49 protein-coding genes, 8 pseudogenes and 1 riboswitch (1 of these 58 cut by a window edge) are annotated in these 56422 nt (G+C 70.0%); of the genes and pseudogenes, 34 read left to right on the top strand and 23 right to left on the bottom strand.

Translation table 11 applies throughout. The features are described from left to right. Window positions 1-1044: the 3' portion of a DNA helicase RecQ gene (gene recQ, locus AB0472_RS32425; protein WP_366361823.1), read on the top strand. Its footprint begins 984 nt before the window's first position; only the last 1044 of its 2028 coding nucleotides appear in the window; the start codon falls outside the window, past its left edge; the stop codon is at window positions 1042-1044. A 30-nt stretch (window positions 1045-1074) separates the two neighbouring features. Here recQ and AB0472_RS32420 read toward each other — a convergent pair whose 3' ends face one another. From AB0472_RS32420 to fahA, 5 genes and pseudogenes are all read right to left on the bottom strand, one after another. Beyond that, window positions 1075-1311, bottom strand: coding sequence for a hypothetical protein (locus AB0472_RS32420; RefSeq protein ID WP_366361701.1), 237 nt, complete (start codon window positions 1309-1311; stop codon window positions 1075-1077). An 89-nt stretch (window positions 1312-1400) separates the two neighbouring features. Continuing rightward, a pseudogene (locus tag AB0472_RS32415) lies at window positions 1401-1553 on the bottom strand (ATP-binding cassette domain-containing protein); the annotation flags it as partial. A 231-nt stretch (window positions 1554-1784) separates the two neighbouring features. Further along, on the bottom strand, window positions 1785-2432 hold the full coding sequence (locus AB0472_RS32410) for a tetratricopeptide repeat protein (protein ID WP_366361700.1): 648 nt from the start codon (window positions 2430-2432) through the stop codon (window positions 1785-1787). Window positions 2433-2567: 135 nt separating this feature from the next. Then, a complete protein-coding gene (locus tag AB0472_RS32405) occupies window positions 2568-3506 on the bottom strand; it encodes a M56 family metallopeptidase (protein WP_366361699.1) in 939 nt (312 codons plus the stop codon). A 242-nt stretch (window positions 3507-3748) separates the two neighbouring features. Further along, window positions 3749-4960 carry a fumarylacetoacetase gene (gene fahA, locus AB0472_RS32400; RefSeq protein ID WP_366361821.1) on the bottom strand — a complete coding sequence of 404 codons (1212 nt, stop codon included), beginning with the start codon at window positions 4958-4960 and terminating at the stop codon, window positions 3749-3751. A 256-nt stretch (window positions 4961-5216) separates the two neighbouring features. On the opposite strand from fahA, the gene AB0472_RS32395 reads away from it, so the two are divergent. Together AB0472_RS32395 and AB0472_RS32390 are read left to right on the top strand one after the other, a co-directional pair. After that, a complete protein-coding gene (locus tag AB0472_RS32395; protein ID WP_366361698.1) occupies window positions 5217-6500 on the top strand; it encodes an ATP-grasp domain-containing protein in 1284 nt (427 codons plus the stop codon). Between the two features lie 479 nt (window positions 6501-6979). Beyond that, a complete protein-coding gene (locus tag AB0472_RS32390; protein WP_366361696.1) occupies window positions 6980-7786 on the top strand; it encodes an HAD family hydrolase in 807 nt (268 codons plus the stop codon). Between the two features lie 13 nt (window positions 7787-7799). Here the strand turns inward: AB0472_RS32390 and AB0472_RS32385 are convergent, their stop codons facing one another. Further along, a complete protein-coding gene (locus AB0472_RS32385; protein ID WP_366361695.1) occupies window positions 7800-8288 on the bottom strand; it encodes a transglycosylase SLT domain-containing protein in 489 nt (162 codons plus the stop codon). Between the two features lie 5 nt (window positions 8289-8293). Continuing rightward, window positions 8294-8490: riboswitch (cyclic di-AMP (ydaO/yuaA leader) on the bottom strand. A 1238-nt stretch (window positions 8491-9728) separates the two neighbouring features. On the opposite strand from AB0472_RS32385, the gene AB0472_RS32380 reads away from it, so the two are divergent. From AB0472_RS32380 to AB0472_RS32360, 5 genes are all read left to right on the top strand, one after another. Continuing rightward, a complete protein-coding gene (locus AB0472_RS32380; protein ID WP_366361693.1) occupies window positions 9729-10739 on the top strand; it encodes a polyprenyl synthetase family protein in 1011 nt (336 codons plus the stop codon). Window positions 10740-11225: 486 nt separating this feature from the next. Then, window positions 11226-12476 (top strand): DUF2092 domain-containing protein, encoded by a 1251-nt coding sequence (locus AB0472_RS32375; RefSeq protein ID WP_366361692.1) that lies wholly within the window; start codon window positions 11226-11228, stop codon window positions 12474-12476. A 57-nt stretch (window positions 12477-12533) separates the two neighbouring features. Next, complete coding sequence (locus AB0472_RS32370) at window positions 12534-13607, top strand: ABC transporter ATP-binding protein (RefSeq protein ID WP_366361690.1); 1074 nt, start codon at window positions 12534-12536, stop codon at window positions 13605-13607. Next, window positions 13594-14481 carry an ABC transporter permease gene (locus AB0472_RS32365; protein ID WP_366361688.1) on the top strand — a complete coding sequence of 296 codons (888 nt, stop codon included), beginning with the start codon at window positions 13594-13596 and terminating at the stop codon, window positions 14479-14481. The genes AB0472_RS32370 and AB0472_RS32365 overlap by 14 nt, the downstream gene beginning before the upstream one ends. Before the next feature lie 201 nt (window positions 14482-14682). After that, window positions 14683-15972, top strand: a complete 1290-nt coding sequence (locus AB0472_RS32360) for a tetratricopeptide repeat protein (RefSeq protein WP_366361687.1) — start codon at window positions 14683-14685, stop codon at window positions 15970-15972. 46 nt (window positions 15973-16018) lie between these two features. On the opposite strand, the gene AB0472_RS32355 is transcribed toward AB0472_RS32360, so the two are convergent. From AB0472_RS32355 to AB0472_RS32345, 3 genes are all read right to left on the bottom strand, one after another. Beyond that, window positions 16019-16483, bottom strand: coding sequence for a VOC family protein (locus tag AB0472_RS32355; RefSeq protein ID WP_366361685.1), 465 nt, complete (start codon window positions 16481-16483; stop codon window positions 16019-16021). Between the two features lie 31 nt (window positions 16484-16514). Then, window positions 16515-17480: an EamA family transporter RarD gene (rarD, locus tag AB0472_RS32350; RefSeq protein ID WP_366361684.1), complete on the bottom strand. Its 966-nt coding sequence runs from the start codon at window positions 17478-17480 to the stop codon at window positions 16515-16517. Window positions 17481-17600: 120 nt separating this feature from the next. Further along, window positions 17601-18452 (bottom strand): SDR family oxidoreductase, encoded by an 852-nt coding sequence (locus AB0472_RS32345; protein ID WP_366361682.1) that lies wholly within the window; start codon window positions 18450-18452, stop codon window positions 17601-17603. Window positions 18453-18544: 92 nt separating this feature from the next. On the opposite strand from AB0472_RS32345, the gene AB0472_RS32340 reads away from it, so the two are divergent. After that, window positions 18545-18946 carry a helix-turn-helix domain-containing protein gene (locus tag AB0472_RS32340; protein WP_366361681.1) on the top strand — a complete coding sequence of 134 codons (402 nt, stop codon included), beginning with the start codon at window positions 18545-18547 and terminating at the stop codon, window positions 18944-18946. A 100-nt stretch (window positions 18947-19046) separates the two neighbouring features. On the opposite strand, the gene AB0472_RS32335 is transcribed toward AB0472_RS32340, so the two are convergent. The 5 genes from AB0472_RS32335 to AB0472_RS32315 all read right to left on the bottom strand — a co-directional run bounded on the left by AB0472_RS32335 (window position 19047) and on the right by AB0472_RS32315 (window position 26163). After that, window positions 19047-20084 (bottom strand): 2-oxoacid:ferredoxin oxidoreductase subunit beta, encoded by a 1038-nt coding sequence (locus tag AB0472_RS32335; protein WP_366361819.1) that lies wholly within the window; start codon window positions 20082-20084, stop codon window positions 19047-19049. 112 nt (window positions 20085-20196) lie between these two features. After that, window positions 20197-22125, bottom strand: coding sequence for a 2-oxoacid:acceptor oxidoreductase subunit alpha (locus AB0472_RS32330; protein ID WP_366361679.1), 1929 nt, complete (start codon window positions 22123-22125; stop codon window positions 20197-20199). 202 nt (window positions 22126-22327) lie between these two features. Then, a complete protein-coding gene (locus AB0472_RS32325; protein ID WP_305729047.1) occupies window positions 22328-23035 on the bottom strand; it encodes a response regulator transcription factor in 708 nt (235 codons plus the stop codon). Between the two features lie 442 nt (window positions 23036-23477). Then, window positions 23478-24839 carry a sensor domain-containing protein gene (locus AB0472_RS32320; protein WP_366361677.1) on the bottom strand — a complete coding sequence of 454 codons (1362 nt, stop codon included), beginning with the start codon at window positions 24837-24839 and terminating at the stop codon, window positions 23478-23480. Window positions 24840-24972: 133 nt separating this feature from the next. Then, window positions 24973-26163: a sensor domain-containing protein gene (locus tag AB0472_RS32315; RefSeq protein WP_366361675.1), complete on the bottom strand. Its 1191-nt coding sequence runs from the start codon at window positions 26161-26163 to the stop codon at window positions 24973-24975. Between the two features lie 249 nt (window positions 26164-26412). Here AB0472_RS32315 and AB0472_RS32310 point away from each other — a divergent pair, with 249 nt between their 5' ends. The 12 genes and pseudogenes from AB0472_RS32310 to AB0472_RS32255 all read left to right on the top strand — a co-directional run. Further along, window positions 26413-26823 carry an NADH-quinone oxidoreductase subunit A gene (locus tag AB0472_RS32310; RefSeq protein ID WP_366361673.1) on the top strand — a complete coding sequence of 137 codons (411 nt, stop codon included), beginning with the start codon at window positions 26413-26415 and terminating at the stop codon, window positions 26821-26823. Continuing rightward, window positions 26814-27437: an NADH-quinone oxidoreductase subunit B family protein gene (locus AB0472_RS32305; protein WP_366361671.1), complete on the top strand. Its 624-nt coding sequence runs from the start codon at window positions 26814-26816 to the stop codon at window positions 27435-27437. The genes AB0472_RS32310 and AB0472_RS32305 overlap by 10 nt, the downstream gene beginning before the upstream one ends. Then, entirely contained in the window at window positions 27434-28831 is a 1398-nt protein-coding gene (locus AB0472_RS32300; protein WP_366361669.1) for an NADH-quinone oxidoreductase subunit C, read from the top strand. The genes AB0472_RS32305 and AB0472_RS32300 overlap by 4 nt, the downstream gene beginning before the upstream one ends. Next, window positions 28828-29796, top strand: coding sequence for a complex I subunit 1 family protein (locus tag AB0472_RS32295; RefSeq protein ID WP_217549043.1), 969 nt, complete (start codon window positions 28828-28830; stop codon window positions 29794-29796). The genes AB0472_RS32300 and AB0472_RS32295 overlap by 4 nt, the downstream gene beginning before the upstream one ends. After that, window positions 29796-30386 carry an NADH-quinone oxidoreductase subunit I gene (locus AB0472_RS32290; RefSeq protein WP_366361667.1) on the top strand — a complete coding sequence of 197 codons (591 nt, stop codon included), beginning with the start codon at window positions 29796-29798 and terminating at the stop codon, window positions 30384-30386. Before AB0472_RS32295 ends, AB0472_RS32290 begins: the two co-directional genes overlap by 1 nt. Further along, window positions 30383-31048 carry an NADH-quinone oxidoreductase subunit J gene (locus AB0472_RS32285; protein WP_366361665.1) on the top strand — a complete coding sequence of 222 codons (666 nt, stop codon included), beginning with the start codon at window positions 30383-30385 and terminating at the stop codon, window positions 31046-31048. The genes AB0472_RS32290 and AB0472_RS32285 overlap by 4 nt, the downstream gene beginning before the upstream one ends. Further along, the gene (nuoK, locus tag AB0472_RS32280) at window positions 31048-31425 is read left to right on the top strand and encodes an NADH-quinone oxidoreductase subunit NuoK (protein ID WP_366361663.1); all 378 of its coding nucleotides are present in this window, start codon (window positions 31048-31050) and stop codon (window positions 31423-31425) included. The genes AB0472_RS32285 and nuoK overlap by 1 nt, the downstream gene beginning before the upstream one ends. Beyond that, a complete protein-coding gene (locus AB0472_RS32275; protein WP_366361661.1) occupies window positions 31422-33416 on the top strand; it encodes an NADH-quinone oxidoreductase subunit L in 1995 nt (664 codons plus the stop codon). Before nuoK ends, AB0472_RS32275 begins: the two co-directional genes overlap by 4 nt. 6 nt (window positions 33417-33422) lie before the next feature. Next, complete coding sequence (locus AB0472_RS32270) at window positions 33423-34997, top strand: NADH-quinone oxidoreductase subunit M (RefSeq protein WP_366361659.1); 1575 nt, start codon at window positions 33423-33425, stop codon at window positions 34995-34997. Further along, window positions 34994-36517, top strand: a complete 1524-nt coding sequence (locus AB0472_RS32265; RefSeq protein WP_366361658.1) for an NADH-quinone oxidoreductase subunit N — start codon at window positions 34994-34996, stop codon at window positions 36515-36517. The genes AB0472_RS32270 and AB0472_RS32265 overlap by 4 nt, the downstream gene beginning before the upstream one ends. Window positions 36518-36752: 235 nt before the next feature. Then, on the top strand, window positions 36753-37616 hold the full coding sequence (gene htpX, locus AB0472_RS32260; protein ID WP_366361656.1) for a zinc metalloprotease HtpX: 864 nt from the start codon (window positions 36753-36755) through the stop codon (window positions 37614-37616). Beyond that, window positions 37613-37729: pseudogene (locus AB0472_RS32255) on the top strand (YccF domain-containing protein); the annotation flags it as partial. The gene htpX and the pseudogene AB0472_RS32255, both read left to right, overlap by 4 nt. Here the strand turns inward: AB0472_RS32255 and AB0472_RS32250 are convergent. Together AB0472_RS32250 and AB0472_RS32245 are read right to left on the bottom strand one after the other, a co-directional pair. Continuing rightward, window positions 37707-38159: a transposase gene (locus AB0472_RS32250; protein ID WP_366361817.1), complete on the bottom strand. Its 453-nt coding sequence runs from the start codon at window positions 38157-38159 to the stop codon at window positions 37707-37709. The pseudogene AB0472_RS32255 and the gene AB0472_RS32250 sit on opposite strands and share 23 nt — an antisense overlap. A 337-nt stretch (window positions 38160-38496) precedes the next feature. Beyond that, a pseudogene (locus tag AB0472_RS32245) lies at window positions 38497-39132 on the bottom strand (FtsK/SpoIIIE domain-containing protein); the annotation flags it as partial. Between the two features lie 381 nt (window positions 39133-39513). Between AB0472_RS32245 and AB0472_RS32240 the strand changes: the two are divergent. The 5 genes and pseudogenes from AB0472_RS32240 to AB0472_RS32220 form a co-directional block, all read left to right on the top strand. Then, window positions 39514-40327: pseudogene (locus AB0472_RS32240) on the top strand (IS5 family transposase). A gap of 307 nt (window positions 40328-40634) precedes the next feature. After that, window positions 40635-42128, top strand: coding sequence for an APC family permease (locus tag AB0472_RS32235; protein WP_366361654.1), 1494 nt, complete (start codon window positions 40635-40637; stop codon window positions 42126-42128). After that, complete coding sequence (locus AB0472_RS32230) at window positions 42128-43723, top strand: serine hydrolase domain-containing protein (RefSeq protein ID WP_366361652.1); 1596 nt, start codon at window positions 42128-42130, stop codon at window positions 43721-43723. The genes AB0472_RS32235 and AB0472_RS32230 overlap by 1 nt, the downstream gene beginning before the upstream one ends. A 390-nt stretch (window positions 43724-44113) precedes the next feature. Beyond that, window positions 44114-44191 (top strand): annotated as a pseudogene (locus AB0472_RS32225) (hypothetical protein); the annotation flags it as partial. An 85-nt stretch (window positions 44192-44276) separates the two neighbouring features. After that, window positions 44277-44402 (top strand): annotated as a pseudogene (locus AB0472_RS32220) (IS630 family transposase); the annotation flags it as partial. Between the two features lie 172 nt (window positions 44403-44574). On the opposite strand, the gene AB0472_RS32215 reads toward AB0472_RS32220, so the two are convergent. Continuing rightward, a complete protein-coding gene (locus AB0472_RS32215; protein WP_366361650.1) occupies window positions 44575-46149 on the bottom strand; it encodes a helix-turn-helix domain-containing protein in 1575 nt (524 codons plus the stop codon). 190 nt (window positions 46150-46339) lie between these two features. On the opposite strand from AB0472_RS32215, the gene lysA reads away from it, so the two are divergent. Genes lysA through AB0472_RS32200 form a run of 3 tightly spaced genes read left to right on the top strand, consistent with a single transcriptional unit; the run spans window position 46340 to window position 48498 of the window. Continuing rightward, the gene (gene lysA, locus AB0472_RS32210) at window positions 46340-47620 is read left to right on the top strand and encodes a diaminopimelate decarboxylase (protein ID WP_366361649.1); all 1281 of its coding nucleotides are present in this window, start codon (window positions 46340-46342) and stop codon (window positions 47618-47620) included. 39 nt (window positions 47621-47659) lie between these two features. Then, a complete protein-coding gene (locus AB0472_RS32205; protein ID WP_366361647.1) occupies window positions 47660-47899 on the top strand; it encodes a hypothetical protein in 240 nt (79 codons plus the stop codon). Beyond that, the gene (locus AB0472_RS32200) at window positions 47896-48498 is read left to right on the top strand and encodes a hypothetical protein (RefSeq protein WP_366361645.1); all 603 of its coding nucleotides are present in this window, start codon (window positions 47896-47898) and stop codon (window positions 48496-48498) included. The genes AB0472_RS32205 and AB0472_RS32200 overlap by 4 nt, the downstream gene beginning before the upstream one ends. A 583-nt stretch (window positions 48499-49081) precedes the next feature. On the opposite strand, the gene AB0472_RS32195 is transcribed toward AB0472_RS32200, so the two are convergent. The 4 genes and pseudogenes from AB0472_RS32195 to AB0472_RS32180 all read right to left on the bottom strand — a co-directional run bounded on the left by AB0472_RS32195 (window position 49082) and on the right by AB0472_RS32180 (window position 50994). Next, complete coding sequence (locus AB0472_RS32195; protein WP_366361644.1) at window positions 49082-49216, bottom strand: hypothetical protein; 135 nt, start codon at window positions 49214-49216, stop codon at window positions 49082-49084. A 21-nt stretch (window positions 49217-49237) separates the two neighbouring features. Then, window positions 49238-49444: pseudogene (locus AB0472_RS32190) on the bottom strand (cytochrome P450); the annotation flags it as partial. A gap of 186 nt (window positions 49445-49630) precedes the next feature. Next, window positions 49631-49867: a hypothetical protein gene (locus tag AB0472_RS32185; RefSeq protein WP_366361642.1), complete on the bottom strand. Its 237-nt coding sequence runs from the start codon at window positions 49865-49867 to the stop codon at window positions 49631-49633. Between the two features lie 260 nt (window positions 49868-50127). Continuing rightward, entirely contained in the window at window positions 50128-50994 is an 867-nt protein-coding gene (locus tag AB0472_RS32180; protein WP_366361640.1) for an SDR family NAD(P)-dependent oxidoreductase, read from the bottom strand. Between the two features lie 56 nt (window positions 50995-51050). Here AB0472_RS32180 and AB0472_RS32175 point away from each other — a divergent pair, with 56 nt between their 5' ends. Together AB0472_RS32175 and AB0472_RS32170 are read left to right on the top strand one after the other, a co-directional pair. Further along, the gene (locus AB0472_RS32175) at window positions 51051-51515 is read left to right on the top strand and encodes a MarR family winged helix-turn-helix transcriptional regulator (RefSeq protein ID WP_366361638.1); all 465 of its coding nucleotides are present in this window, start codon (window positions 51051-51053) and stop codon (window positions 51513-51515) included. A 517-nt stretch (window positions 51516-52032) separates the two neighbouring features. Further along, window positions 52033-52884, top strand: coding sequence for an enoyl-CoA hydratase/isomerase family protein (locus AB0472_RS32170; RefSeq protein ID WP_366361636.1), 852 nt, complete (start codon window positions 52033-52035; stop codon window positions 52882-52884). Window positions 52885-52952: 68 nt separating this feature from the next. Here the strand turns inward: AB0472_RS32170 and AB0472_RS32165 are convergent, their stop codons facing one another. Then, complete coding sequence (locus tag AB0472_RS32165; RefSeq protein WP_366361634.1) at window positions 52953-53354, bottom strand: YccF domain-containing protein; 402 nt, start codon at window positions 53352-53354, stop codon at window positions 52953-52955. 118 nt (window positions 53355-53472) lie between these two features. Between AB0472_RS32165 and AB0472_RS32160 the strand changes: the two are divergent. Together AB0472_RS32160 and AB0472_RS32155 are read left to right on the top strand one after the other, a co-directional pair. Then, window positions 53473-53763: pseudogene (locus AB0472_RS32160) on the top strand (YccF domain-containing protein); the annotation flags it as partial. A gap of 130 nt (window positions 53764-53893) precedes the next feature. Further along, window positions 53894-54460: an SMI1/KNR4 family protein gene (locus tag AB0472_RS32155; RefSeq protein ID WP_366361632.1), complete on the top strand. Its 567-nt coding sequence runs from the start codon at window positions 53894-53896 to the stop codon at window positions 54458-54460. A 103-nt stretch (window positions 54461-54563) separates the two neighbouring features. On the opposite strand, the gene AB0472_RS32150 is transcribed toward AB0472_RS32155, so the two are convergent. Beyond that, window positions 54564-55820 carry an amino acid permease gene (locus AB0472_RS32150; protein WP_366361630.1) on the bottom strand — a complete coding sequence of 419 codons (1257 nt, stop codon included), beginning with the start codon at window positions 55818-55820 and terminating at the stop codon, window positions 54564-54566. A gap of 193 nt (window positions 55821-56013) precedes the next feature. On the opposite strand from AB0472_RS32150, the gene AB0472_RS32145 reads away from it, so the two are divergent. Further along, on the top strand, window positions 56014-56280 hold the full coding sequence (locus tag AB0472_RS32145) for a GlsB/YeaQ/YmgE family stress response membrane protein (RefSeq protein WP_294006326.1): 267 nt from the start codon (window positions 56014-56016) through the stop codon (window positions 56278-56280). Window positions 56281-56422: the final 142 nt, after the last annotated feature.

Here is a 56422-nt window from a genome sequence, read left to right as displayed (position 1 = left end):
TACTACCAGGAGACCGGCCGCGCCGGCCGCGACAGCCTGCCCTCCACCGCCTGGATGGCCTACGGCCTCAACGACGTCATACAGCAGCGCAAACTCATCCAGTCCGGCGAGGGCGACGAGGCCTTCCGCCGCCGCGCCCAGGCCCACCTCGACTCCATGCTCGCCCTGTGCGAGACCGCCCAGTGCCGCCGCGGGCAACTCCTCAACTACTTCGGCCAGGACCCCGACACCGCCGGCTGCGGCAACTGCGACACCTGCCTCACCCCGCCCGAGACCTGGGACGGCACCGTCGCCGCGCAGAAGGTCCTCTCCACCGTCGTACGGCTCCAGCGCGAACGCGGGCAGAAGTTCGGCGCCGTCCAGATCGTCGACATCCTGCTCGGCAAGCGCACCGCCAAGGTCATCCAGTTCGACCACGACCAGCTGTCCGTCTTCGGCATCGGCACCGACCTCGACGAAGGCGAATGGCGGGGCGTCGTCCGGCAACTGCTCGCCCAGGGGCTGCTCGCCGTCGAGGGCGAGTACGGCACTTTGGTGCTCACCGAGGCCAGCGGGACGGTACTACGGCGGGAACGCGAGGTCCCGCTGCGCAAGGAGCCGAAGAAGCCGGCGGTCTCACGGGCGGCCGGAAGCTCCGGGTCCGCCGGATCCTCCGGCAGGAGCAAGGCGAAGGCAGCCGTGGCGGAGCTGCCCGAGGAACTGCTCCCTGCCTTCGAGGCTCTGCGCGCCTGGCGCGCCGAGCAGGCCCGCGAACAGGGCGTACCCGCATACGTGATCTTCCACGACGCCACCCTGCGGGAGATCGTCAGCAGGTGGCCCGAGTCCGTCGCCGAGCTCGCCACCGTCGGCGGCGTCGGCGAGAAGAAGCTCATGACCTACGGAGAGGGCGTCCTCGGGGCACTGGCCGCCCTGAAGACACCGGACGCCGGCCCGGCTCCCGCCGCCCCGGCCCCCGCTGCCCCGGCCCAGGCGTCGCCGGAAACGGCATACGACGACCACTGGCCCGAGATGGACGCGGAGCCGGAACCGGAGGACTGGACATAAGGGCGGCGGCCCACGGCGGCGTGGGACCGTTCACAGCCCCCTCGCCGCATACGCCCTGACATCCGCGTCCGGGTCGGCGGTCGCCGTGGCCAGAGCCGCACGGGCCCCCTCGACACCGGCACCACCCAGGGGCAACGCCCGCAGCACGTCGAGCACGGCCGCCCGGACCAGAGGATCGGTCACACCGAGCGCGCCGACCAGGGCGTCGCCCAGCGCCGGATCCGACGGAAGCGTCTCGACCAGCTCACGCAGCGAGGCCGCGGCCACCGAACGCACCCCGGTCCGAGGCGACCTCGGCGGCGAACTCCGCCATCATCTGCCCCGACCAGTAGTCGGAGTCGACGAACCACTCACCGTGAACGGGTCTGGGCGTCCAGCGCCCCGAACAGCTCGTCCATCAGCACCGCGCGCGGCGAACCGGCCAGCGCACGAGCCAACTGCGCCCGCTGGCGCTGCCCACCGGACACCCGGTGCGGCAACTGCCCCGACTGCGCGGCCAGCCCGACCCGGCCCAGCCGGGTGTTGCGGAAAGGTTGCGCCACTTGAGGCTCCGTCCGCACACCGCTGAGCTGGGCATTTTCCACAGCGTGGGGAAGATCTGCCACCAGGGCGCGGGTCTGTCCACCTGGGCACCCACCCCATGTCGGCAAGCAGGTCTCAGCCGTCGGGCGTCCTTGGGTGATCACGTGCGCGAGGAACGGCGATCCTCCGGCTGCGACCGGAACCCCGACCGCTGACGGCTACGCCGACATGGACGCGCGGGCCTGTTCGACCCACCCCGAAACCGCCTCCGCGCCGCAGCTCTGGGCAACCGACTGGGCCTCGTCGAGGCGCTGGAGTGCCGTCGGTCGGTCGCCGGTCTCCTCTGCGAGATAGGCCAGGGCCACCAGCCCGGCCGCTTCCCCGGGTTTGAAGCCGATCTCCCGGCGTAGCGCCACCGACTCGGTCAGCCGCTCCAGGGCCAGGTCCAGGCGTCCCTGGTCCTTGTCGGCGAAGCCGAGATGACGTACCGCGTACGACATCGTCAACCGGTCGCCGACGGACTTCGCCAGCGCATACGACTGCTCGAAGTACGGCCTGCCGGTGGCGCCCTCGCCCTTCACCACCTGGTGCCAGCAGCCGATCCAGAACAACGCGCCCGCCTCACCCGACGCGTCCTCCAGTCGCCGGTACAGCTCCGCCGCGCGCTCGAAGAGCATCACTTCCCGGCTGTTCTCCTCGCGGTCGTTGAGGAAGCGCACGTGCAGGACCTTGCCCCGTGCCATGGAAAGCCGTGCCTCGACCGCGTCCAGGACGTCGTCGGACCGGTCCAGCGCGGACGTGTCCCCGCCGAACATCGCCGCCTCGAAGAGCTCTTCCGCCTGCACGACCCAGTCCTGCTCCGGCATTCGCAGCCCCCTGCCTCTTCCTGACGGACGATGACGGGGCCGAGGCTATCCCGCGCTCACTGCGAGGAACCGAACAATTTTGAGGACGGCTCCACGGCTCGTGCCGCCCGCGGTCCGCGGCCCGGTGGTGCTCGGCTAGCCGAGTGCCGTCAGCCCGGGCGCGAACGCGATCAGGAGCGGCAGCAGGGGGACCAGGGCCGCCACCGTCGTCGTCAGGGCCCGCTGGCGGCGCAGCAGCCGTGGTGGTGGTTCCAGCAGGCGGTCGACGCGCTCGCCGAGCAACCGGCGGCTCGACGCGCAGGACAGGACCCCGCGGTGCTGGTTCAGTTCGATCAGGGCCAGTGCGGTGGTGAGATGACCGCAGCGGCGGGACGCCGTGTCGTCCGCGGCGAGTTCGACGAGCCGGTGGGTCTGGTCGCAGAAGTGCGAGAAGAGCGGCACGCGCGGGAAGCCCGTGGCCAGGGCGCTGGACAGGTGGAGGAGCCAGTCGTGATGGGCGCGGGCGTGGCCTCGTTCGTGGGTGAGGACGGCGTCGAGCTGGTGGTCGGTGAGGCGGTGCAGTGCCCCCGTCGTCACGACCAGCTGCGGGGGATGGCCCGGCATCCACCAGGCGTCCGGGTACTCGTCCTCCAACACCAGCATCGGTCCGCGTGACGCGGGCAGCCCTGCCGGCAGTTCCGGTGCCCGCTCGCGCAGGTGTGCGCGGGTCCGGTCGCGGCGGCGCCGGGCCTCGACCAGTTCGCGGGCGAGCATCGCCGTCGTCCATGCGGCCCCGGACGCCAGCAGCACGGTGAGGACGACCGCCCAGGGGGGCGCGACGGAGAGGTCGTACGCGGCGGTGACCGCCGGTGGCGCCGGCGCGAACACCCGGTCGCGCACGGTGTGGAAGACCGCTGCCGCGCCCAGGGTGAGCGCGGCCAGGCAGCACATCAGCACGGTGGCGACCAGGCACTGCCACACCCACAGCGCGACCACCGGTTCCCGCTCCGGCCACAAGGACCGCACCAGGGCTCGCGGCGCGGGCACCGCGGCCGTCAGGGCGACGACGGTCAGCAGGAGCAGGCAGACGGTCATGCCGGGGCTCCGTTTCCTGATCGGAGATGGGTGCGGGTGGTGGCTGGTGCGGGGCGGTACGCCGTTGCTCGACATGGCGCGCGCCGGCGCGTCCCGTGGTGCGCGCGCCGACGCCTCGCATGGTGCGCGTGCGGGCGCAACGCATGGTGCGTGTCCCGTCAGTATGACGGTGCCGGGTGCCCCGAGTCAGGTGTCGACGACGATCCGGGCACACCCTTGCGTTCACCGGCCCGGCGTTCTCTTCACCCCGCCACGACCCGCCCGCTGACCTCTCCGAGGCCCACCCGGCCGCCGTCCGGCCCCGGAGCCCAGCCCGACATGGTCACCACGTCGCCGTCCTCGAGGTACGTCCGCTTTCCGTCCGCGAGTTCGAGCGGGTCACGCCCGTTCCAGGTCAGCTCCAGCAGTGACCCGCGCTGCCCGGGCTCCGCGCCGCTCACCGTGCCGGAGCCGTAGAGGTCCCCGGTGCGCAGGGAGGCACCGTTGACCGTCAGGTGGGCGAGTTGCTGGGCGGCGGTCCAGTACATGGTGGAGAACGGCGGCTCGGACACGGTCTGCCCGTTGATCGCGATCGAGATCCGCAGGTCGTAGCCGGCAGGCTCCTCCATGGCGTCGTCGAGGTACGGCAGCAGCGGATGCGTCCGCCTCGGCGGGGCGACCCGTGCCTCCTCCAGCGCGTCGAGCGGGGTGATCCACGCCGAGACCGAAGTGGCGAACGACTTGCCGAGGAACGGCCCGAGCGGGACGTACTCCCAGGCCTGGATGTCCCGCGCCGACCAGTCGTTCAGCAGGCAGAGGCCGAACACGTGCTCCCTGAAGTCGGCCAGTGCCACCGGGCTGCCCTGCGGTGACGGCGTGCCGACGACGAAGCCGACCTCGGCCTCGATGTCCAGCCGTACCGAGGGGCCGAACAGCGGTGCCGGGTCCGAGGGCGCCTTCCGCTGTCCCGAGGGCCGTACGACGTCCGTCCCGGACACCACGACCGTGCCCGCGCGCCCGTGGTAACCGATCGGCAGGTGCTTCCAGTTGGGGGTGAGCGGTTCGGCGGCGTCGGGGCGGAAGATGCGGCCGGCGTTCCGGGCGTGGTTCTCGGAGGCGTAGAAGTCGACGTAGTCGGCGACCTCGAAGGGCAGATGCAGGGTCACCTCGGCCAGCGGGTGCAGGAGGGGGGCGAGTGTCTCCTGGTGCGCGGGCACGGTCACCCAGGCGGTCAGGGCGCGTCGTACGTCCGACCAGGCGGTGCGGCCGGCGGCCAGCAGCGGGTTGAGGGTCGGCCGGGCGAGCAGGGAGGCGTAGGGGGAGCCGAGGGCGAGGGCCGCGGCGCCGGCGTCGAGGACGTGGTCACCGAGGCGGACGCCGACCCTCCGTTCCGAGCTGGCGGAGGTCGAGAACACGCCATACGGAAGGTTGTTCGGGCCGAAGGGGTCACCCTCGGGGACCTCGAAGGGGGGCAAGGGGGGCATGGGGTGGCTGCCTCACTCTCATCCGTGCCGCGCGGGGAATGGCCATGTGGCGACGTCACTATGGCGCTGCGCGGCATTCCATGTGGTCGCGCCACACGTTACGGGTGAGTTGGCTGTCGTGACAGTGTCTAAAGAGTTCGCAATGTCCTAATAGGCCTTGTCGGAGCAGGCAATTCCGGCTTAGCGTCCTTTGGGGGACACGGACGGGGTGGGTCCGGTCCGTAGAGGGGGACACGTGGGGGGACCCGTGGCCAGGAATGCCGTCAGCGTGCCGTTCGAGGCGGACCGCGACGTGCCGGGCCTGATCGTCAAGTTCGGCGACTATCCGCTGCACCACGGCGGGGTCGGCGCGATTCGCAGTCTGGGCCGCCTGGGCGTTCCCATGTACGCGATCACGGAGGACGCGTACACACCGGCGGCTTCGTCCCGCTACCTCAAACGGGCGTTCGTGTGGCCGACAACAGGCGCCGAGGAGCCGGACCATCTCGTCGAGGGACTGTTGCGCATCGGTCGCCGCATCGGCCGCCCGACGGTGCTGATCCCCACCGACGAGGAGGCCGCCGTCCTGATCGCCGAGCACCAGGACGCGCTCGGCGACCGGTTCCTCTTCCCGCGCGTGGATCCGGAACTGCCCCGTCGGCTGGCGAGCAAGCGGGGCCTGCACGAACTGTGCGTGGAACACGGCGTCCCGAGCCCGGCGGCCGCCTTTCCCGACTCGTACGACGAGATCGCCGACTTCGCGGAGAAGGCCCGCTTCCCGATCGTCGCCAAGAACCGTGAGGCGTTCGTCCGGCGCAGGCAGCCCGCCGTCAACGGAACGACGCGGATCGCCACCAGGGAGGGACTGCTCGCCCTCGCGCGTGACTGGGGCACCCATCCGGGTGTCATCCTCCAGGAGTACCTCCCGAGGGAGGAGGCCGAGGACTGGATCGTGCACGCCTACTTCGACGCCGACTCCACTCCGCGTGCCCTGTTCACCGGGGTCAAGGTCCGCTCCTGGCCGCCGCACGCCGGCATGACCGCGAACGCGTACGTCGTCGACAACCCGGAACTCGCCGACCTTGCCGCGCGTTTCATCAAGCAGATCGGCTTCACCGGCGTCATCGATCTCGACCTGCGCTTCGACCGGCGCGACGGGCAGTACAAGCTGCTCGACTTCAACCCGCGGATGGGCGCCCAGTTCCGGCTCTTCGAGAGCGAGTCGGGGGTGGACGTCGTACGCGCCATGCACCTGGACCTGACCGGGCGTCGCGTTCCGGAGGGGGAACAGCGGGCCGGCCACCGGTACGTCGTGGAGAACATCGACCTGCCCGCCCTCCTCGCCTACCGTCGCAGCGGCTACACGACACCGCACGCGCCGAAGCGGCCGAGCGGGACCGAGCTGGCCTGGCTGGCGGGTGACGACCCGCTGCCGTTCGTCACCATGCTCGCCCGCTTCGTGCGCCCGGGCGCGAAGCACCTCTACCAGCTGTGGCGCACCAACCGCCGCGGCTCCGGCAACGCCACGCAGCAGGCACCCTCACCGCCCTGACCGGCGCCGCTCTGACCGCCACCACCCTGACCGGCGCCGACACCACCGGCGGCGCCCCGGTCTCCACCGACCGCACCAGTGACGCAGGCACCGACCAGCGCACCGCCGACCACGCCATGGCCGCCACCGGCGACCGCGTGGGCACCGCCGCGACGGACCGCGCCGGCTCCGGGCCGCGCACCCGTACCGCCGTCACGCTCGCGCAGCCCCGAAACGCGGCGCCGCCCTCAACAGCGGGTTTGCGAAACCCGGTTCGACGGCGTCACCGTCCCCGTCGAACCGGAGTCCGAGCCGTCGGACCGCCCCGACCTGCGGTGCATCGCGGGCCGGGTCCGAAGGGTGCTTGCCGCGGGTACCGGAAAACGCGGCGCACGCACTGACACACGCGCCGGCGACGGCCCCATCACGGAGGCGGTGGGCGTCACTTGAGGCCGAAACGCACGTGAGTCCCACGGCCGTGCTGTCCGTATTCTCTGATCATGGTCGCACCCTCCCCGTACTCACTGATCGCCACCGACCTGGACGGCACGTTGCTGCGCGGCGACGACACCCTGTCGGAACGGTCGCTCGCCGCGCTCGGGCGGGCCCGCCGGGCCGGTGCCCAGCACCTCGTGGTGACCGGCCGCCCGGCCCCGAGAGTGCGCCCGCTCCTCGGTGACCTCGGCTGCACGGGACTCGCGGTCTGCGGCCAGGGCGCGCAGGTGTACGACGCCGGGGCGCACCGGCTGCTCTGGTCGGTCACCCTGGACCGGGAACTGGCGGAGACCGCACTCGGCAAGATCGAGGCAGAGGTCGGCCAGGTGTACGCGGCGGTCGACCAGGACGGCGTGGACGGGCTCACGCTCATCGAGCCGGGCTATCTGATGCCCCGTCCCACGCTGCCCGCGCTGCGCGTCGCCCGGCGCGACGACCTGTGGTGCGCGCCGATCAGCAAGGTGCTGCTGCGGCACCACACCCTGTCCGACGACGAACTGGCGACGATCGCCCGCTCGGTCGTCGGATCGCTGGCGACGGTCACGATGTCGGGGCCGGGCACCGTCGAACTGCAGCCGTGCGGCGTGACCAAGGCGACCGGGCTCGCACTGGCCGCCGACCGGCTGGGCCTGAGCCCCGGGCGGGCCATCGCCTTCGGTGACATGCCCAACGACATCCCGATGTTCGAGTGGGCGGCCCACGGGGTGGCGATGGCCAACGCCCACCCCGAACTCCGGGCGGTCGCCGACGAGATCACCACGTCGAACGAGGACGACGGCATCGCCGTCGTCCTCGAAAGACTCTTCGACTGAAGCGGGACGTCGATCAGTACGCGCCGTGCACGTTGTCGATCGAGCCGTACCGCGCGGCGGCGTAGTTGCAGGCGGCGGTGATGTTCGCGACCGGGTCGTAGATGTCGAACGACGTGCCGTCCACGTGGTACGTCTTGAACGTCGGGTCGATCACCTGGAGCAGGCCCTTGGAGGGGATGCCGGCGGCCGCGTTGGAGTCCCAGAGGTTGATGGCCTGCGGGTTGCCGGAGGACTCCCGCATGATGTTGCGGTGGATGCCGTCGTAGGTGCCCGGGATGTTCTTCTCGGCCATGATCGCGAGCGACTCGCGGATCCAGCCGTCGAGGTTGTTCGGGTACCCGGCGAGGGTCGTGGAGGCCGTCGTGGTGGAGGAGCCGGCGGCGGACGCGGTCGTCGCCCCGATGAGGGGGAGAGCGAGGACGGCGGCACCGGTGCCGACGACGGTGAGGGTGCGGACGATGGGGTTACGGCGGGGACGGCGGTGCTGGGCGGCAACAGACATGGCGAGGTTCCTCTCCGTCGCCTGCGAGGTGAGCTGTCGGGTTCGGGCCCGGGGAGTGCCCGGCCGCACCGCCGGAAGGCGATACGACTTCACCCCTAGCCGTTCCGGAACGACGTCTGTTCTGCGGCGTCGGCCGCCCGGTCCGGCGACTTACCTGGGTCCCCCGCTCCTGCCGTGCGAATGAACTCGTCGATGGGTCACTACGGGCGGCGGCAGGATTCGGCGTCCGCCCGGCGAGGCGGAACGTATGCGAGAGCACATGTCCGGAACAAGAGCCTGATGCACACAACGTGCCGATTGGCCTTGATCCGCGGCGTATGAACCGCTTGATCCTTTGCGAGTGCCAACCCTCAACTGGCCCACAGGGGAAGGGAAGGGGGGTCGCTTCAATGCCTTGTGGCATTTGAGGGCACGTGACCTACTTCACGAATCCGCAATAGCGGCAAATCGGACATGAGGGATTCGCGGAATCCATCCTTTCCCCGGTTCGGGCGGAAAGCTTCCCTGCTCGCATTCGCACGGATTGCCGCCCGCGGAGGCGTGTGAGGCGGCCCTTAGTGTAAGTAATTGCTATCAATAGTCCGAATTGCCGGATTGGGCGGATTCTTGGCGGGTGGGGCAGAGGCCAGGGCTTCGTCAACTTCCGAAGCCCTGGCTACGCGCGCGTGCCGGTGGCCCGGCCCAACGGAGAGGTCATGGCGGGCGATTGGCAGGTCGGGTGACGGGGGCTGACGCGCGCCTGGGTGATTCTCGTCACTTCGCAGGGGGAGGGGTCCGGAACTGGTGGCCACCGGTGTGCGTGTCCACCGTGAGGACGGAACCTCCCCTGCGGTGCGCGTCGTTGTCATGACGGCCGCCCGGGCGGGAACCCGAGAGGGTGGCGGCCATGGGAATGCGGACAGGGGGAACACGAGTCGAGGATGCGCAAGCCGAGGGGGCGTAGGTCGACGGAACGTGGAGGTCGCCGTGCGTGGTCCCGTGGAGAGCGGGTGTGCGGGCGGGGGCGGGGTGCCGCCGTTCGCGCATCGGGGGCCCCGCCGGCTCGGGTGGACGGTGCGGAGAGGTACGCCCGGGCAGGTGACGGCGGCCGAGGGGGCTGGGCTCGTTTCCGGGTGGCGGCCGTCCGGAGGCTCTCCGCCGGACGGGCCCGGGTGTCACCCCGGATCCGGACCCGGCGCGGAGACCGGTGCTGCGACGACTGCGGGACACGGCCTGGATCGCGGTTCGGGACAACTGCGCGCACTTCCTGTTAAGTCAGTGGATGTCAGGTCGTATCGGCTGATCAAAAACATAACGGTCGTGATCCGATAGCGCCCGGGGTGTAACCGTGGGCGCTATCGGTGATCGAAACCTGACCGGATACGCTGACTTGAGTGATGGCAGCGACCTATCGACAAACCGCGTAATCGCCAGTAGACACCAGCAGACAGGAGACCCCTCGTGACCGTCGTCGGGCCGTTCGGGCTGAGCGTGCGGGACCAGGCTCTGGAAGCCGATGTCCAGGCCGGATTGACGGCTGTCGAGGAAGGCTTGCTAGACGCCACCAAGAGCGAGGTCCCGTTCATCACGGAGGCCGCGCAGCACCTCGTGCGCGCCGGTGGGAAGCGGTTCCGTCCGCTGCTGGTGATGCTCGCCGCGCAGTTCGGCGACCCGTACGCGCCCGGGGTCGTGCCCTCGGCCGTCGTCGTCGAGCTCACCCACCTGGCCACGCTGTACCACGACGACGTCATGGACGAGGCCGCCGTGCGCCGCGGCGTCGACAGTGCCAACACCCGCTGGGGCAACTCGCTGGCGGTCCTCACCGGCGACTTCCTCTTCGCCCGGGCCTCCCAGATCCTCGCCGACCTCGGCCCCGAGGCGGTCCGGGTCCAGGCCCTCGCGTTCGAACGGCTGGTGACCGGTCAGATCCTGGAGACGGCAGGCCCGTCGGACGGCCGCGACCCGGTCGAGCACTACCTCGACGTGCTCAGCGGCAAGACCGGCTCGCTGGTCGCGGTCTCCTGCCGCTTCGGCGCGATGCTGTCCGGCGCCGACGAGACGGTCGTCGACGTCCTCACCCAGTACGGCGAACGGCTCGGTGTCGCCTTCCAGCTCGCCGACGACGTCCTGGACATCGCCTCCGACTCCCAGGAGTCCGGCAAGACCCCGGGGACGGACCTGCGCGAGGGCGTGCCCACGCTTCCGGTGCTCCGGCTGCGGGAGCGGGCGGCCCGGCTGGGGCTGGCCGAGGACATCGCCCTGTGCGAGCTGCTGGACTCCGACCTCACGGACGACGCGCGCCACGCGGAGGCCCTGACGGCGCTGCGGGCGCATCCGGCACTGGAGCAGGCCCGCCGGGACGCGGTCCGGTACGCGGAGGAGGCGCGGGCCGCGCTGAGTCCGCTGCCGGAATGCGACCCGAAGGCGGCGCTCGTGGAACTGTGCGACGCGGTGGTCCACCGAGCCGGATAGTCCTTCCGACGGCTCCCGCACCCCGGGTGCCCTCGGTGGCGTCCCCTTGGCCGCGCGGACTACGGGCCCGCGCAGCACGGAGCGGAACGGACACGACACGTAACGGCCGGCCACGGACCGTCGGCGGGCCCACCACGGACCGTCGGCGGGCCCACCACGGGCCGTCGGCCCACCGGACACGTACTGTCGGCCCACCTGACACAGACCGTCGCCAGCCGGACACGGCACGTCGGCCGGCCGGACACGGCACGTGACCAAGAGGCGTCTTCTCCGCACGACCCCTACGGGTCGGGAAGGCGCCTCCACCCTTGTGTCATACCGCAGGTGTACGCGGAGTTGGCTCCGTGGTCTGACGCTTACCCGCCCCCGATTTGGTGAGATGGAAGCCACGGAAATCACCACCACTCACCGATTCGGGTGAGAATGGCGGCTCAGGGTGGGACACGTGCGAGAACGGCCGCCGCCGACGACGGAGGTAAGGCACACATGGCACCGTACGAATCCGACGACAGCACGGGGGCCGCGCAGGCCGGCGACGAGTTGCGCGCCGAGCGACGGCGCAAGGCCACACGGTACGTCGTCCCCGTTGCAGTGGTGGGCGTGGCCGCGGCCACCATCGGCCTGGTCCCGGCGCTCGCCGACTCCGGCGACCCCGACCTGCCGAAGATCACCGCCCAGGAACTCATCGACAAGATCGCCAAGTCGGACGTGCAGCAGCTGTCCGGCACCGTGAAGATCAGCACCGACCTCGGCCTGCCCGACCTCGGTGGTCTGGAGAGCGGCCTGATGTCCGGGGCGGTGCAGGGCCGCGGCGACGGCTCGTCCGCCGACCCGACCAGCAAGCTGACCGAGCTGGCCTCGGGCACGCACACCCTGCGGGTGGCCGCCGACGGCCCCGAGAAGCAGAAGGTGTCGGTGCTGGAGAGCGGCGCCGAGTACAGCCTCATCCACAACGGCACCGACGTGTGGGGCTACGACAGCAAGTCCAACGAGGTCTACCACTCCACCGCCGCCGACTCCGGCAAGGCCGAGCAGCACGAAACCCCGGCCACGCCCAAGGACTTCGCCGACGAGGTCCTCAAGTCGGTCGACGACACCACGTCGGTGACGGTCGACGGCACCGCCCAGGTGGCGGGCCGGGACGCCTACCGACTCGTCATCAAGCCCAAGCAGTCCGGTACGACGGTCGGCGCGATCAGTATCGCGGTGGACGCCAAGACCGGTACGCCGCTGAAGTTCACCCTCACCCCGTCGAGCGGCGGCGCGGCCGTCGTCGACGCCGGCTACACGCAGGTCAGCTTCGCGAAGCCGGCCGCCTCCACCTTCGACTTCACCCCGCCCAAGGGCGCGAAGGTCACCGAGGGCGACCAGGCGGGCAAGGCAGGCAGGACGGCTGGGGGCAACCGGACGGAGCGGGGCGGCAAGGCCTCCGAGGCCCCCGGCCACGGTTCCGCCAAGGACCTCGACAAGTCCGGCTTCGACGTCCTCGGCAAGGGCTGGAACTCCATAGCCGTCCTCGACACCGGCAGCAAGGGAGGCCTGCCCACCGGCTCCGCGTCGGGCGGCGGTGACCTGGGCGGTTTCCTCGGCTCGCTCGGCGACCCCGTCTCCGGCAAGTTCGGCAAGGGCACCGTCTTCTCCACCCGGCTGATCAACGCCCTGATGACGGACGACGGCAAGGTGTACGTCGGTGCCGTGGACAAGGCCGCGCTGGTGAAGGCGGCCGACGCGGGCTAGCAGGGGCGGCGCGGGTGCGGTGGGTGCCCTCTGCCGCACGACGAATCGAGGGAGCCGATGGACCGACCGTCCGCCACGGAGCGGGAGCCGGAGGAGCCCGGGGACCCCGGGAACTCCGGGCGCCCCGAGGACGTGGGCAACCCGGGTGACCCGGGTGACCCGGGTGACCCAGGTGACCTGGGGGACGGCGCGCCGGTGGCCGCGGGTGTCATCGACGCCCGTGGCCTCACCAAGCGCTACCGCGGCGGACAGCTCGCCGTGGACGGTCTCGACCTGACCGTCCCCGCGGGCAGCGTCTTCGGCTTCCTCGGCCCGAACGGCTCCGGCAAGACCACCACCATCCGCATGCTGATGGGCCTGATCGCACCCACCTCGGGCACCGTCCGCGTCCTCGGCCACCCGATGCCGCGCGCCTCCCGCGTCGTACTGCCGCACGTCGGCGCCCTCATCGAGGGCCCGGCGCTGTACGGCTTCCTCTCCGGCCGCGACAACCTGCTGCGGTACGACGCCGCCGACCCGGCCGCCGACCCACGCACCCGGCGCGCCCGCGTGGAGGCCGCGCTGGACCGGGTGGGTCTCGGAGCCGCCGCCGCGAAGAAGGCGAAGGCGTACTCCCTCGGCATGAAGCAGCGCCTGGGCCTCGCCGCCGCGCTGCTCCAGCCGCGCAGGCTGCTGGTCCTGGACGAGCCGACCAACGGCCTCGACCCGCAGGGCATGCGGGAGATCCGCACTCTGGTGCGGGAACTGGCCGGGGACGGCACGACCGTGTTCCTCTCCTCCCACCTCCTCGACGAGATCGAGCAGGTCTGCACCCACGCGGCCGTGATGGCGCAGGGCCGGCTGATCGCCCAGGGCGCGATGGCCGACCTGGCGTCCGGGGCGCGCGGCCGGCTCGTGGTGACCACCCCGGACCCCGGGGACGCGGCCCGGGTGCTCAAGGAACAGGGCGTCGCGGACGTCGTCGCCGCCGAGGACCGGGTGACCGGCGAGCCGCCCGAGCGCGACCTTGCCGAGGTCAACGCCGCGCTGGTCACCGCGGGCGTCCGGGTCCGCGGCTTCACCGTGGAACGGGCCTCGCTGGAGGACGCGTTCGTGGCACTGACCGGAGAGGGCTTCGATGTCGCGGGCTGACCTGGCCGTCGTGGACACGGCGGCCGCACGGCCGAACCCGCTGTGGAGTCTCGGCCTGCTGCGCAGCGAACTCGTCACCACGTTCCGCCGCTGGCGCACCCTCGCCCTGCTCGGCGTGCTGGCGGCGGTGCCGATCCTCGTCGGGGTCGCCGTCAGGATCGAGACGCGGGGCGGCGGGGAGGTCGGCCGGGGCGGCGGTGAAGGCCCCGCGTTCATCAGCCAGGTCACCAACAACGGACTGTTCCTGGTGTTCACGGCGCTGGCCGCGACCCTCCCGTTCTTCCTGCCGATGGCGGTCGGGGTGGTCGCCGGGGACGCGGTCGCGGGCGAGGCCGACGCCGGCACGCTGCGCTATCTCCTGGTCGCCCCGGCGGGCCGCACCCGCCTCCTGCTCGCCAAGTACGCGACGACGATGGCCTTCTGCCTCGTTGCGACCCTGGTGGTGGCGGCCTCCGCGCTCGCCGTCGGTGCGCTCTTCTTCCCGCTCGGCGACCTGACGACGATCTCCGGCACCCGGATCTCCTTCGCCGAAGGCCTCGGCCGTGCCCTGCTGATCGCCCTGGTGGTCGCCGTGTCCCTGGCCGGTGTCGCCGCCCTCGGCCTGTTCGTGTCCACCCTGACCAACAGCGGCATCGCGGCGATGGCGACGACCGTAGGCCTGGTCATCACGGTCCAGATCCTCGACCAGATACCCCAGCTGCACGCGCTGCAGCCGTACTTCTTCTCCCACTACTGGCTGTCCTTCGCCGACCTGATGCGCGATCCCGTCTACTGGGACGACCTGGTCAAGAACCTGGAGCTGCAGGCTCTGTACACGGCGGTGTTCGGATCGGCGGCCTGGGCACGGTTCACGACGAGGGACATCACCGCCTAGCGGGGCCCACACCGTCCCGGTCCCGGCCCCCGGGCCCGCCCGAGCCCCGGTCCGCCCGCGGCCTGCCGGGGGCGGCTCCTTCCTGGTGCGAGGCTGTGACGTCGCGGTGACGCGCGAGTCGTTGCGAGCGGAGACACTGGATCGTACGCACGAGTACGACCTGGGTACGACCGGATGGTGACGCCGGGGGAATGAGGGCCGATGTCCCGACTCAGCCGCGAGGAGCAGCGGGAAGTCCAGCAGGAGGGGCGCCTGGCACCGATCGACGTCCGGGTGGCGGGCGCGGCCGCCTCCGTGGACGGCGTACCGCTGCTCCCGGGCCCCGGTGAGGAACCCCAGCAGGCGGTCCTCAACCACCTCCAGCGCCTCGCCCGCGCCGCCGGCCGTCCCGTCCTCGCCACCGTCCACGACACCCGCATCGGCTACGTCGTCCCCCTCCAGGTGAACCTGGACGGTTCCAGCAGCTTCACCGGCGACCCGGTACGACTGGCCGCACCGGCCGCCGAACCGAAGGAACAGCACGCGCCGAAGGCATCCGCACCGACCGGCCCGGCGACGGCCGATCCGACACCGGCCCGACCGGCACCTGCCCCATCCGTGCGGGCGGCGGCCCCGGTGTTCCCCCGGCAGGCGCTGCACGCGGTACCGCAACCGCCCGCCGCCCCGCCGGCCCCGTCCACGCCGTCGGCCCCGCCTGCCCCGTCGGTCGTGGTTCCGTCCCTGCCGCCCGCGCCCGGTACCGTGCGTCCGCCCACCGGTGTCTTCGGCCCGCCGCCCGTGATGAGCCCCCCTGCTCCCGCTCCGGCCCTTGCGCCCGCTCCCGCTCCGGCCCCTGCTCCCGCTCCGGCCCCTGCTCCCGCTCCGGCCCCTGCCGCCGCCCCCGCGCCGGTCGCCGAGGAGCCGGCGGCCGACCGGTACCCGCACCCCGACCTCGACCCCCGCTCCACCCCCACCCCCGCCCGCGGCTTCGACGCGGTCGCCGAGGAGGTGCTCGGGGACGAGCCCGTGACGCTGACGGCGGAAGGGGCCGTCCTGCTCACCGAGCCGGTGGCGCGGATCAACGAGGCCGTCCGGACGGGCCGTATCGAAGCGGCGGCCGAGCTCGCGGAGCGCACCGTCGCCGAGGCCGCCGCCGTCCTCGGGGCCGACCACACCGAGGTACTGCACCTGGGTGAGCTGACCGCGTACATCTCCTACCTGGCGGGCGACCCGGTACGGGCCTTCCACCTCTCCCTCGACCTGGCCCGGCAGCGCCAGCACGCCGGGAACGCCGAGGCGGCGTACGGGAACGTGCGGAGCGCGGCGACCGCCTGGCGCGCGGTGCGCGACCCCGAGCACGGACTGCGCCTGGGCCGCGAGCTGATCGACCTGTGGGCGCGGCTCGCCACCGAGGGCGGCCCGGCGGCCGACGACACCGAGGACCTGGAGTCGGCCCGCGCCCGGATGGCGCGGCTCACGGAACGGGCCCGCCGAGCGGCCGGGAACGCTTGAGCCTCGCCGCCGCCGTCGACGTCGCCGTCACTACACGTAGAACCGGTCACTGCACGCAGAACTCGTTGCCCTCCGGGTCGGCCATCACGGTCCACGCCCCGGAGGGCTCGGAGACATGCCGCACCACGGCAGCGCCCAGCGCCTCCAGGCGCGCCACCTCGTTCGCCCGCCTCCCCTCCCCGGCGTGCAGGTCGATGTGGAGCCTGTTCTTTCCGGACTTCGCCTCCGGCACGCGCTGGAACAGCAGTCGCCGCCCCAGCCCCGTCCCGCGCTCCTCGTCGTACGGGTCGTCCGGGTGCCGTACGGCGATCAGGTCACGGAAGGCGGCACGGCCGTGGTACTCCAGGGTGGCCGCGCCCGGCAGTGCGCCCAGCTCCAGCAGCCGTTCCACGAACGCGCTGTTGTCCTCGGCGACGTAGTGCAGCGCGGCGGCCCAGAAGTCGGCCTGCGCGTGCGGGTCACGGGCGTCGACGACGAGCTTCCAGTGCAGGGGTGCGGGCGTCTGCGTCATGCCGCCCACTTATAGCCGACGGCTCCGACGGTCACACCTGACTTGCGGGAGTCTCCGCGACCGGGGCGGCCGGCCGTGGTACGGGCGCTGCCGCGAGCGCCCGCGCGCCCCGGTGGGCGGTACGCAGCGCGTCCCAGGTGAGCAGGGCGAGGGCGAGCCAGACCAGGACGAAGCCGGCCCAGCGCTCGGGCGGCATCGCCTCGTGGAAGTAGAGGATGCCGAGCAGGAACTGGAACACCGGTGCCAGGTACTGCAGCAGGCCGAGCGTGGAGAGCGGGACGCGGATCGCGGCGGCGCCGAAGCAGACCAGCGGGACGGCGGTGACGATGCCGGTGGAGGCCAGCAGGGCGGCGTGCCCGGCGCCGTCGTTCACGAAGCTGGACTCGCCGTGGCCGGCCAGCCACAGCAGATAGCCGAGCGCCGGCAGGAACTGGATCGCGGTCTCCGCCGCGAGTGACTCGACGCCGCCGAGGTTGACCTTCTTCTTGACGAGTCCGTACGTGGCGAAGGAGAAGGCGAGGACGAGGGAGATCCACGGCGGCTGCCCGTAGCCGACGGCCAGGACGACGACGGCGGCGAATCCGACGCCCACCGCCGCCCACTGCACGGGCCGCAGCCGTTCCTTCAGGAGCAGCACGCCCATGGCGATGGTCACCAGGGGATTGATGAAGTAGCCGAGGGAGGCCTCGACCACGTGCCCGGCGTTGACGGCCCAGATGTAGACGCCCCAGTTGACGGTGATCACGGCGGCGGCGACCGTCACCAGGGCCAGCCGGCGCGGCTGCCGCAGCAGCTCGCCGGCCCACGCCCAGCGCCGTACGAAGACGAGTGCGACGGCGACGAAGAGGAGGGACCACACCATCCGGTGGGCGAGGATCTCCAGCGACCCGGCGGGCTTCAGCAGGGGCCAGAACAGGGGGACCAGCCCCCACATCCCGTAGGCCGCGAAGCCGTTCACCAGTCCTGTCCGCCGCTCACCCTTCGATATGCCGGCCACCGGCCCTCCTCACGCCCAGCTTCAGCACGCCGGGACGAAGGTAGCGCCGAGCACCCCGGTCTGTCATGGCCGTATCGGCATACGGTCATGACAGACCGGGGTGGGTCGTTTCTGCCGGGCCTACTTGAGCGCGGCGGCGATCGCCTCGGAGATCGGGGAGGTCGGGCGGCCGGTCAGGCGGGAGAGGTCGCCGGAGTCGACGACCAGCTCGCCCTTGGCGATGGATGCGTCGACGTCGACCAGGATCGCGGCGAACATCTCCGGCACGCCGGCGCCGGTCAGGATGCCCTGCAGCACCTCGCCGGGCACGGAGTTGTAGGCGATCTCCTTGCCGGTCTGCTTCGTGAGCTCGGCCGCGTACTCGGCGAAGCTCCAGGCGACGTCGCCGCCGAGCTCGTAGGTCCGGTTCTCGTGGCCCTCGCCGGTCAGTACGGCCACCGCGGCGGCCGCGTAGTCGGCGCGGGAGGCCGAGGAGACCCGGCCCTCCCCGGCGGCCGCGACGACGGCGTCGTGCGCCAGGACCGGGGCGAGGTTCTCGGTGTAGTTCTCGTGGTACCAGCCGTTGCGCAGCAGGGTGTACGGCAGGCCGGAGGCGAGCAGCACCTCCTCGGTGGCGCGGTGGTCGTCCACCAGCGAGGCGTGCAGGCTGCCCGGGGCGCTGGTGTACGCGAGCAGGGCCACGCCGGCCGCCTTGGCGGCGTCGATGACGACCTTGTGCTGGCCTGGACGGCCCTTGTCGAACTCGTTGCCGGAGATCAGCAGCACCTTGTCGCCGGCGGCGAAGAGGCGGTCGAAGGTCTCGGGGGCGTTGTAGTCCGCGACGGCGATCGTCACGCCCGCGGCGGCGAAGTCGGCGGCCTTGGCCTCGTCGCGTACGACGGCGGTGATCTGCTCGGCCGGGACCTTCTCCAGCAGCTGCGTCACGACGTGACGGCCGAGGTGTCCGGTGGCTCCGGTGACAACGATGCTCATGGTGTGCGATCTCCTTGTGGGGTTCCGATGTCACTAACCCTAGGGGGAGCGCTAACTAAAGGAAAGTACCCACTTTGAAGTAAGGTACTGGCATGACCGTAAGTGCTGCCGAAGTCGATCCGCCGAAGGCCGCGAAGGACGTCGTCGGCGAGGCGATGTGCCCCTACCGCCTGGTCCTGGAGCACGTCACCAGCCGCTGGGGCGTCCTGGTCCTGATCGAGCTCCTCGACCGCCCCCACCGCTTCAGCGAGCTGCGCCGCGCGATCGGCCGGGTCAGCGAGAAGATGCTCACCCAGACCCTGCAGACTCTGGAACGCGACGGCCTCGTCCACCGCGACGCCAAGCCCGTCATCCCGCCCCGGGTCGACTACTCGCTCACCGATCTCGGCCGCGAGGCCGCTCGGCAGGTGCGGGACCTGGCGCTGTGGACCGAGCGGCGGATGGCGGACGTGGAGCGGGCCAGGGCGGCGTACGACGACGCGAAGCGCGCCTGAGGCCGCGGAGCGGGGCCCCCGGAAGCCGGCCCCCGGGAACGTGAACGGGGCCCGGACGTGCCGTCCGGGCCCCGCTGCTCGATGCTCCTCCCGGGCCGGGTCAGCCCACGACCGTCCAGGTGTCCCCGCCGGCCAGCAGCGCCGCGAGGTCGCCCTTGCCGTGCTGTTCGACCGCGGTGTCCAGCTGCCCGGACATCTGGACGTCGTAGACGGGCCGTTCCACCGAGCGGAAGACGCCGACGGGCGTGTGATGCAGGGTGTCGGGGTCGGCCAGCCGGGACAGCGCGAAGGCCGTGGTGGGGGAGGGGGAGTGGGCGTCGTGGACGAGGACCTCGGACTCGTTGTCCGCGGTCACGTCGACCACCTTCAGGTCGCCGGTGAGGCGGTCGCGTACGACACCGCGCGGGCCTCCCCCACTCTCGGCTTCGCTCGAGCGGGAGGTGCCCCCACCGCCGAAGCGGATGGGTTTCCCGTGCTCCAGGCGGATCAGTGCCTCCTCTGCCGACTGCTTGTCCTTGAGGGCGTCGAAGGCGCCGTCGTTGAAGATGTTGCAGTTCTGGTAGATCTCGATCAGGGCCGTGCCCGGGTGGGCGGCGGCCGCACGCAGCACCTCGGTGAGGTGTTTGCGGTCGGAGTCGATCGTGCGGGCGACGAAGGACGCCTCGGCGCCGATCGCCAGCGACACCGGGTTGAACGGGGCGTCCAGCGAACCCATCGGTGTCGACTTGGTGATTTTGCCGACCTCGGAGGTCGGCGAGTACTGCCCCTTCGTCAACCCGTAGATGCGGTTGTTGAAGAGGAGGATCTTCAGGTTGACGTTGCGGCGCAGCGCGTGGATCAGGTGGTTCCCGCCGATGGACAGCGCGTCACCGTCACCGGTGACCACCCACACCGACAGGTCACGCCTGCTGGTCGCGAGCCCGGTCGCGATGGCGGGGGCGCGGCCGTGGATGGAGTGCATGCCGTACGTGTTCATGTAGTACGGGAACCGCGACGAGCAGCCGATGCCCGAGACGAAGACGATGTTCTCCTTCGCCAGCCCCAGCTCGGGCATGAACCCCTGCACGGCGGCGAGGATCGCGTAGTCACCGCAGCCCGGGCACCAGCGCACCTCCTGGTCGGACTTGAAGTCCTTCATGGACTGCTTGGCCTCGGCCTTGGGGACGAGCTGCAGCAGCCCGTCCGCGGCGTGAGTCCCGGCGTCGGTTCCGGCGTCGGTTCCGGCGTCGGTCATGGCGTCAGTCATGGCGTCAGTCATGGATGGCCTCCTTGAGCGCCGTGGCGAGCTGCTCGGCCTTGAACGGCATGCCGTTGACCTGGTTGTACGAATGCGCGTCCACCAGGTACTTCGCCCGGATGAGGGTGGCGAGCTGGCCCAGGTTCATCTCCGGGATCACCACCTTGTCGTAACCCTGCAGCACAGTGCCGAGATTGCGCGGGAACGGGTTGAGGTGGCGCAGGTGGGCCTGGGCGATCGGCTCCCCGGCCGCGCGCAGCCGCCGTACCGCGGCCGTGATGGGTCCGTAGGTCGATCCCCAGCCCAGCACCAGGGTCCTGGCGCCGTCCGGGTCGTCCACCTCGATGTCGGGGACGTCGATGCCGTCGATCTTGGCCTGCCGGGTGCGGACCATGAAGTCGTGGTTGGCGGGGTCGTAGGAGATGTTGCCCGTGCCGTCCTGCTTCTCGATGCCGCCGATGCGGTGTTCGAGACCGGGCGTGCCGGGGACCGCCCACGGCCGGGCCAGGGTCTGCGGATCCCGCTTGTAGGGCCAGAAGACCTCGGTGCCGTCGTCCAGGGTGTGGTTGGGGCCGTTCGCGAACTGCACCCGCAGGTCGGGGAGCTCCTCCAGCTCCGGGATCCGCCAGGGCTCGCTGCCGTTGGCCAGGTAGCCGTCGGAGAGCAGCATCACCGGCGTCCGGTAGGTCAGCGCGATCCGGGCCGCCTCCAGTGCCGCGTCGAAGCAGTCGGCCGGCGTCCGCGGGGCGATCACCGGGACCGGTGCCTCGCCGTTGCGGCCGTACATTGCCTGCAGCAGGTCCGCCTGCTCCGTCTTGGTCGGCAGCCCGGTGGACGGCCCGCCCCGCTGGATGTCGATCACGAGCAGCGGCAGCTCCAGCGAGACCGCGAGCCCGACCGTCTCCGCCTTGAGGGCGACACCGGGACCGGAGGTCGTCGTCACGGCCAGCGACCCGCCGAACGCCGCCCCCAGGGCCGCGCCGATCCCGGCGATCTCGTCCTCCGCCTGGAACGTGCGCACACCGAAGTTCTTGTGCTTGGACAGCTCGTGCAGGATGTCGGAGGCCGGGGTGATCGGGTACGACCCGAGGAACAGCGGCAGATCCGCCTGCCGGGACGCGGTGACCAGGCCGTAGGACAGGGCCAGGTTCCCCGAGATGTTCCGGTACGTGCCGACCGGGAACGCGGTCGTCGCCGGGGCGATCTCGTACGAGACCGCGAAGTCCTCCGTCGTCTCGCCGAAGTTCCAGCCCGCACGAAACGCCACCAGGTTGGCCTTCATGACCTCGGGCTTGCGCGCGAACTTCTGCTGGAGGAACCGCTCCGTGCCCTCGGTCGGCCGGTGGTACATCCATGACAAGAGGCCGAGCGCGAACATGTTCTTGCTGCGCTCGGCCTCCTTGCGGCTGAGGTCGAATTCCTTCAGTGCCTCCACGGTCAGCGTGGTCAGCGGCACCGGATGGAGGCTGTAGCCGTCGAGTGAACCGTCGTCCAGGGGCGAGGTGTCGTAGCCGACCTTCTGCATCGCCCGTTTGGTGAACTCGTCCGTGTTGACGATGATCTCCGCGCCGCGCGGCAGATCCCCGATGTTCGCCTTCAGCGCCGCCGGGTTCATGGCCACCAGGACGTTCGGCGCATCGCCCGGGGTGAGGATGTCGTGGTCGGCGAAGTGCAGCTGGAACGACGAGACCCCCGGCAGTGTGCCTGCGGGGGCCCGGATCTCGGCGGGGAAGTTCGGCAGGGTCGACAGATCGTTGCCGAAGGACGCGGTCTCCGACGTGAACCGGTCACCGGTGAGCTGCATACCGTCACCCGAGTCCCCCGCGAACCGGATGATCACCCGATCCAGGCGCCGGACGGCCTTCACACCGTCCGGCTTGCGCTGCTCTCCCACGACGGTTCCGTCGGCCTGTTCCGTTGTCCTGCTGACCTGGCTGGTCACTGAACTGGACCTCCTTCGAGGCGGCTGTCCGGGGGTGGCCGTCCCACGGACCATCCCGCAATCAACCCTACGTCGGTTAGGGTCGCCTTCCCGTGCCCGCTCGCATGCTGGACGGAGTTCTGAGACGACCTTTCGCCCTGACTTGTCACGATTTTCCCTCCCCCTGGCCGCCTTGCGGTGCCGACACGGTGCCGTCGGCCCGTCAGGAGTTCAGATACGTCAGAACGGCCAGAACGCGCCGGTGGTCACCGTCGCTCTGGGAGAGTCCCAGCTTGAGGAAGATGTTGCTGACGTGCTTCTCGACGGCACCGTCGCTCACGACCAGCTGCCGGGCGATCGCCGAGTTCGTCCGTCCCTCGGCCATCAGCCCCAGCACCTCCCGCTCCCGGGGTGTCAGGCCCGCAAGAACGTCCTGCTTCCGGCTCCGGCCGAGCAGCTGCGCGACGACCTCCGGGTCGAGCGCCGTACCTCCTTCGGCGACCCGTACCACCGCGTCCACGAACTCCCGCACCTCGGCGACCCGGTCCTTCAGCAGATACCCCACGCCCCGGCTGGAACCGGCCAGCAGTTCGGTGGCGTAGCGCTCCTCCACGTACTGCGACAGCACCAGCACCCCGAGCCCCGGATGCGCCTTCCGCAGCCGTACGGCGGCCCGCACACCCTCGTCGGTGTGCGTCGGCGGCATCCGCACGTCCGCGACGACGACGTCCGGCAGCGCGTCCTGCGCATCCAGGTCGGCGATGGTCTTGACCAGCGCCTCCGCGTCCCCGACGCCCGCGACGACGTCGTGCCCCCGGTCGGTCAGCAGCCTGGTCAGCCCCTCTCTGAGCAGCACGGAATCCTCGGCGATGACCACCCGCACCCTGTCCTCCACGATCTCCCGGCCCCCCACACCCCGTCCGGCGTACATGCCTGCCCTGTCCGAAAGTCCAGCATTCCAGCATTCGGATCGGAGTGCGTGCGGGTAACGAGAGGAGGCGAACCAAATCAGGCCGCCGGACCCAGCCCCTCCGGCGACGGCCGACGAAGGCCGCCCGGAGTCCTGTACGGCCTTCGTCCGGTGTTGACCGGCGAAGGCCGCCCGGCATCTCATCCGGCTCCCGTCCGGTGTTGACCGGCGAAGGCTGGTCGGCATCACGGCTCAGCCGGTCCGGCGTTGGTAGCTCAGCCAGTCCGGCGTGGGTGGACGAAGGCCGGTCGGTACCGTCTCAGCCCGTCCGGCGTTCGAGGACGAGGCCGTTAGGCCGATGCGGGGGTCCGGGGGCGGCAGCCGCCCGGAACGGGCGGTCGCAGGGGGCCCACCCCCTGGAAGGACGGGACGGGTAGGGGCGGCGGGGGCGAAGAACCCGCCCTCAGCCCCGCCAGGGCAGCTCCGCCGTCACCCGCGTCGGCCCGCCCACCGGCGAGTCCACCACCAGGATCCCGTCGACCGCGTCCAGCCGCTCCGCCAGCCCCGCCAGCCCCGACCCCCGCGCCGTGTCCGCACCCCCCACCCCGTCGTCCATGACCTGCAGCATCAACCGGTCCGCACTCCGCCACACATCCACCGCCGCCTCACTCGCCCGCGCGTGCTTGCTGATGTTCTGCAACAGCTCGGACACCGTGAAGTAGACGATCCCCTCGATCGCCGCCGCCGGCCGCTCCGCCAGGTCGACCTCCACCCGCACCGGCACCGTGCACCGCGACGCCACCGAGGACAGCGCCGCGTCCAGCCCCCGGTCGGTCAGCACGGCCGGATGGATCCCGCGGGCCAGGTCCCTGAGCTCCCGCAGCGCGGTCTTCACCTCACCGTGCGCCTCGTCCACCATCCGCGCCGCGACCTGCGGATCCTCCCGCAGCTTCTCCTTCGCCAGCCCCAGATCCATGGCCAACGCCACCAGCCGCGCCTGTGCCCCGTCGTGCAGATCCCGCTCGATGCGCCGCAGGTCGGCGGCGGCCGTGTCCACGACGACCCCCCGGTCCGACTCCAGCTCCACCACCCGCGACGCCAGCTTCGACGGCCCCAGCAGCCCGTTCACCATCACCCGGTCCACCAGCGTCAGCGCCCGCACGATCCACGGGGTGGCCAGCGTGAACAACAGCCCCACCAGCGCGGTCACGGTGATCTCGAACGGGTTGTCGAGGTAGACGCTGTGGTGCGCGTCGCCGTACAGCTGGATCCCGCCCTGTCCGGCCCACACCGGGAACACCCAGAACCACAGCGGATACGTCAACAGGGCCCAGCCGTACGTCCAGAAGTTGAGGGCGACGACGAAGGAGAACATCGACCAGGGGAACTGCAGGACCGCGTACAGCAGATGACGCCAGGAGGTGCCGCTCTTCAGTACCGCGCCGACCCAGGCGAAGAACCCCGGCTTGCGCATCCGCAGCGGCTCCGGGTCGGCGACCTCCAGCCTCAGCAGCCCACGCGCGCGTGCCCGTTCCAACGCCCCGAAGCCACGGCACCCGGCGAGGGCCACCGCCAGCAGGGGGATCCCGACGAAGGTCACCAGCAGACCGACACCGAGGGAGAGCATCGTCACGGTCCACACGAACAGCGTGACGCCGACCGGCAGGCCCAGCAGGACATAGCCGAACTCACGCCAGCTGCGCGCCTCGAACGGCGCCCGCAGCACCGCCGGCACCCGATGGCGGCGCCCGCCGTACGGCTCGTGGCCGTACCCGTACCCGTGCCCGTGGTCCTGCACGTACCCGTGTCCGTACTCCGTGGCCATCGGCGCCGTCCCGTCCTCTCACAGCCTCGTCGGCCCTGTCCTGCCGTATCTCCACCCTGCTCTGTCGCAGGTCGCGGAACCATGGAGTCCGTCGGCGTCTTGGAAGGGGGGTTTTCCCCACCCCCGTGCCGCCCTACGACCGGTCGCGCCAGGGCAGTTCGGCGGTGACTGTCGTGGGGCCGCCGGCCGGTGAGTCGACCACGAACAGGCCGTCGACCGCGCCCAGCCGGTCCGCGAGCCCACGCATCCCGGAGCCGCCCTCCAGGCTCGCCCCGCCACGCCCGTCGTCCCGCACCTGGATCAGCAGCCGGTCGTCGGCCCGCCACACGTCCACCGAGGCGGTTCGCGCCCCACTGTGCTTGCTGATGTTCTGCAGCAGCTCGGAGACGGTGAAGTAGGCGATGCCCTCGATCGCGGGCGCCGGTCTGGAGGGCAGGTCGGCGGTCACCTGGACCGGCACCGTGCAGCGCGAGGCGACCGACGACAGCGCCGCGTCCAGCCCCCGGTCGGTCAGCACCGCCGGATGGATCCCACGGGCGAGGTCCCTGAGCTCCTGCAGCGCCAGTTTGACCTCGCCGTGCGCCTCCTCGACCATCGCGGCGGCGGCGTCGGGGTCCTCCAGCAGCTTCTCCTTCGCCAGGCCGAGCCCCATCGCCAGATTGACCAGCCGCGCCTGCGCCCCGTCGTGCAGATCCCGCTCGATGCGCCGCAGGTCGGCGGCGGCCGTGTCGACGACCACGCCCCGGTCCGACTCCAGTTCGGCGATACGGCGCTCCAGCTCGTCCGAGGGCGACAGCAGGCCGCGCACCATCGCCCGGTCCACGTTCGACAGCCCGCGCGCGACGAACGGCAGCACCGGCCACAGCACGAACAGCGAGACCAGCGTGACGCAGAAGGTGAGAACGCCCCACGGCAGTCGGATGAAGTCGTACAGCAGCGTCCGCCAGCCCACCGGGTCCTTCAGCGTCAGCCACAGCCGCCCGGAGCCCGCACCGCGTCTGTTCCACGGCAACGGAGTCGGCTCCTCCACCCGCACCCCGAGCAGCGCACGCGCGCGCTTCCGCTCCAGCTTCCCCAGCTGGCGGGCGCCCAGCAGCGTCGCGGCGAGCAGGGGGATGCCGATCACCGTCAGCGTCAGCACACCGCTCACCCACACCGTCGTGACGACGTAGACGAAGCCGAACAGCGACATCGGCAGGTTCAGCAGGAGGTGTGCGATCTCCTTCCAGGTGTGACCGTCGAAGGCGAAGCGCACGGGCGGCAGTCGCTCGCGGTCCTCGCCGGCTTCGGTGAGGCCGGGGGATCGGGGTGCTGGTGGGGTCATATGCGCCAGCGTGCCGTGTGCCGGGGCGTGACGCCATGGAGTTCCCCGCCCGGGTCACCCTGGGGAAAACCCCACCAGGCGGCCCCGGTCCCGTGCCCCGCCCTGTCCCACCGTGTGACAGCCTGCTTACCGTGTCTTTATCAGGGCCTAGACTCCCGTGCGTACAGATCGTCGAATCAAGAGTTGACTGAGGTCACGGCACCGGGCCGGGTCGGGCCGGTGGTCTGTCGAGGGAGCGAGGGACGGGCGATGCCGGAGACGCTGGGCGGTGGACCGAGCGCGGTCCTCGCCGCGGACTACTTCGCGTCCTACTCGGTCGTGGGACTGCTGGCGCTGGTCGGCGTGGTCTTCGTCGCCGTCGCCTTCGGCGCCGGCCGGCTGCTGCGCCCGGTGGTCCCCACGCCCGAGAAGCTCCTGACCTACGAGTGCGGTGTCGACCCCGTCGGCGAGGGCTGGGCCCACACCCAGGTCCGCTACTACGTCTACGCCTTCCTCTACGTCATCTTCGCCGTCGACTCGATCTTCCTGTTCCCCTGGGCGACGGTCTTCGCCGCCCCCGGCTACGGCGCGACCACGCTCGTGGAGATGTTCGTCTTCCTCGGCTTCCTCGCCGTCGGCCTGCTGTACGCATACAAGAAGGGCGTCCTGACATGGACGTGACGCCGGAACCCGTGCCTACGCCGGAGCCCGTGCCGCTGCCGGAGCCGAAGAGGCTGGGCACGCTCGCCCGCCTCGCCCCCGAACCGATGAAGGTCGTCCTCAACTGGGGCCGCCGCTACTCGCTCTGGGTCTTCAACTTCGGTCTCGCCTGCTGCGCGATCGAGTTCATCGCCGCGTCGATGGCCCGCCACGACTTCATCCGCCTCGGCGTGATCCCCTTCGCGCCGGGCCCCCGCCAGGCCGACCTCATGGTGGTCTCGGGCACGGTCACGGACAAGATGGCCCCGGCGGTCAAGCGCCTGTACGAGCAGATGCCCGAACCGAAGTACGTCATCTCCTTCGGCGCCTGCTCGAACTGCGGCGGCCCCTACTGGGACTCCTACTCCGTCACCAAGGGCGTCGACCAGATCATCCCCGTCGACGTCTACGTCCCCGGTTGCCCGCCGCGCCCCGAGGCGCTCCTCCAGGGCATCCTCAAACTCCAGGAGAAGATCGCGACGGAATCCCTGGGCGAGCGCTACGGCACCCCCCGCCCGTCCGCCGCGGCCCTCCAGAGCGACCTGGTCCGGCCCCCGGCCCGCCCGGAGGCCGAGCGCGAAGGGGACGCGCGATGACGGCCCCGGCCGGCTGGCTCCCGGCCCCCGTCGAGGAACTCTTCGGCACGGACGCCACAGCCGACGAGTCCTACGACGTCCTCACCGTCGACGTTCCTCCCTCCTCCTGGCTCACCGCCCTGGAGACCGCCCGTACGACCCTCTCGTGCACCTACTTCGACTGGCTGAGCGCCGTCGACGAACCCGGCACCGGCTTCCGCGTCGCCGCCCACGTCGTCGCCCTCGCCCCGGTCCGCCGCCTGCTCCTGCGTACGACCGTCCCGCACACCGCCCCCGAACTCCCGTCCGCCGTCGGCGTCTACGCGGGCGCCCGCTGGCACGAACGCGAGACCCACGAGATGTTCGGCGTCCGCTTCACCGGCCACCCCGGCCTGGACCACCTCCTCCTCCCGGAGACCTTCGAAGGCCACCCCCTCCGCAAGGACTTCGTGCTCGCCGCCCGCGTCGCCAAGGCCTGGCCCGGCGCCAAGGAACCGGGCGAGTCCGACCACGGCGGCCCCAAGCGCCGCCAGATGCTCCCCCCGGGCGTCCCCGACCCGAACGAGTGGGGCCCCCTCAAGGGCCAGCTCCCGGCCGCCCCCGCCCGCCCGGTCCGCACCGCAGCAGGCCGCCCGGCCGGCGACCGGCCGCCCCGCCCGGCGCGCGGGGCCGAAGACCGTCCGGCACGCCGCTCACGCACGGCCGCGGAAGGCTCGGCGAGCCAGGCAGCCGCGGCGACCGAGGCGCCCAAGGCGGCTGAGTCGACCGGGGTGGTCGAGTCTGCCGGGGTGGTCGAGTCTGCCGAGGCGGCGGGTGCGACGGGGCCGACGGCCACTCCGCGTCGGGCACGGAGTGCGAGCGGGGGGTCCGCTTCACAGCGGCCGGCCGCGGGCGCGGAGGCTGCTCCCACCGAGGACGCCGTTGCGGAGGGCACTGGTACGGAAGGCACCGGTACGGAGGGGCGCGCCGGGGCGGCGGGGCTGTCGGCTGCTCCCCGCGGACCTCGCCGGGCGCGTACCGCCTCGGGCGGCTCCGCTTCCCAGCGCGCGCAGGAGACCGAGACGGGCACGCCGTCGGTGGCACCGGCAACCCCGGGCCGCCCGGCAACCCCCCGCAGCTCGGACGCCCCCTGGCACCACGCCCGTCCCGCCTTCGACGAACCGGCGCCCGGGGAGTCCGCGCCCGGGGAGTCCGCGCCCGAGGAGTCCGCGTCCGGGGAGTCCGAGCCCGGGGAGTCCGGGCCGAACCCCGCCGAGGCTCCCGCCCCTGAGCGCACCCCCGAAGACCGGACCCCCGGGGACCGGACCCCTGAAGACCGGACCCCCGAAGACCGCACCCCCGAAGACCGGACACCCGACGACCCCGCCCGCGAACGTCCCGCCCACCCCGACGACCCCGCAGGAGGCCCGCAGTGAACGACGCTCTGGACGTCGCCCTGCGACTCCTCGTCGTGTTCGTCGTCTTCCTCACCTTCCCCCTGATCGTCGGTCAGACCGAACACAAGGTGATGGCCCATATGCAGGGACGCCTCGGCCCGATGTACGCCGGTGGCTTCCACGGCTGGGCCCAGCTGATCGCCGACGGCGTGAAGTTCGCTCAGAAGGAGGACGTGGTCCCGGCGGGCGCGGACCGCCGCGTCTTCCAGCTGGCCCCCGCAGTGGCCCTCCTCCCGTATCTGCTCGTACTGCTCGCCATCCCGATCGGCCCCGGCGAGGGCGCGGTCGGCCAGGTCCTGGACGCGGGCGTGTTCTTCGTGCTGGCCGTGATGGGCGTCGGCGTCCTCGGCTCGCTCATGGCCGGCTGGGCCAGTGCCAACAAGTTCTCCCTCCTCGGCGGCCTGCGAACCGCCGCCCAGCTCCTCGCCTACGAGCTCCCGATGCTGCTCGCCGCCGCCTCCGTGGCGATGGCGGCCGGCACCGTCTCCCTGCCGGGCATCGTCGGCTCCTTCCACTGGTGGTGGCTGCCCTGGCAGATCACCGGCGGCCTGGTCTTCTTCGTCGCCGGCCTCGCGGAACTCCAGCGGCCCCCGTTCGACATGCCCGTCGCCGACTCGGAGATCATCTTCGGCGCGTACACCGAGTACACCGGCCTGCGCTTCGCCCTGTTCCTGCTCGCCGAGTACGCCGGGATCGTCGTCCTGTGCGGCCTGACCACCGTCCTCTTCCTCGGCGGCTGGCACGGCCCGTGGGGCGCGGACGGCCTCGGCTGGCTGTGGACCCTCCTGAAGACGGCGCTCCTCGCCTTCGTCGTGATCTGGCTCCGCGTCACCTACCCCCGGCTGCGCGAGGACCAGTTGCAGAAGTTCTCCTGGACCCTCCTCGTCCCCCTTTCTCTCGCCCAGATCGCCCTCACCGGCATCGTCAAGGTGGTGATCTCCTAGTGGCTCCCATCCCCGGCTCGGGCCTGGCCAAGGGCCTGGCCGTCACCCTGCGCACGATGACCCGGAAGTCGGTCACCGAGCAGTACCCGGACGCCCTTCCCGACCTGCCGCCCCGCACCCGCGGTGTGATCGGGCTGTTCGAGGAGAACTGCACGGTCTGCATGCTCTGCGCCCGTGAGTGCCCCGACTGGTGCATCTACATCGACTCCCACAAGGAGACCGTCCCGGCGGCGGCCCCGGGTGGCCGTGAACGCAGCCGCAACGTCCTGGACCGCTTCGCCATCGACTTCTCCCTGTGCATGTACTGCGGTATCTGCATCGAGGTCTGTCCTTTCGACGCCCTGTTCTGGTCACCGGAGTTCGAGTACGCCGAGACCGACATCCGCGAGCTCACCCACGAGCGCGACAAGCTCCGCGAGTGGATGTGGACGGTCCCCGCACCGCCCGCCCTCGATCCCGGCGCGGAGGAACCGAAGGAGCTGGCCGCCGCCCGCAAGGCCGCGGAGAAACTCGCGGCGGCCCGGGCGGCCGAGGCAGCCGAGGCAGAGCAGGTCACCGACCGGGTCGAGCCGGGGGAGGGGGAGGAGTGAGCCCGCTCGCCCAAGCGCCGCACGGCTTCCTGTCCCCGACCGGCGTGGAGATCGCCTTCCTGCTCGTCGGCCTGGTCACCTTCGGCGCCGCCCTCGTCACGGTCACCACCCGCCAGCTGGTGCACGCCGCCCTGTGGCTGGTGGTCGCCCTCGGCGGACTCGCCGTCGAATACCTCCTGCTCACCGCCGAGTTCATCGCCTGGGTGCAGGTCCTCATCTACGTGGGTTCCGTCGTCGTCCTCCTCCTGTTCGGTCTGATGCTCACCAAGGCCCCGATCGGCCGCTCACCGGACGCCGACTCCGCGAACCGCTGGGTGGCGCTGGTCGTCGCCGTGGCCGCCGCGGCCGCTCTGGTCTGGGTGGTCGTGGACGCCTTCCGCACCAGCTGGATCGACCTGGACGGCGCCGCCGCCGGCTCGACGAAGGTCACCGGGGCGAGCCTCTTCCAGAACTGGGTCCTGCCCTTCGAGGCCCTCTCCGTCCTCCTCCTGGCGGCACTGGTCGGGGCGATCGTGCTGTCCCGGAAGGCGAACGCGGAGTCGGCCCCGCCCCCTGTGAACGGCCGGCCCGTCACGCAGAGTTCCCCTTCCGCCACGGATTCCGGGATTCACCCGATCGAGCGGGAAAGCGACCGGGACAACGAGCAGGAAGGCGCCCGCTGATGCACCTCGCCTATCCCGCCGTGCTCTCCGCGCTCCTCTTCAGCACCGGCCTGTACGGCGTCCTCGCCCGCCGCAACGCCATCCTGGTCCTGATGTCGGTCGAGCTGATGCTCAACGCCGTCAACCTCAACCTCGTCGCCTTCGACGTCTGGCTGAGCAAGGCCGCCCGGGACACCCTGCACTCCGGCCAGGCCCTGACCCTGTTCACCATCGCCATCGCCGCCGCCGAGATCGGCATCGGCCTGGCGATCGTCCTCGCCGTCTACCGCAACCGCGGCACCTCCGACATCGACCGGCTCCGCGACACCGCCGAGGGCCACGAGGACGGCCCGCCCACGGACGGGACGGCCGACGAGAAGGCTGAGGCCACCGCGTGACCACGACCACCCTCGCCGCCCTCGTCCCCCTCCTGCCGTTCCTCGGCGCCGCCGCTGGTCTGCTCCTGGGACGCACGGCCCCCGGATTCGTCCGCCCGCTCGCGATCCTGCCGACGCTCGCCGCGCTGGCCCTCGCCTGCACGGTCGCCGCCGACCAGGGCGGCGGCCGGGCCGTCGACGCCCACACCGAGCTCACTCCGACCGGCTCGGTCCCCATCGAACTCGCCCTGCACATCGACGGCTTCGCCGCCCTCGTCGCCGTCCTGGTCGCCTTCGTCGCCGTCTGCGTGCAGATCTACTCGACCGGCTACCTCCGCGACGACCCGCGCTACCCCTCCTACGCCGCGCTCGTCTCCCTGTTCACCTCCGCGATGCTGCTGGTCGTCTACTCCGGCGACCTGATCGTGCTGCTGGTCGGCTGGGAAGTCATGGGCATCTGCTCCTACTTCCTGGTCGGCCACTACTGGGAGACCCCCGAGGCGCGCGCGGCGTCCATGAAGGCCTTCCTCGTCACCAAGCTCGGCGACGTGCCGTTCCTGATCGGCCTGTTCGCGCTGGCCACCGACGCCGGGTCGTTCCGCGTCACCACGGTCCTCGGCACCGTCGCGAACGGCGGCCTGCACCACCCGACCCTGGTCGGGCTGCTGCTCCTGTGCGGCGTGGCCGGCAAGTCCGCGCAGTTCCCGCTGCACACCTGGCTCCCCGACGCGATGGCCGGCCCCACCCCCGTCTCCGCGCTGATCCACGCCGCGACGATGGTCGCCGCCGGTGTCTACTTCGTCGCCCGGCTCCTTCCGGTCTTCGAGGCCAGCGCCGCCGTGATGGTCGTCCTCGCCGTGATGGCCGCCGTCACGATGGTCGGTTCGGGCCTCGCCGCACTCGCCCAGGACGACATCAAGCGCGTCCTCGCCTACTCGACGATCGGCCAGCTCGGCTACATGACGGGCGCCCTCGCCGTCGGCGACCGCGGTGCCGCCGTCTTCCACCTCCTCTCCCACGGCGCCTTCAAGGCGCTGCTGTTCCTCGCGGCCGGCGTGGTGATCCACGCTGCCGGCACCAACTCGCTGGCCGTCATGTCCCGCACCTCCGGACTGCGCGACCGCGTCCCGGACGCCTACTGGACGATGACCGTGGCGCTGCTCGCGCTCGCCGCGATCCCGCCGTTCAGCGGCTTCTTCTCGAAGGAGTCCGTACTCGGCGCCGCCGAGCACGCCGCCACCGGCCACACCGAGCACGCCCCCGGCGGCGCCGGCTGGATCGTCCTTGCCGCAGGCCTGGCCACCGCCCTGCTCACCGCCGCCTACGCGACCCGGCTGTGGCTGCTCGCCTTCCGGGGCCGCGGGGCCGAGGCACCGGACCACGGCAGACAGCCGCTCTCCATGACCGTGGTGCTGTGGGTCCTGGCGGTGCCGTCCCTCGCCTTCGGCGGCTTCGCCTACCGGTCGCTGCCCGGCTGGTTCGACGGCCGCTCCCTCACCCCGACCCTGACCACCTCGGTCCTCGGCACCGGCCTCGCGCTCGTCGGTGGACTCGTCACCTACGGCGCCTGGCAGCACACCAGAACACGGGCCGCCCGCGCCCCGCTGGGCGCCGTCGCCGCCCACCCGGAGGGCGATGCCGGACTGGTCGAGGCCGAGGCCATCGCCGCCCACAAGCCCGCGTTCGGCGACGTGGCCTACGCGCCCGACCCGGCGGACCCCGGCAGGCTGCTGCTCGGCCCGCTGCACCGGCACGCGGCCGAGGGCTTCCACCTGGACGCCGTCTACGACGCACTGGTCGTCCGCCCGGTCCTGGCCGCGGCGAGCCTCGTCCAGTTCCTCGACCGCGAGGTCGTCGACACCTACGTCCGTGGGGCGGGCGCACTGCCCCGCCTGCTCGGCGCCGCCGTACGGCGCGCCCAGACCGGCAACGTCCAGACCTATGTGAGCGCGCTGCTCGCCGGCACCGTCGTCCTGGCGGTCGCCGTCCTCCTCGTCGCCACGGGAGCGTGAGCAGGCGTGATCGATATCAACGAGTCCGTGATGCAGGTTCTTCTGGCACTGATCGTCGCCGGCCCGCTCCTCGGCGCCGTCGCCGCCCTGCTGCCCGCTCCGCCCGGGCTGAAGGGGAAGTCGCCCGAGCAGGCCGTACTGCGACACGGCGTGACGGTGACCGGCGCGATCCTCGTCGCCGCGATCGTCCTGGCGCTCGGCTTCGACCACGGCCATCCGTCGAGGATGCAGGCCACGACCGACATCAGCTGGATCCCCGCCCTCGACGTGCGCATCCACCTCGGCATCGACGGCATCTCCCTCCCCCTCGTGGTCCTGACCGCGCTGCTGACCTTCCTCTGCGCGCTCTACTCGTACTTCAACCCGCCCGCGGGACCGTCCCCGAAGGCCTTCGTCGCCCTGCTGCTCGTCCTGGAGTGCGGCGTCCTCGCGAGCTTCACCGTCCTCGACCTGCTGCTGTTCTTCCTCGCCTTCGAGACGGTGCTCATCCCGATGTACTTCCTCATCGCCCGCTGGGGCGGCGCGGGACGGACCCGGGCCGCCTGGAGGTTCATCCTCTTCACACTGCTCGGATCCGTCGTCATGCTGCTCGGCCTGCTCCTGATCGGAATCAAGGCGGGCACGTTCGACATGGTGGCACTCGCCACTGACAACGGCCGGTCGCTGACCACGTCCGTGCAGGTCATCGCCGTTCTGGCGATCGGGATCGGGCTCGCCGTCAAGACCCCGATGTGGCCCCTGCACAGCTGGCTGCCGGACGCCCACACCGCCGCGCCCACCGTCGGCTCGGTACTGCTGGCCGGCGTCCTGCTGAAGATGGGCACGTACGGGTTCGTCCGGATCCTGCTGCCGGTCGCGCCGGACGGTTTCCGCACCTTCGCGCCCTACCTCGCCGCCTTCGCGGTCGTCGGGATCATCTACGGGTCCCTGGCCTGCCTGAAGCTGGCCAGGCGAGGCGCGCAGGGCGACCTCAAGCGTCTGATCGCCTACTCCTCGGTCGGCCACATGGGCTTCGTCCTGCTCGGCATCGCCACCATGACCCCGACCGGCGTCAACGGCGCCCTGTTCGCCAACATCGCCCACGGTCTCATCACCGGCCTGCTGTTCTTCCTGGTCGGGGGCCTGAAGGACCGCATCGGAACGACCGACCTCGACACCCTCGCCGAGGAGACGGGGGCCGCGCTGTACGGCAGGGCACCGCGCCTCGGCGGCCTCCTCGCGTTCGCCGCCGTCGCCTCGCTGGGGCTGCCCGGGCTCGCCGGGTTCTGGGGCGAGATGCTGGCCCTGTTCGGCGCGTTCGAGCCCGCCGCCGGCCTCAGCCGCCCGGCTTACCTGACCTTCATGGCGATCGCGGCCTTCGGCACCCTGCTGACCGCCGCCTACATGCTGGCCGTGGTCCGCCGCGTCTGCATGGGCGCCGCAGCGCAGGAAGTGCCCAGGCTCGCCGACGTCCGCAGCTACGAGTTCGCGGCCTGGACCCCGCTCGTCGCCCTCACCGTCGTCGCCGGACTGTGGCCCAAGGCCCTGCTCGGTCTGACCGACCCGGCCGTGCAGCAGCTCCTCGCAGGAGGCACCCGATGAGCGCCCTGGCCCAGCCACTGGCCGCGAACCTCGTCCAGTCCGTCGACTGGCTCGCCATCGCCCCGCCCACCCTCGCCGCGGCCGTCGGCCTGGCCGTCCTGGTCGCCGACCTGTTCGTCCCCGAGGCCAGGAAGCCGCTCCTCGGCTGGATCTCGGTCGCCGGACTCGCCGCGGCCGCCCTCCTGCTGCTCCCGCTCCTCGGCCACGACCGCAGCACCTTCTGCCTCACAGGCGCCACGCGCGCGTGCAGCTACACGGCCGACCGGTTCACCCTGGTCGTGCAGTTCCTCGTCCTCGGCGGCGCCCTGCTCACGGCCCTGCTGTCCATGACCACCCTGAAGGACGGCAACCGCCGCTGTCCCCAGGGCGAGTTCTGGTTCCTGCTGCTCTCCTCGGCTGCCGGCGCCGCCCTGCTGCCCGCCTCCCGCGACCTCGCCACCCTGGTCGTCGCCCTGGAGGTGGCCTCCCTGCCCGCCTTCGCCCTCGTCGGCATCCGGCACGGCGACAAGAGGTCCTCCGAAGCGGCCCTGAAGTTCTTCCTGTCCTCGGTGACCGCGACCGCCGTCAGCCTCATGGGCATCAGCTTCGTGTACGCCACCACGGGCAGCCTCTACCTCACCCAGGTCGCGGACCGGATCCAGCACGTAGACGGACAACTGCACACGCTCGCCCAGACGGGCGTCGTCCTCACCCTCGTGGGCTTCGCCTTCAAGACGGCCGCCGTCCCCTTCCACTTCTGGGTGCCCGACACCTACGTCGGCGCGCCGCTCCCCGTCGCCGCCTACCTGTCGGTCGTCGGCAAGGCCGTCGGCTTCTCCGGGCTGATCCTGGTCACCGTCGTCGCCTTCCCGTCGTACGCCGACGTCTGGGGCCCCGCGCTCGCCGCCCTGGCCGCGCTCACCATGACCGTCGGCAACGTGGCGGCCCTGCGCCAGCAGGCCACGCGCGCGTACAGCGCGGTACGGCTGCTGGCCTGGTCGTCGGTGGGCCAGGCCGGGTACCTGCTGGTGCCGATCGCAGCAGCCGGATACAGCGGGGACGCCCGGAAGGCCGTCGGCTCCACCGTCGCCTACGCGCTCATGTACGCCGCCGTGAACCTGGGCGCCTTCACCGTGGCCGCGGCCGTCGCCCGTACCGAGCGGCTCAACCGGATCTCCGACTACCGCGGCCTGTACGCCAGGAACCCGCTCACCGCCCTGCTCCTGGCGTTCTTCCTGCTGTGCCTCGCTGGACTCCCGCCCGGCGTCATCGGCCTGTTCGCGAAGGTCACCGTCTTCTCGGCGGCCGTCGACGCCGGCCTCGGCTGGCTCGCCGTCGTCATGGCCGTCAACGTGGTGATCGCCCTCTACTACTACCTCCAGTGGACGGCCCTCCTGTTCCGAGCCTCCGAGGGCGAGCCCGCCAGGCACCGCCTGCCCGCCCCTCTCACGGCCGCGCTCGCCCTCACCGGCACCCTCGGCGTCGTCCTCTCCGGCGCTCCGCAGCTGGTACTGCGCTTCGCCACCACCGGCCTGTTCTGACGCCGCTCACGGCCCGCACGCACGCGTGCCAACCGTCCGTCCGCCGGGCACGGCCGCTCACCCGGACGGCTCACCCCGCGCACAGCGGACACAAGGGAACTAGTGGCCGTCGCCTGGCGTTGACCAGTGCGGGAGGGTCCACTGGACGTGACACCACGACACCGGTGGCATCGCAGATCGGAAGGCAGCGCCGCAGGCAAAGGGTTCCCCTGCCGCACGACTTGGAGGGCGTACCGTGCACCGCCGGCACAACGGGCTCAGGACCGCAGTTCTCCTCGGGGGACTGTCGGCACTCATCATCGTCATCGGCAGCTTCTTCGGCCGAACGGGTCTGATCGTCGCGGTCCTCGTCGCCCTCGGCACGAACGCGTACGCGTACTGGAACAGCGACAAACTGGCGCTACGCGCGATGCGTGCCCGCCCGGTGAGCGAGTTCGAGGCGCCGGCCCTGTACCGGATGGTCCGCGACCTCTCCACCCAGGCCCGCCAGCCCATGCCCCGCCTGTACATCTCCCCGACCGAGGCGCCCAACGCCTTCGCCACGGGCCGCAATCCACGCAACGCCGCCGTGTGCTGCACGGAAGGCATCCTGCGGATCCTCGACGAGCGCGAACTGCGGGGCGTCATCGGCCACGAACTCAGCCACGTCTACAACCGCGACATCCTCATCTCGTCGGTCGCCGGCGCCCTCGCCTCGGTGATCATGTTCCTGGTCAACTTCGCCTGGCTGATCCCGGTCGGCCGTTCGGACGACGACGACGGGCCCGGCTTCCTCGGCCTGCTGCTGATCATGATCCTGGGGCCGCTGGCCGCCAGCCTCATCCAGCTCGCCATCAGCCGCTCCCGGGAGTACGAGGCGGACGCCTCCGGCGCCCAGCTCACCGGCGATCCGCTCGCCCTCGCCAGTGCCCTGCGCAAGCTGGACGCCGGCACCAAACAGCTCCCGCTGCCTCCCGAGCCCCGGATCGAGACCGCGAGCCACATGATGATCGCGAACCCCTTCCGTCCGGGCCAGGGACTGTCCAAGATGTTCTCGACGCACCCGCCCATGGCGGAACGGATCGCCCGGCTGGAGAAGATGGCAGGTCGCTCTCGGTGAAGACCATCCTGAACGTCATTTGGCTCGTCCTGAGCGGCTTCTGGCTGTTCCTCGGCTACCTGCTGGCCGGTGTCATCCTGTGCATCACGATCATCGGCATTCCTTTCGGGATCGTCCCTCAGGGTGCAGCATCGCGCTCGGGTCGACTCGCCCTTCGATGATCATCGGCGGTAGGGGCTGAGGTTCGGGAAGAGGGGCCTGCTGCACGTCCGACAGCGCGGCGTTCACGCGGGTCCACGTGTCATCTGATGTCCAGGCGTTGAAGTGCTTCGAAGCCTGGATTGTGGCGCCGGTTTCCTTGATCACTTCAGGCCACGATGTGCCGGTACGCGCCTTGTAGAAGATGGCGTCCAAGGACCGGCGGACGGTGCCCCTGCGGCCCTTGGGCAGTGGGGGAGCTACCCTGGCCCATTCCTCGTCGGAGAGGCCGGCGACCGGGATTCCGAGTCCACTGGCGGCGTACCAGGCCCGCACGGTGCGCGGGACACCGCGGCGCCGATCGTCCGGGACGGCCCCTGTGATCGTGACCTTCAGTTCCAGCATGGACAAGATGGCCGCTTGCTGCTCCGGGGCCATGTCCGGGAACGACCTCTTCGCCATCGCAGCCAGGGCGATCAGATCACGTGCACGCTGGTCCGACTCCTCCATCTCCGTCAGCCATTCGACCGCTTCATCACGCAGATTCTGAAGCTGCTGGAGTTCCTCGTTCAGCACGGCCGTGGCTGTCTCGATGGCATCGGCATCCACTGACTTGCTCTGTTTGGCGGTGGCCACGATGACGGCGGCATTCGATGCGTTCATGCCCTCGATCTGCGGTCAAGGTCGGCGATCCGGTCGCCCAGCGCGGCGGTGTCGCCTTCCGTCATCCCGATCCACTCGTCCCGACCGGGGCGACCCGCTGCGGGGCGAGCTGTGTGATCAGCCGGGCCAGGAGCGTGGACTTTCCGGAGCGGGTGACCCCGGCGATCAGCCAATGCGGCACCAGCCGGAGGTTCATCACCCAGGCGCCGCCGCACTCCAGGACGCCGATCAGCGCGGAGAGGAGTTCGGCCGGCGCGGTGGCCGAGCCCGGCCGCTGGAGAGGATCCGTGGCCGTCGCGGTCAGGAGCACGAGCCCGCGTTCCGGCGAGGTGACCCGCACCGCGTGCACTTTCCACGCGTGCACCAGGGCGTCGGCCGCCTTCATGTACGTCGCCGGAGTCTGCCCGGCATGCAGGCGCACCGTCACGGTCAGGCCCATGCGCGTTGCACGGGGGAATGAGGCCCGCGGGATGACCGGCCGCAGCGGATCGCCCTTGACGACCAGGTCCCCGAGGAGCCCGCGGGGCGGGCGCCGGGACACGGACAAGTCGTTGAGCATGGCGACCTTGCGCCAGGTCGCCACCACCCGGAACGCGGTTGCCGGGTAGCCGACGAGGTGCCAGTGCCAGACCGGCCGGTGCCGGCGCACCAGGTCACCGACGACCAGCATCCAGGCCGGCACGGCGAGAGCGAGCGCGAGCAGGATCGGTCCCATCGTGCGTCACCGCCCTTGGCCTGCACGGGGGTTCCGTGCACGGGGGTGATGGCGTCGGCGCGGAAGCTGAGGCCGTGCCGGTCGCCCATCGACCAGGCGAACGCGGTCAGTCCGGTGACCTTGACGATCTGTCCTTCCTCGATGCCCCGAGGTTGGCCGTTGACGGCGATCTCGATGACGGAGATCCGCCGCCCGTCACTTGCTCACGGAAAGAGCGAAGCTGGATGAATATCGCACAGTCTTGGAGCGTTTTCACGAAACTGCCAAAACGAAGCGGGAACTGGAAGAGCAGCGGCAAGAAATCCGGGTGCACTTTCAATGAGCTATCTGGTCAAGGTCTAAGACCGTGTCCTACATGGCTAGTTGGCAGTTGTGCTGGACATGGGGAGTGGACGGTGGGGATGGATCGTTCCGGACGGCTTGTGGGAGATCGCGAAGCCGTTGCTGCCGCCGGCGCGAGCCCGGCCGCAAGGGGGCGGGGTCGCGAACATCGATGATGAGGCGGTCTTCGCCGCGATCATCTACGTGCTGGTCAGCGGCTGCGCCTGGCGGGCACTGCCGCCGTGCTTCGGAGCGTCGAAGTCGACCGTGCACCGCCGCTTCGCCATCTGGTCTCGTGCGGGAGTCTGGGGACGCCTGCATCACAAGGTGCTGCAGTTCCTGGACGAGCGGAACTTGGTCGACCTGTCCCGCGCGGTCCTCGACTCCGCGCACTGAGGGCTAAAAAAGGGGCGAACTTGCAGGTCCGAGCCCCGTGGACCGGGGTAAGCCCGGTTCCAAGATGCACGTCCTGTCCGACGCGAACGGACTGCCACTACGCGTCGGACTCTCCGCGGCCAACACCCACGACAGCCAGGCCCTGAAGCCGATGCTGTCCCACTTCCACATGGGACACGAATCCCACGCGACCGATTCCAAGCCCCAGCGCCTTCATGCCGACAAGGCGTACGACGTGCCTCACCTGCGGCGATGGTTATGGGGCAAGCGCATCGGGGTCCGCATCGCCCGCAAGGGCATCGACTCCAGTGAACGGCTCGGCCGACGCGGGTGGGTCATCGAGCGCACCATGTCCTGGCTGACCGGCTACCGCCGACTCAACCACCGCTACGAACGGAAACCAGGCCACTACCTGGCCTTTCTCGGACTCGCAGCCGCCCTCTGCTGCTACAAACGGCTCCTCAAACTGACCATGTAGGACACGGTCTAAGTGAGTTCCGCCGCCCGGCGGCTGCGGCCCGCTACCAGGGGACGAGCTGATCGATGGACGGGGACCGCCGCTCTTCATCGGCGGCCGTGCGGAGCCACGGTTGGTGGCAGCGACAACGGCTGGGGCATGGCTTTGGCGCGCGCAACGAGGACGGCCTGGGTGGTGCCTCATACGTTATGCCGACCAGGTGCCCGGCTGCCCTCAGCCGACGTGACCCACCTGCTTCGCCAAGGCCTGAGGGTTCCCCACAGGTTGCAGGTGCCCCGAGCCCGGTTAGTGGAGAGTGGAGACTAGGATGACGGAATTGATCCCTTCCGATATCACGCAATCGGAGCCGAGGGCAGGGAAACGTGCGATCGGCGTGCTGCCATTGGTCGGCATATTTTTCTTCACGGTGTCCGGAGGCCCCTTCGGGCTCGAGTCTTCCATTTCCAGTGCCGGGCCGGGCATGACTTTGCTGATGATCGTCCTGGTGCCAATTGTGTTCGGTGTACCGAACGCATTGGTAGCAGCGGAACTTAGCGCCGCAATACCGGTCAACGGTGGCTATTACTACTGGACGAAGATCGCACTCGGGAGGTTTCCGGCATTTTTGTTCGGGGTCTGGAACTCAATCGGATCGGTGTTGAATCTCACTCTTTACCCGATCCTGCTCGTAGATTACCTGGCCACCTGGATACCTGGCATCGCACGCGGGAAGGAGCTGGTAGCCCTGTCCATTTTCCATGGCGGCTTCGTTGTGGATCTGCACTGGATCGTCACCGTTGCCCTCATCATTCCGATGGTCTACCTCAATTATCGCGGCTCCAAGGCTGTGAGTGACTATTCAGTCGGGATGATGGTGCTTATTCTCGCACCTTTCGGCGTGCTGACGGCCATCGGGGTCTATCATGCCATCAGTAACGGAATCAATATTTTTTCACCCTTCATGATTCCCGGTCAAAGCGTCCACTCGTCGGTGGCCGGCGCGCTCAGCGTGATCGTGTGGCTATACCTCGGCTTCGACGGTCCGAGTACCGTGCTGGGCGAGGTTTCCGACGCGCACCGAACCTACACTCGAGCTCTGATAATTTCGGTTCCGCTGATCATCGCAGCCTATCTCTTGCCCACGATCGCCGCCATCGGCAGTGGTCTGCACCGGGGTTCGCCCACCGCCTGGGTTCAGGGAGATTTCATCGTTGTCGGCCATACCCTGGGTGGAAGCTGGCTCAAGGTGTTGATCTCCCTGGGCTCGGCGCTTTCCTTGGTCGGCCTGTTCATGGCGATCCTACTGACGAGCACACGAATCCCGCGTGCGCTTGCCGCAGATGCATACCTGCCTCACTGGATGGCGCGAGACAGTAGACGATTCAACACCCCGGTGGGTGCTCTCCTGGCGAGCAGCACTGTCGTCGTTGTGTTGTCGGCTGTGGATTTCAGCTCGATTTTGCGGGCTACGGTGCTGCTCACCCTGTCGTCGATCCTGCTTGAGTTCATGGCCTTCCTGGTCCTTCGCTGGCGGTATCCCCAGATGCGCCGACCGGTTCGGGTCCCCGGTGGCTGGCCTGGCGCTGTCCTGGTAGTCGCGCTGCCCACCGCAATGATCATGTACTTGGCGTGGAGTACAGCAGTCGATGAGACCGCTACGTTCTTCGCGAGTCTTGCGGTGGCACTCCTGGGCGTGGGGCTGTACCCGCTATGTCGCCGATTCGTCAAGGGTCGTCGGCCGGACGCAGAAATAGATTATTCCAATGTCGAGCTTGGGCCGGACAGGCGCGCAAGATTCGGTTCGCAGGAGGCGGAAGTTTGATGGACATGCGACGGGTGATCGCCGAGCTGGCGAAGCAGCTACGCACGTGGTGGCCTGTGCCGGGGATCGCGATCAGCATTGTCACCGCAACCGGCGAATCCGCGCTCATCACCGATGGGTTTGCCGACACGGAATCCGGGGCACCAGTTTCTGATCACACGCGCTTCGAGATCGGTTCGATCAGCAAGACCTACACCGCGTTCTTGCTCGGGCAGTTGGCGGATGAGGGGAAGGTGAATTTCGAAGCGCCGGTGGCTGATTATCTGCCGTGGTTCGCCCCGAACGGCGGGTCCCGGGCAATCACTGTCCGACACCTAATGCAGCACACCTCGGGTCTGGTAGCCGGGGCCGACGCGCTGCCCGATGCCGCCGCACGCGGTTACGCGCTGCGCGATGCGACGACCTATGTCGAACCAGGCGAGATGTTCCACTACTCCAACGAGGGCTACAATCTGCTGGGACTGATCATCGAGCACGTCACAGGGAAATCACTCGCGAACGCCATGGCCGAGCGGCTGCTACACCCACTGGGGATGCGCAACTCGGCAGCGCACATCATTCACGAAGACCGTGCTGATCTCGCCATCGGATACCAGTTCCTGCACGACGACCGACCGGCGCTACCGTCGGCCCCGCTCACGCCGGCCACCTTTTTCGAGTATTCAGCGGCTGATGCGAACGTGACTGCAACCGCATCCGACCTGGGTATATTCGCCCGCATGATCTTGGGGCGTGGTGCCGTGGCTGGCACCAGGATCCTCAGTCCGGAGCGGTTCGAGCAGATTATCACCGACCGCGCCGATGTGGGCGGTTCGACGGAGCATTCGCCTAGCTATGGACTTGGCGTGGGCGTGGAAATCATCGACGGTCATACCTGGCTGATGCACGCTGGAGGAATGGTCGGCTACCGATCGTTTCTCGCTGTCGATATCGACGGTGGACATGGTGTCGCAGTGCTGACCAACGCACCCGGCGAGTGCCGGATAATCGACCTTTTCGGCCGGCATGTGCTTTCCGTCGTACAAGGAGCCTCGCCGGACCCGGCGCTGTTCGACCGTGAGAGCATCCCAGATGCTCTTCACTACGTAGGAATCTATGGAACGGGATCGCGTCAGATCCGCGTCGACGCCACTGCGGACAACGGTCTCACTCTCACCTCGGACGGGATGACAGGCAAGCTGTATGACTCAGGCGACGGGAGGCTGACATGCGATCATCCGCGCTGGTCCGCCTACCACCATTCGGTGGGCACGATCGCCGGGAAGCCGCATTGGCTCTGCGGACCCGACTCACTCGGCCTTGACGCCACGCCGGCCACAACCCCGTATCCGCTCGCCGGTCACTACCGGAGCTACACGCCTTGGTATCCCAGCTTCAGGATCGTGCAGCGGGCGGGGCGACTGCACATGATCGCTGCGACGGGCGTCGAAGCGCCATGCGATGAACCGGAACTCATCGCACTCGGTAACGGAACGTTCCGCGTCGGAGCCGATCCGCGTCTGCCGGAGCGGTTGACAGCCGGCCCCGTTCTCAACGGCTCGGTGTTGTGGGTCGATCTGGACGGCTGCCGCTACACCCGCTCCTTCCGGCCATAGCCGCAGCAATCACCGAGGATGCACCCGTGGTGCCGTAGGGCTGAAGGGTCGTCGCCTGTGCGGTGTCACCGGGTCATGCGGTATCCACAAGGGGGCGTGCTGACCGCCGAACGGGCAGTCCGCGAGGAGTCACGGCTGAGGGCGGCCGAGAGAGACGCCCGGGGCGGGGCGGGCCCGGCGATCGCCATGGACTTGCGGCTCAGCGTCCGTTCGGTGTGGCAGCGAACGTGGGACGAGGACGTTCCGCGGGCTCTGCGGTCGCAGGGGTCGACGTAGCTCCCGCGGCTGAGCGAGAAGCAGTTCGCGCAGTTGGAGGCAGAGCCGGCCAAGGGGCCGGCCGCGCACGGTTGGGAAGACCAACGCTGGACCCTGAGCCGTCTGAAGACGGTGATGGGACGGCGCTTGCATCCTACCTGCACAATTCAGGACGTTCGGAAACTGCTGGTGCGCAATGGACGGTCCTGCCAGGTCCCGGTCCGGGGCGCGATGGAGCGGGACGACGAGGCGGTGGCCGGGTGGATCAAGGAGTGGGGCCTTTTGCGGAAGACCCGCGGCGGCCCGTGGAGCCTGGCTCGTCTTCGAGGATGTAGCCGGATTCTCCATGACACCGCCGCAGGTCAAAACCTGGTCCCAGCGCGGCCGGACACCGGTGGTGCGTGTGCGGGGCCGTTCCCGCCGGGATGCGTCCAACGATCCAGCGTCTTTCCTGAACGGGATACAAGAGGATCGGGCTCTTGACTGAAGCCGTCTCAACGGGGACGAGCCTGCCGGCTCACAGAACGGCACAATGGACGGGGAACATCAGGGCGAGCGTTGGCTGATGCGGCACTAGCGACATCACGCGTTCAACCTCAGTAGGCAGCCCCCATCCGCAACTCGCGTACCCGAAGCTGGAGGTGTGCGAGCAGCATGGCGTCGGCATCAGTGAAATCCAGTCCGGAGACCTCGCGGATCCGGCGAAGGCGGTAGCGCATCGTGTTGGGGTGGATGTGCAGGGCGGCCGCCGCGTTGTCCGTGGCTCCCGCGGCGGCGAGATAGGCGGCCAGGGTTACCGTCAGCAGACCGTCTTGGCCGTCCTCCTGGCGCAGCCGGTCCAGAGCGCCGCTTGTGTCCGGCAGGCCGAGCGACTCGGTAACGTCGGCGAGATGCAGCAACAACACCGGCAGCGCCATCTCTTCCACGGTGCGCACAGCTGGCCCATGGAAGGCCGGGTGCCGTAGCGCACGCAGTGCGGCGTCTGCCTGCGCCCGCACTTCGGCGATTCTGCCCAGCGAGTCGGCCGGCCCGCCGACGGCGACCACGTAGTCACTGGCGAGTGGGGTCCGCCCGAGAAAATCACGGGTCAGGTTGACGGTGGACTCGAGTGCTGCGGTGTGTTCCGGAGGCCAGGCAACCAGTACGTACACCGCGCCAGTACCCGCCACCGAGGCAGAACGAGGGTGCACAGCCGCTAGAAAGTACTCCAACGTGTCAGCGAACCGACGTAGCTCGTCAACGGTCACTGCAGCGGTCGCTGCGTCGGCATCCGTGGTCCCGAGCAATCGAGGGGCCGCAGCCAGTACGCAGACCGGGCCAGAGCCCAACTGCAGCCGGCTCGCCTCCACTCGATCGGCCGACCCTCCGAGTACCGCCGCAGCCAACTCGCCACGCTGCTGACGGGCATAGCTGGTCTCGGTTCGCAAGCCGACCATCTGCAGCGCGACCATCGGCGCGAATTCGCGCAGGCGAGCGGTGCCCGCCTCGTCGAGCGGCCCGGTGACCGCGGCCCAGATGTAGCCAAGGACATCCGAGCCGGCCCGGACTGCGATCGCTACCCTCGAGAGCCGGTCCGGTTCGGTCGCTTCCATATACACCGGCTCACTGCTGGCATGCAGGCGCTCGAATTCATGACGCTCGCGCTGTTCGGCGAGAGTCCTGGACTGCACCGCCCGCCCCAGGATGGTCTCGATCCGCTCGGCATCGGTCTTGTCTTGGCCCTCCGACCAGGCGACCAGCGCGGAAAAGCGGTCTTCGATGGTGACCGGGGCGCCGAGAACCTCGTATATCGCGTTCGCCAGAGTGAACAGCTCCGAGCCGCTGCTGACGGAGCGCACGCGCATCCTCGCGTATTCGAGCAACTGCTCACGAACGATCGTCGCGACGTGCATCCAGGACGCGTTCTGGTTGACCTCGATGATCGTCAGCTCTTCGTCCGCCGACGGCGGCACCGGGGCCTTCACCGCCACCACTCTCGCGTCGGAAGCTACCATCGCCGCAGTCAGTTCGCGCAGCTCGGCTTCAGTAGTCACGCCGACACCCAGCACCACACACCCAGGGCCAAGCTGCGTCGGCGCACCCGGAGCATAGATGGCGATATCGGTCAGCGGTCTGTCGCAGCCGGTTCCCTCCTGGATCAAGCGCAGAAGGGCCGGGCCGATGTTGTCCACCAGTTGACGGACAGGCAGGTACCGCCGCGCGCCAGACTCCGGCATTGTGCGCTCCCGGCTCAGAGATTGTTGTAGACATCAAGTCTTGGCACTCCATATTGATGCTGTCAACGATGCTTCGACATATCGGGAGCCCGAACATAGAGAGTCACTTCAGAGGGGGGACCAATCAGTGTCACAAGGAGCGCAGATGACGGCGACGCAGGCAGGCCGGGAGCTGGTGGGGCTGTTCCCCCCCGGGACCACCCAGGACGCGACGGGCGCACTGGTGCTCGGTGGCGTCCCAGCGGCGAAACTCGCCGAGACCTACGGCACTCCGGCGCTGGTCGTCGACGAGGCATCGATCCGCGCACGCGCCCGCCGGTACGCCGACGGACTGGCCGCCCGCTGGCCGAACTCCCGCGCCACCTTCGCCTCCAAGGCCTTCCCGTGCACCGCCGTCAACCGGCTGCTCGCCGAGGAAGGCCTCGGCATCGACGTCGCCAGCGGCGGCGAGCTGGCCCTCGCCCTCGCCGCGGGCGCCGACCCGGCCGGTCTCGTTGTGCACGGCAACGCCAAGACCGAGGAGGAACTGCGCCTCGCCGTCGACGCCGGCGCCGGGACGATCGTCATCGACAACTTCGATGACATCGACAAGCTGGAGAAGATCCTTACCGACACCACGAGTGAGCAGGGAGTGCTGGTCCGGGTCACCCCCGACATCCGCCCCGACACCCACGAGGCCGTATCCACCGGCCAGAACGGATCCAAGTTCGGCCTGCTCCTCCCACAGGCCCGCGAGGCGATCGCGCGGCTGCGCGGCAGCGACCGGCTGCGGCTGGACGGCGTCCACGTCCACGTCGGCTCGCAGATCCTGGACCTCGAGCCCTTCGCACGGGCCGTCGAGGCCGTCGCGGAACTCGGCGAGTTCGCCGTCTACGACCTGGGCGGCGGCCTCGGCGCCCGCTACACCTACGCCGACCGCCCGCCCACGGTGGAGGAATACCTCGACGTCATGATCGATGTCGCCAGGCGCCTGCTGCCCGCCGACGCCCGCATCCTGATCGAGCCGGGCCGCTCGATGGTCGCCGAGTCCGGTGTCTCGCTATACCGCGTCGTCTCCGTCAAGCGCGGAGGAGGCCACACCTTCGTCGCCGTCGACGGCGGCATGGGCGATAACCTCGAGGTCTCCCTGTACGAGCAGCGCTTCGAGGCCGCCATCGCCACCCGCCCGACCGGTGAGGGCGAGCTGTGCCGCCTGGTGGGCCGACACTGCGAGTCCGGCGACACCCTGAGCGCCGGCGTCCCGCTGGAGGCCCCGCGCGTTGGCGACCTGATCGCCGTGCCGGTCACCGGCGCCTACACCTACGCGCTGAGCAACAACTACAACGGTGCGCGCCGCCCTCCGGTGGTCTTCGTCCGCGACGGTGCGCACCGCGCCGTGGTGCGCCGCGAGACCTACGCCGATCTGATGCGCCGCAACCTGCCGTAACGGCCCCCTCACCGAATCTTAACTCGTGACACATTTCTCGTGTCCGGCCTGATCAGCGTCCACGTCCACGCGCCCAGCGAGGACACGGCCCGCGAGGAACTGGCATTGGAGTCCGCGAACGCCCTTGACCTGCATGACGCTCACCCGACGGTCGGCCGTCTGACCGTCACCGGCCTGGACCTGGTCGCGGGCGCCGCGCAATGCGACAGGATCGACGACATCCTCACCGACGGCTCGTTGCCCGACGCGGACTTCACATCTCCGACATCGTCCGCGTGACCGCCCGCGTCCTCGGCCCCAACTGGGAAGCAACCGCTGGACCCTACGCGGTCACCGGCCACCTGAAGAACCCCACCCGCTCCACCGGCACCTACACCCTGTCCGTGGCCGAAGGCACCCTCCAGCTCCACCACGGCAGGTTCACCGACCCGTGCGCCCGCATCGACGGCGACGGCCTGCCCACACTCGACGACGCCGTCGCGGAAGCGATCCCTGAGCTTGTCTTTCAACCTTCGTCAGTCTGGGTGCCTCTTCGTTGTGGCTTCGTGAGCCTCGGGTTCTTCCGGTGTGTCCACGAAGTCAGGACCGCAGCCTGCTGGAAGACGCTGGACCACCATGGCGAGACCTCCTGTGCTGTAGCTGCCGTGCCACCTGTCTGGCTTCGGAGGGGACCGGAGACCCAGTCGGTACCCGCCAGCGGCGGGCTGCATGTACGGGTTCTCTCCCAGGCAACCTCGGTGGAAGCCGTAGCCGGTGGTGGCCGCGGCGGTTCCGGTGGCGAGCAGGGCGACAGGGTCAGGACGAGACGACGGTCCAATCCCGGTGTGCCGTCGGCGGGGCGGGAATCGCCGTCTTCCGGGGCGGCGCTGGACTGCTGATGGGTTGCGACGGGTGGGTGGGGGCCGGCCGGCACAGTAACGCCGCGGCGCCCGGGCTGCGTCGCCGCAACGCACGGGCCGTGAAGCGAACCGGAACCCCAAGGACGGCGAGGACCATCAGCGGGCATGCGGCCAGGGCGACCCAGACGAAGGCTGGCCAGGCCAGTCAGGCGAAGTGTGCCGGATCGGCGTACTGGACGGCGAAGACGCCTGCGGGGACCAGAACGGTGCGAGCCATTGCCGCGGGTCCGGTCAGCGTGGCGCAGCCGGGCGGAGGTTGTCACGTCCCTGACGAGACGCAGGTAGAGGTAGCGGTGTCCGGCGAGTGAGAGGACGATGCTCGCTGCGGCGACGGTGCCTCCCTGTACGAGGGCGCTCATGCGGCTGTCCCCGGCGCTGCGCCCACCGGGCTGTGGGCGGACCGTCCGTCGAGGCTGATCGGGATGGGATGCAGGGGCATGGCGGCTGGGGACTCCGGGGGGATCGGCGAGTGTCCGGTGATGTGGCTGAGGAGCGCTGCCGTTCCCACCGGGCAGGCGGCCGTGGGAGCCGGTTGACTGCCCGGTGGGAAGCGGGGGCTGGCCTACCAGGTGACGGGAAGCCGTGTAACTCCGTAGACGGACATCTGCTGTCTGAAGGGCACGTCGTCGAAGGGGATGGCGAGCTTCAGGCCGGGGAGGCGTCGCAGCAGTGCGGGGATCGCCACCTGCAGTTCCATCCGGGCGAAATTCTGTCCCAGGCACTGGCGGACACCGAAGCCGACGGCCAGGTGGGCGCGGGCCTCATGGATGAGATCGAGGACGTCGGGTCGGTCCGGCAGCAGAGCGGTAGCGCGGTTACCGGCCGGGAGGCTCACGATGATGCCGTCTCCGGCGCGGATTGTCTGCCCTCTGACGGTGAGGTCCTCGGCGGCGACCGGGACGGCGACCTTCTCGACGACGGACAGGTAGCGCAGCAGTTCTTCGACGGCTCTGGTGATGACGGCCTGGTCTTCCGCATCGCGCAGAAGAGCGAGTTGTTCGGGGTTGCGGAGCAGGGCGAGGGTGCCGAGGGCGATGGTGCCATGGAGGTCAGTTGCCGGCGGGTGAGTTCGCCGGTGTCGACACGTTCGGCGAGGAGCCAGCTGAGAAGGTCATCTACAGGGTCGGTTTGCCTTCTTGCCGATCAGTTCATGTAAGTAGGCGCCAAATCGCTCGCTGGTGGCCCTGGCCTGCTCGGCGGGCAGTGACATGTCGAGGAGCATGTTGCTGCACTGCTGGAAGAAGGCGTGATCTTCGTAGGGGACGCCCAGCAGTACGGCGATGACGCGGGAGGGCACGGGCAGGGCGAAATCGGTGACCAGGTCCGCCGGAGAACCCTTGATGACCATGTCGTCGAGTGCGTCGTCGACGAGCCGTTGTACCTGGGAGCGCAGTGCTGCGGCGCGTCTGGCGGTGAAGTAGGTAGGGCACCATCGCCTCGCCGAGCTTGGCGGAGACGTCGATGTTGAGCGAGAGGGCGAGCCCGACAGGCTCCGCCCATGAACGTAGGAGCCGCCTGCGGCCGAAAAGAGCTGCTGGAGGACGAATCCGCGCCCGGGGCGGTACCCCGATACCGGGCGGTGTCCTCCTTAAGGCGGGCGTGCGGGTCTCAGCCGGCCGGGTGGGCGGCGAGAAGTGCCGTGGTCGCGTCCCGCAGCTCCCGCTGCATGCGCGGGTCCCGGCCGGGCTCGGGGCACTGCAGAGGACGGGCGTCGCGGGCGGAGAAGTAGCCGCCGGTGGTGCCCGCGAACGTCGGATCGGTGGCGAGCCGCACGATGATGCCGGCGCCCTTGCGGGGATCACCGACCCTCAGCGTGTTCAGCACCCGCTGCAGGACGGCGGAGCCGGGCAGGTCCCGGCCCAGGCCGGTGGCGTTGAAACCGGGATCGCAGCAGTTCACGGTGACCTTGTCCGCATCCAGGCGGCGGGCCAACTCCTGCGTCCACATGATGGTCATCAGCTTCGTGCGCCCGTACAGGGGCATCGACTCTCTGCGGGTGTAGGGCTCGGTGCGCCGCAGGTCCTTGGCCGGGATGATCGTTTTCGCCTGCTGGGCCGCTTCGGAGGCGACGTTGACGATCCGGGCTGGCGCCGAGGCGCCGAGTTTCGCCGTCAGCGCCTCGGTCAGGACGAACGGGCCGAGGTAGTTCACCGCTGTCATCTCCGCAAGGCCCTCGGTGGTGATGCGCTGCGCGAAGGCGTGGAGGCCGGCGTTATTCACCAGGACGTCCAGGCGCGGGTAGCGCGCGGCGATCTCCTCTCCCGCGCGGCGGGCGTCGGAGAGCAGGCCGAGGTCGGAATGGAAGACGTCGACGGGCTCGTCGGTCACCGCCTTCAGGTCGGCGACGAGGGCTTGGGCCTTGCTGCGGGAGCGGGCCACGGTGGCGATGCGGTAGCCCCGGCGGGCCAGCTCGAAGGCGGCGATGCGACCCAGTCCGGAGGTGGCTCCGGTGATCACGGCGAGGGGACGATCCATCCCACAACCTCTTTCGTGAGGTACCTCATGATTAGTTGTGTGAGGATACCCGAACCATGGAGCCGCATGAATCAACAACAGCAGTCAGCGCCCCCGAGCAAGTGGGACTGTCCTTCCTCACCCTCGCGTACAGCCTGCGCGAACAGGTCGACCAGCACATGCTGACGACCACCGGCCTGTCCCTGTCTCGCACTAAAGTCCTTCAGGCGCTGGCCGACCACGGCGTACTCCACCAGGCAGAGCTGGCCGCCACTCTCGGCCAGGCGCCGCGCTCCGTCACTCAGATCGTCGAAGGCCTTGCGCGCCTCGGCATGGTCGCCCGGAGCGGTGATCCCGAGGACCGCCGCCGTAAGACCGTCTCCATCACCGACATCGGCCGCACGGCACTAAGAGCCGCGGAAGAAGCGGGCACGCACGTACTTCGCCAGTACTTCGGCCGCCTCGAACCGCAACAGCTGGCCCTACTCGACACACTGCTCGCGCACCTGGACATCGCCCGCACTGGCAGTAAGACCGGCTGACAGGCACGAAAGAGCCCGGGTGTAGCTCTCCTGCAGTGAGATCGGGCGGTTGCCGTGGCGCTGTGGTCTGTGGGAGAAGGCGGACCCGGCTTGATCGATCCAGTGGGTGTCTACGCGCACCGCCTGCATCCGGCCACGGCTTACTGATCATTTCGGAATGAGGTTCGGAGTCGCCTTAATAAAGACTCTTGTGAATGTAGCCCATTCGCTTGTGCACCACACGGTTGCTATCGATAGGTGCATCCCTCTCAGTTACTGAGATTCAGCGCGCGATGTCGCCTGCCGCAGTCTTCTGAGCTGCGCCGATCGGCTGAACCGGTGTTCGTGATCTGTCCGCCGCGCCGTCGTGGACCTGGGCCGCCTCACCCTGTCGCGCGGATAATCGCGCGAATCAGCCCGCGAACGGCCACCGGCGGCCGGCACGGCAACGGTGGCCGTCGACACCGCGGACGAGGAGGCTGCGGGTTGCCGACTGTGTGATCAGGGGTATGGAGCCGTAGGCCAAGGAGACGAATCCGTGAAGAAATGGACGCATTTCTCTGTGACCGTCGAGACCAGGCGTTTGTGGAGGATCACGTTCGACAGCCCGCCGATCAACCTGGTGTCCCCGGAGATGCTCACCGAGCTTCCGAGGCTGGTCGATCAGATGGAGGCTGCTTCGGAGCTGCGGGTGTCCGTGTTCGAGTCGGCGAACTGCGACTACTTCCTGAACCACTACGACACCTCCAGGGTGGCTGAGACTCCCAAGGAACTGGGCGCCAGCGGCCACCCGCTCCTTATTGACGCCAGCACCCGCTTGTCACGTCTGCCGGTCGTCTCGGTCGCCAAGGTCAGGGGTCGCGTCAGGGGGGTCGGCAGTGAGCTGATCCAGGCGATGGACATGCGCTTCGCCAGTGAGCGGGCGCTGTTCTGCCAGCCCGAGACCGCCAACGGCAACCTGCCTGGCGGCGGTGGCCTTGAACATCTGCCCCGGCTGCTCGGCCGTGCCCGGGCGCTGGAGGTGGCCCTGTCCAGTGACGACTACTCGGGTGAGCTGGCCGAGCGGTACGGCTGGGTCAACCGTACGGTCCCCGACAGCGAACTCGACGCGTTCGTCGACACCCTGGCCCGCCGGATCGCCTCCTTTGACAAGGAATCGATCGCCGCCGTCAAGCAGCAGGTCAACCGGTCCACGCTGCCGTCCGCGGAGGATCTGCAGTCCTCCTACGACCTCTACATGCACTCCTTCGGCTGGCCGGGTTCCCAGCGCAGGCTGCCGGCTGCCACCGCCGCAGGACGCAATCAGCCGGGCGACTACGAATTGCGCCTGGGCTACCACCTCGGACGCCAGCCGGCGGACGACACACATGATGGCGCACGTGCGTTTTGAAGGTCAGTAGTTCGGAAGGGTTGTGGCGTTGAGGCTATGAGGGGCCGATTGCCGCGACCCCAGAGAGATCAGCGCCCGCCGAAAGCCTGATCCGTGGGTACGACCTCTCGGCCCAAAGGCATGAGTGAGATCGGGATGAGCTTGAGGTTCGCCCACCCGAACGGGATCCCGATGATCGACAGGAACAGCGGGATGCTCGTGATCAGGTGGGCCAGAGCCAGCCACCACCCCGCGAAGATCACCCAGATCACGTTGCCGATGAAGGATCCGGCGCCGGCGTCCGGCCGCTCCACTGTGGTCCGCCCGAACGGCCACAGGACGTAGCCGGCGATACGTAGGGACGCGATGCCGAACGGGATGGTGATGATCAAGACGAAGCAGATCAGCGCCGCGATCAGGTAGCCGAGCGCCATCCAGAAGCCGCAGAAGACGAGCCACAGGATGTTGAGCAGCAGGTTGAACAGCTTCATGGTCGGTACCCTCTCCAGGTCACTCCGTCGGCATGCCTGCTGTCACGAGTATCAGCCGGTCAGGCCTCCAGGCGGAAGCGCAGCGCCCTTGTAGCGTGATTGGGAACGTCCCGAGACGATCCCGTTCGGCGTGGCCGCCTTCCGTATCGGCGTGTACGCCCTGGGGCCCTTCGGGTACACGACCGTGGAGCGCCGCGACGCGGGTGCCCCCTCCTGCGTCGGCAACGTGCTGTGGCTGGTCCTCGCGGGCTGGTGGCTGGCCCTCGCCCACATCGTCACCGGCATCGCGATGTGCCTGACGATCATCGGTATCCCGTTCGGCATCGCCAACTTCAAGCTGATCCCGGTCTCCCTGCTTCCGCTCGGACGCGAGATCGTCCCCACGGACCAGCCGTTCGCGACCCGCTGACCGCACCTCGTCCGACCCGACCCGGCGCCTGACCCCCACGAGTTGTCCACAGGCCGGGGCGGGTCCGGGGCCGGCGGGAGGTTGTCCACAGGCCGGCACGGTTGTCAGTGGCGACCTGCATCATGAAGCCATGACCGAGATCGAGCAGTTGCTGACACGGGTGGCCGCACAGGCCCGCAACTCCCGCCCGTGGGGCTGGCCTTCGCTCCCCGCGCCCGTCGACGCCACCACGCTCGACCGCGCAGCCCGGACCCTGGGCTTCCCGCTGCCGCCTCTCCTCGCGGCGCTCTACGAGCGGGTGGGTGACGGCGGTTTCGGCCCGTCGTACGGCCTGCTGCCCCTGCTCGACTCCGCGCCCTCGGGGGAACCGGCCGCCGTCACCCAGTACCTCGCCAACCGCGAGTACGGCCGCAAGGACCAGGACTGGCCCTGGCCCGAGGGCGTCCTGCCGATATCCCACTGGGGCTGCGGCATGTACGCGTGCGTGGACTGCAGGGACCCGCAGGCCCCGGTCCTGCTCTACGAGCCCAACGCGGACGACGCCGACGGCGCCTGGTTCGTGGACGCGCCGAGCCTCACCGACTGGCTGCGCATCTGGCTGGAGGGAACAGGCTGGTACGAGGAGACCGACGAGGGCACGGATCTGGCGCTCTGGGCCGACTTCCGGTCCCGCACGGCCCTGGAACGGGTCCTGTGAAGAACGAGGTCGAGGTCCGGCGGTCGCGGCCGCCGCGGTCGCACGCCGCGGCTCTCGGTCGAGGCCGCGGTCATGGTCGTGGCCGTCGTGGCGGCCACCCTGCCTACCGGCCCGCCACCCACCGCCGTACGGCGTACGCCGCCGCACCCACCGCCAGTACGGCCGCCCCCACGACCACCGAGATCACCGGCAGCGCGAAAGCGAGGATCACACACCCCAGCAGTCCCACGACCGGAACCACCCGCACCCGCGGCGACGGATCCAGCGTCCACGCCGAGGCGTTGGCCACCGCGTAGTACGCCAGCACCCCGAAGGAGGAGAAGCCGATGGCACCCCGGACGTCCGCGGTCGCCGCCACCACGGCGACCACCGCACCGACGGCCAGCTCCGCGCGGTGCGGGACCTGGAAACGGGGATGCACGGTGGCCAGCGCCGGAGGCAGATGACCGTCGCGGGCCATGGCCAGCGTCGTCCGCGACACCCCCAGGATCAGGGCCAGCAGCGAGCCGAGCGCGGCCACCGCGGCCCCCACCCGCACCACGGGCACCAGGCCCGGTACCCCGGCCGCCCGCACTGCGTCGGCCAGCGGCGCGGCCGCCCGCCCCAGCCCGTCCGTGCCCAGTACCGAGACCGCGGCCACCGCCACGCACGCGTACACCACCAGCGTGATGCCCAGAGCCAGCGGGATCGCCCGCGGAATGGTGCGCGCCGGGTCCCGCACCTCCTCGCCCAGGGTCGCGATCCGCGCGTACCCGGCGAACGCGAAGAACAGCAGACCCGCGGCCTCGAGCACCCCGCCAACACCCGTCGGCAGTCCGACGGCCAGCCGTCCCGCGTCCGCCGACCCGGACGTCAGGCACACGACCACCACGCAGGCGAGGACCGCCAGCACCACGGCCACGATCGCCCTCGTCAGCCAGGCCGACTTCTGGATGCCGCCGTAGTTCACGGCGGTCAGCGCCACCACGGCGGCGACGGCCACCGCGTGCGCCTGCCCCGGCCAGACGTACGCGCCCACGGTGAGTGCCATCGCGGCGCAGGACGCCGTCTTGCCGACGACGAACGCCCAGCCCGCGAGGTACCCCCAGAAGGCGCCGAGGCGCTCCCGGCCGTACACGTAGGTACCGCCCGACTGCGGGTACCGGGCGGCCAGGCGGGCCGAGGACATGGCGTTGCAGTAGGCGACGAGGGCGGCGACGGCCAGAGCCGGCAGCAGCCCCGACCCGGCGGCGTGGGCGGCGGGGCCGAGGGCGGAGAACACGCCGGCCCCGACCATGGAGCCGAGGCCGACGATCACCGCGTCGCGCACGCCCAGCGTGCGCCGCAGAGCGGAAGGAGGAGAGGAAGCCACCCGGCGCACCCTACTGATCAGTGCAACCGTGCGGTATCGCCCAGGCGTCCTCGTCATCGACAAGGGACGAACACACGCGCTACGGACACCTGCGGACGGCTCGGACGGCCTGTCCGGCACCATCTGTCCGGCACTGCCGGTCCTTACCGAAATCACAGGGCCGGGGCAGTGCGAAAACTGCGCGGAAGGGCAGGTTCAGGTCATGGGCATCATCAGTTGGATCATCCTGGGACTGTTGGCCGGCGCCATCGCCAAGTTCCTGCTGCCGGGACGCGACCCGGGCGGCTTCATCGGCACGACTCTGATCGGCATCGTGGGTGCGTTCCTCGGCGGCTGGATATCGGCCCGCTGGCTGGACCATCCGGTCGCCAAGAACTTCTACGACGGTGCGACCTGGGTGGCGGCGATCGGCGGCTCGTTGGTCCTGCTGATTGCCTACCGCATCCTGTTCGGCAACTCACGCGACTGAACGCCCCCGGCCGGAGCCGGCGCACGGGAAGTACGAGAAGGGCGGGCACCGCGCGGTGCCCGCCCCAGCCCGAGACAGCAGGCGCGGCGCCAACCGATCGGAAGAGCGTGGGGGCGGGAAAGAGGGTATATGGCCAGGTGTA

This window comes from Streptomyces sp. NPDC086777 (assembly GCF_040702065.1).
Classification (GTDB): Bacteria; Actinomycetota; Actinomycetes; order Streptomycetales; family Streptomycetaceae; genus Streptomyces.
This window is presented reverse-complemented; position numbering and strand designations above follow the sequence as displayed.

What these genes read in the sequence shown, in the direction of transcription:
- AB0472_RS32410 (WP_366361700.1), bottom strand. Translation starts at nt 2,432, where the DNA reads ATGCCGGAGCAGGACTGGGTCGTGCAGGCGGAAGAGCTCTTCGAGGCG.
- AB0472_RS32405 (WP_366361699.1), bottom strand. Translation starts at nt 3,506, where the DNA reads ATGACCGTCTGCCTGCTCCTGCTGACCGTCGTCGCCCTGACGGCCGCG.
- AB0472_RS32390 (WP_366361696.1), top strand. Translation starts at nt 6,980, where the DNA reads ATGGTCGCACCCTCCCCGTACTCACTGATCGCCACCGACCTGGACGGC.
- AB0472_RS32385 (WP_366361695.1), bottom strand. Translation starts at nt 8,288, where the DNA reads ATGTCTGTTGCCGCCCAGCACCGCCGTCCCCGCCGTAACCCCATCGTC.
- AB0472_RS32375 (WP_366361692.1), top strand. Translation starts at nt 11,226, where the DNA reads ATGGCACCGTACGAATCCGACGACAGCACGGGGGCCGCGCAGGCCGGC.
- AB0472_RS32370 (WP_366361690.1), top strand. Translation starts at nt 12,534, where the DNA reads ATGGACCGACCGTCCGCCACGGAGCGGGAGCCGGAGGAGCCCGGGGAC.
- AB0472_RS32365 (WP_366361688.1), top strand. Translation starts at nt 13,594, where the DNA reads ATGTCGCGGGCTGACCTGGCCGTCGTGGACACGGCGGCCGCACGGCCG.
- AB0472_RS32360 (WP_366361687.1), top strand. Translation starts at nt 14,683, where the DNA reads ATGTCCCGACTCAGCCGCGAGGAGCAGCGGGAAGTCCAGCAGGAGGGG.
- AB0472_RS32355 (WP_366361685.1), bottom strand. Translation starts at nt 16,483, where the DNA reads ATGACGCAGACGCCCGCACCCCTGCACTGGAAGCTCGTCGTCGACGCC.
- AB0472_RS32345 (WP_366361682.1), bottom strand. Translation starts at nt 18,452, where the DNA reads ATGAGCATCGTTGTCACCGGAGCCACCGGACACCTCGGCCGTCACGTC.
- AB0472_RS32340 (WP_366361681.1), top strand. Translation starts at nt 18,545, where the DNA reads ATGACCGTAAGTGCTGCCGAAGTCGATCCGCCGAAGGCCGCGAAGGAC.
- AB0472_RS32335 (WP_366361819.1), bottom strand. Translation starts at nt 20,084, where the DNA reads ATGAAGGACTTCAAGTCCGACCAGGAGGTGCGCTGGTGCCCGGGCTGC.
- AB0472_RS32325 (WP_305729047.1), bottom strand. Translation starts at nt 23,035, where the DNA reads ATGTACGCCGGACGGGGTGTGGGGGGCCGGGAGATCGTGGAGGACAGG.
- AB0472_RS32320 (WP_366361677.1), bottom strand. Translation starts at nt 24,839, where the DNA reads ATGGCCACGGAGTACGGACACGGGTACGTGCAGGACCACGGGCACGGG.
- AB0472_RS32315 (WP_366361675.1), bottom strand. Translation starts at nt 26,163, where the DNA reads ATGACCCCACCAGCACCCCGATCCCCCGGCCTCACCGAAGCCGGCGAG.
- AB0472_RS32310 (WP_366361673.1), top strand. Translation starts at nt 26,413, where the DNA reads ATGCCGGAGACGCTGGGCGGTGGACCGAGCGCGGTCCTCGCCGCGGAC.
- AB0472_RS32305 (WP_366361671.1), top strand. Translation starts at nt 26,814, where the DNA reads ATGGACGTGACGCCGGAACCCGTGCCTACGCCGGAGCCCGTGCCGCTG.
- AB0472_RS32300 (WP_366361669.1), top strand. Translation starts at nt 27,434, where the DNA reads ATGACGGCCCCGGCCGGCTGGCTCCCGGCCCCCGTCGAGGAACTCTTC.
- nuoK (WP_366361663.1), top strand. Translation starts at nt 31,048, where the DNA reads ATGCACCTCGCCTATCCCGCCGTGCTCTCCGCGCTCCTCTTCAGCACC.
- AB0472_RS32265 (WP_366361658.1), top strand. Translation starts at nt 34,994, where the DNA reads ATGAGCGCCCTGGCCCAGCCACTGGCCGCGAACCTCGTCCAGTCCGTC.
- AB0472_RS32250 (WP_366361817.1), bottom strand. Translation starts at nt 38,159, where the DNA reads ATGCTGGAACTGAAGGTCACGATCACAGGGGCCGTCCCGGACGATCGG.
- AB0472_RS32235 (WP_366361654.1), top strand. Translation starts at nt 40,635, where the DNA reads ATGACGGAATTGATCCCTTCCGATATCACGCAATCGGAGCCGAGGGCA.
- AB0472_RS32230 (WP_366361652.1), top strand. Translation starts at nt 42,128, where the DNA reads ATGGACATGCGACGGGTGATCGCCGAGCTGGCGAAGCAGCTACGCACG.
- lysA (WP_366361649.1), top strand. Translation starts at nt 46,340, where the DNA reads ATGACGGCGACGCAGGCAGGCCGGGAGCTGGTGGGGCTGTTCCCCCCC.
- AB0472_RS32195 (WP_366361644.1), bottom strand. Translation starts at nt 49,216, where the DNA reads ATGGAACTGCAGGTGGCGATCCCCGCACTGCTGCGACGCCTCCCCGGC.
- AB0472_RS32185 (WP_366361642.1), bottom strand. Translation starts at nt 49,867, where the DNA reads ATGGTCATCAAGGGTTCTCCGGCGGACCTGGTCACCGATTTCGCCCTG.
- AB0472_RS32180 (WP_366361640.1), bottom strand. Translation starts at nt 50,994, where the DNA reads ATGGATCGTCCCCTCGCCGTGATCACCGGAGCCACCTCCGGACTGGGT.
- AB0472_RS32175 (WP_366361638.1), top strand. Translation starts at nt 51,051, where the DNA reads ATGGAGCCGCATGAATCAACAACAGCAGTCAGCGCCCCCGAGCAAGTG.
- AB0472_RS32165 (WP_366361634.1), bottom strand. Translation starts at nt 53,354, where the DNA reads ATGAAGCTGTTCAACCTGCTGCTCAACATCCTGTGGCTCGTCTTCTGC.
- AB0472_RS32155 (WP_366361632.1), top strand. Translation starts at nt 53,894, where the DNA reads ATGACCGAGATCGAGCAGTTGCTGACACGGGTGGCCGCACAGGCCCGC.
- AB0472_RS32145 (WP_294006326.1), top strand. Translation starts at nt 56,014, where the DNA reads ATGGGCATCATCAGTTGGATCATCCTGGGACTGTTGGCCGGCGCCATC.